Annotated in this window: 45 protein-coding genes, 1 pseudogene and 1 riboswitch; of the genes and pseudogenes, 10 read left to right on the forward strand and 36 right to left on the reverse strand. The window is 71.5% G+C overall.

Features of this window, described 5'->3' with window-relative positions:
- Positions 1-61: 61 nt before the first annotated feature.
- The 6 genes from J0911_RS17325 to J0911_RS17350 all read right to left on the reverse strand — a co-directional run bounded on the left by J0911_RS17325 (position 62) and on the right by J0911_RS17350 (position 8,042).
- The gene (locus J0911_RS17325) at positions 62-1,291 is read right to left on the reverse strand and encodes a sulfotransferase family protein (protein WP_207276693.1); all 1,230 of its coding nucleotides are present in this window, start codon (positions 1,289-1,291) and stop codon (positions 62-64) included.
- A gap of 64 nt (positions 1,292-1,355) precedes the next feature.
- Entirely contained in the window at positions 1,356-2,654 is a 1,299-nt protein-coding gene (locus J0911_RS17330) for a cytochrome P450 family protein (RefSeq protein WP_207276694.1), read from the reverse strand.
- 278 nt (positions 2,655-2,932) lie between these two features.
- A complete protein-coding gene (locus J0911_RS17335) occupies positions 2,933-4,165 on the reverse strand; it encodes a sulfotransferase family protein (protein ID WP_207276695.1) in 1,233 nt (410 codons plus the stop codon).
- A gap of 63 nt (positions 4,166-4,228) precedes the next feature.
- Positions 4,229-5,539 (reverse strand): cytochrome P450 family protein, encoded by a 1,311-nt coding sequence (locus J0911_RS17340; protein ID WP_207276696.1) that lies wholly within the window; start codon positions 5,537-5,539, stop codon positions 4,229-4,231.
- A gap of 114 nt (positions 5,540-5,653) precedes the next feature.
- A complete protein-coding gene (locus J0911_RS17345) occupies positions 5,654-6,184 on the reverse strand; it encodes a pyridoxamine 5'-phosphate oxidase family protein (RefSeq protein WP_207276697.1) in 531 nt (176 codons plus the stop codon).
- Positions 6,185-6,407: 223 nt separating this feature from the next.
- Entirely contained in the window at positions 6,408-8,042 is a 1,635-nt protein-coding gene (locus J0911_RS17350) for a serine/threonine-protein kinase (RefSeq protein ID WP_207276698.1), read from the reverse strand.
- 523 nt (positions 8,043-8,565) lie between these two features.
- On the opposite strand from J0911_RS17350, the gene J0911_RS17355 reads away from it, so the two are divergent.
- Positions 8,566-10,875, forward strand: a complete 2,310-nt coding sequence (locus J0911_RS17355) for a rhamnogalacturonan lyase family protein (protein ID WP_207276699.1) — start codon at positions 8,566-8,568, stop codon at positions 10,873-10,875.
- A 150-nt stretch (positions 10,876-11,025) separates the two neighbouring features.
- Here the strand turns inward: J0911_RS17355 and J0911_RS17360 are convergent, their stop codons facing one another.
- Together J0911_RS17360 and J0911_RS17365 are read right to left on the reverse strand one after the other, a co-directional pair.
- Positions 11,026-11,493 carry a DUF4395 domain-containing protein gene (locus tag J0911_RS17360; RefSeq protein ID WP_207276700.1) on the reverse strand — a complete coding sequence of 156 codons (468 nt, stop codon included), beginning with the start codon at positions 11,491-11,493 and terminating at the stop codon, positions 11,026-11,028.
- Entirely contained in the window at positions 11,490-11,918 is a 429-nt protein-coding gene (locus tag J0911_RS17365) for a thioredoxin family protein (protein ID WP_207276701.1), read from the reverse strand. Before J0911_RS17365 ends, J0911_RS17360 begins: the two co-directional genes overlap by 4 nt.
- A gap of 303 nt (positions 11,919-12,221) precedes the next feature.
- A riboswitch (cyclic di-AMP (ydaO/yuaA leader) is annotated at positions 12,222-12,386 on the forward strand.
- Between the two features lie 2 nt (positions 12,387-12,388).
- Here J0911_RS17365 and J0911_RS17370 point away from each other — a divergent pair.
- Complete coding sequence (locus J0911_RS17370) at positions 12,389-13,225, forward strand: C40 family peptidase (RefSeq protein ID WP_207276702.1); 837 nt, start codon at positions 12,389-12,391, stop codon at positions 13,223-13,225.
- Positions 13,226-13,518: 293 nt separating this feature from the next.
- On the opposite strand, the gene J0911_RS17375 is transcribed toward J0911_RS17370, so the two are convergent.
- From J0911_RS17375 to J0911_RS17435, 13 genes are all read right to left on the reverse strand, one after another.
- The gene (locus J0911_RS17375; protein WP_207276875.1) at positions 13,519-14,616 is read right to left on the reverse strand and encodes an NAD(P)-binding domain-containing protein; all 1,098 of its coding nucleotides are present in this window, start codon (positions 14,614-14,616) and stop codon (positions 13,519-13,521) included.
- Between the two features lie 74 nt (positions 14,617-14,690).
- A complete protein-coding gene (locus J0911_RS17380) occupies positions 14,691-16,013 on the reverse strand; it encodes an alginate lyase family protein (RefSeq protein ID WP_207276703.1) in 1,323 nt (440 codons plus the stop codon).
- A gap of 49 nt (positions 16,014-16,062) precedes the next feature.
- On the reverse strand, positions 16,063-20,463 hold the full coding sequence (locus J0911_RS17385; protein ID WP_207276704.1) for an FtsK/SpoIIIE domain-containing protein: 4,401 nt from the start codon (positions 20,461-20,463) through the stop codon (positions 16,063-16,065).
- Position 20,464: 1 nt separating this feature from the next.
- Positions 20,465-22,342 (reverse strand): discoidin domain-containing protein, encoded by a 1,878-nt coding sequence (locus J0911_RS17390; RefSeq protein ID WP_207276705.1) that lies wholly within the window; start codon positions 22,340-22,342, stop codon positions 20,465-20,467.
- 29 nt (positions 22,343-22,371) lie between these two features.
- A complete protein-coding gene (locus tag J0911_RS17395) occupies positions 22,372-23,922 on the reverse strand; it encodes a hypothetical protein (RefSeq protein WP_207276706.1) in 1,551 nt (516 codons plus the stop codon).
- A gap of 23 nt (positions 23,923-23,945) precedes the next feature.
- On the reverse strand, positions 23,946-24,638 hold the full coding sequence (locus J0911_RS17400; protein ID WP_207276707.1) for a hypothetical protein: 693 nt from the start codon (positions 24,636-24,638) through the stop codon (positions 23,946-23,948).
- Positions 24,635-25,318, reverse strand: a complete 684-nt coding sequence (locus J0911_RS17405; protein WP_207276708.1) for a hypothetical protein — start codon at positions 25,316-25,318, stop codon at positions 24,635-24,637. The genes J0911_RS17400 and J0911_RS17405 overlap by 4 nt, the downstream gene beginning before the upstream one ends.
- The gene (locus J0911_RS17410) at positions 25,315-26,835 is read right to left on the reverse strand and encodes a hypothetical protein (RefSeq protein ID WP_207276709.1); all 1,521 of its coding nucleotides are present in this window, start codon (positions 26,833-26,835) and stop codon (positions 25,315-25,317) included. Before J0911_RS17410 ends, J0911_RS17405 begins: the two co-directional genes overlap by 4 nt.
- A gap of 9 nt (positions 26,836-26,844) precedes the next feature.
- A complete protein-coding gene (locus tag J0911_RS17415) occupies positions 26,845-27,132 on the reverse strand; it encodes a hypothetical protein (protein WP_207276710.1) in 288 nt (95 codons plus the stop codon).
- A gap of 4 nt (positions 27,133-27,136) precedes the next feature.
- Positions 27,137-27,433, reverse strand: a complete 297-nt coding sequence (locus tag J0911_RS17420; RefSeq protein ID WP_207276711.1) for a WXG100 family type VII secretion target — start codon at positions 27,431-27,433, stop codon at positions 27,137-27,139.
- A gap of 291 nt (positions 27,434-27,724) precedes the next feature.
- Entirely contained in the window at positions 27,725-28,348 is a 624-nt protein-coding gene (locus J0911_RS17425; protein ID WP_207276712.1) for a DUF6580 family putative transport protein, read from the reverse strand.
- Positions 28,348-28,749: a DUF4430 domain-containing protein gene (locus J0911_RS17430; protein WP_242636959.1), complete on the reverse strand. Its 402-nt coding sequence runs from the start codon at positions 28,747-28,749 to the stop codon at positions 28,348-28,350. The genes J0911_RS17425 and J0911_RS17430 overlap by 1 nt, the downstream gene beginning before the upstream one ends.
- A 93-nt stretch (positions 28,750-28,842) precedes the next feature.
- Positions 28,843-30,981, reverse strand: coding sequence for a DNA gyrase/topoisomerase IV subunit B (locus J0911_RS17435; RefSeq protein WP_307865143.1), 2,139 nt, complete (start codon positions 30,979-30,981; stop codon positions 28,843-28,845).
- A 298-nt stretch (positions 30,982-31,279) separates the two neighbouring features.
- Between J0911_RS17435 and J0911_RS17440 the strand changes: the two genes are divergently transcribed.
- Positions 31,280-31,477: a DUF7455 domain-containing protein gene (locus J0911_RS17440; RefSeq protein ID WP_192863856.1), complete on the forward strand. Its 198-nt coding sequence runs from the start codon at positions 31,280-31,282 to the stop codon at positions 31,475-31,477.
- A gap of 192 nt (positions 31,478-31,669) precedes the next feature.
- Here the strand turns inward: J0911_RS17440 and J0911_RS17445 are convergent, their stop codons facing one another.
- The 3 genes from J0911_RS17445 to J0911_RS17455 form a co-directional block, all read right to left on the reverse strand.
- Positions 31,670-33,391: an RNA polymerase sigma factor gene (locus J0911_RS17445; RefSeq protein WP_207276715.1), complete on the reverse strand. Its 1,722-nt coding sequence runs from the start codon at positions 33,389-33,391 to the stop codon at positions 31,670-31,672.
- A gap of 317 nt (positions 33,392-33,708) precedes the next feature.
- Positions 33,709-34,065 (reverse strand): universal stress protein, encoded by a 357-nt coding sequence (locus tag J0911_RS17450; protein WP_207276716.1) that lies wholly within the window; start codon positions 34,063-34,065, stop codon positions 33,709-33,711.
- A 114-nt stretch (positions 34,066-34,179) separates the two neighbouring features.
- Entirely contained in the window at positions 34,180-35,412 is a 1,233-nt protein-coding gene (locus J0911_RS17455) for a DUF4192 domain-containing protein (protein ID WP_207276717.1), read from the reverse strand.
- Between the two features lie 140 nt (positions 35,413-35,552).
- Between J0911_RS17455 and J0911_RS17460 the strand changes: the two genes are divergently transcribed.
- Together J0911_RS17460 and J0911_RS17465 are read left to right on the forward strand one after the other, a co-directional pair.
- A complete protein-coding gene (locus J0911_RS17460; protein WP_207276718.1) occupies positions 35,553-36,221 on the forward strand; it encodes a hypothetical protein in 669 nt (222 codons plus the stop codon).
- 9 nt (positions 36,222-36,230) lie between these two features.
- Positions 36,231-37,373 carry a polyprenyl synthetase family protein gene (locus tag J0911_RS17465; protein WP_307865144.1) on the forward strand — a complete coding sequence of 381 codons (1,143 nt, stop codon included), beginning with the start codon at positions 36,231-36,233 and terminating at the stop codon, positions 37,371-37,373.
- Between the two features lie 85 nt (positions 37,374-37,458).
- Here J0911_RS17465 and J0911_RS17470 read toward each other — a convergent pair whose 3' ends face one another.
- Positions 37,459-37,830: an Rv2175c family DNA-binding protein gene (locus J0911_RS17470; protein WP_207276719.1), complete on the reverse strand. Its 372-nt coding sequence runs from the start codon at positions 37,828-37,830 to the stop codon at positions 37,459-37,461.
- A 161-nt stretch (positions 37,831-37,991) separates the two neighbouring features.
- Between J0911_RS17470 and J0911_RS17475 the strand changes: the two genes are divergently transcribed.
- Positions 37,992-39,221, forward strand: a complete 1,230-nt coding sequence (locus tag J0911_RS17475; protein ID WP_207276720.1) for a protein kinase domain-containing protein — start codon at positions 37,992-37,994, stop codon at positions 39,219-39,221.
- On the opposite strand, the gene lgt is transcribed toward J0911_RS17475, so the two are convergent.
- The 4 genes from lgt to J0911_RS17495 form a co-directional block, all read right to left on the reverse strand.
- Positions 39,210-40,202, reverse strand: coding sequence for a prolipoprotein diacylglyceryl transferase (gene lgt / locus J0911_RS17480; protein ID WP_207276721.1), 993 nt, complete (start codon positions 40,200-40,202; stop codon positions 39,210-39,212). The genes J0911_RS17475 and lgt overlap by 12 nt on opposite strands.
- An 82-nt stretch (positions 40,203-40,284) precedes the next feature.
- On the reverse strand, positions 40,285-41,634 hold the full coding sequence (locus tag J0911_RS17485; RefSeq protein ID WP_207276722.1) for a class II 3-deoxy-7-phosphoheptulonate synthase: 1,350 nt from the start codon (positions 41,632-41,634) through the stop codon (positions 40,285-40,287).
- Between the two features lie 8 nt (positions 41,635-41,642).
- Positions 41,643-42,863, reverse strand: a complete 1,221-nt coding sequence (locus J0911_RS17490) for a pyrophosphate--fructose-6-phosphate 1-phosphotransferase (RefSeq protein ID WP_207276723.1) — start codon at positions 42,861-42,863, stop codon at positions 41,643-41,645.
- Positions 42,864-43,039: 176 nt separating this feature from the next.
- The gene (locus tag J0911_RS17495) at positions 43,040-43,765 is read right to left on the reverse strand and encodes a lysophospholipid acyltransferase family protein (RefSeq protein ID WP_207276877.1); all 726 of its coding nucleotides are present in this window, start codon (positions 43,763-43,765) and stop codon (positions 43,040-43,042) included.
- A gap of 82 nt (positions 43,766-43,847) precedes the next feature.
- Between J0911_RS17495 and J0911_RS17500 the strand changes: the two genes are divergently transcribed.
- Complete coding sequence (locus J0911_RS17500) at positions 43,848-44,594, forward strand: hypothetical protein (protein ID WP_207276724.1); 747 nt, start codon at positions 43,848-43,850, stop codon at positions 44,592-44,594.
- Between the two features lie 53 nt (positions 44,595-44,647).
- Here J0911_RS17500 and J0911_RS17505 read toward each other — a convergent pair whose 3' ends face one another.
- Positions 44,648-45,592 carry an ROK family glucokinase gene (locus J0911_RS17505; RefSeq protein WP_207276725.1) on the reverse strand — a complete coding sequence of 315 codons (945 nt, stop codon included), beginning with the start codon at positions 45,590-45,592 and terminating at the stop codon, positions 44,648-44,650.
- Positions 45,593-45,844: 252 nt separating this feature from the next.
- On the opposite strand from J0911_RS17505, the gene J0911_RS17510 reads away from it, so the two are divergent.
- Complete coding sequence (locus tag J0911_RS17510) at positions 45,845-47,668, forward strand: AMP-dependent synthetase/ligase (protein WP_207276726.1); 1,824 nt, start codon at positions 45,845-45,847, stop codon at positions 47,666-47,668.
- Positions 47,669-47,710: 42 nt separating this feature from the next.
- Here the strand turns inward: J0911_RS17510 and J0911_RS17515 are convergent, their stop codons facing one another.
- Positions 47,711-48,559 carry an SCO4651 family lipoprotein gene (locus J0911_RS17515; RefSeq protein WP_207276727.1) on the reverse strand — a complete coding sequence of 283 codons (849 nt, stop codon included), beginning with the start codon at positions 48,557-48,559 and terminating at the stop codon, positions 47,711-47,713.
- 213 nt (positions 48,560-48,772) lie between these two features.
- Between J0911_RS17515 and J0911_RS17520 the strand changes: the two genes are divergently transcribed.
- Positions 48,773-50,686: a DEDD exonuclease domain-containing protein gene (locus tag J0911_RS17520; RefSeq protein WP_307865145.1), complete on the forward strand. Its 1,914-nt coding sequence runs from the start codon at positions 48,773-48,775 to the stop codon at positions 50,684-50,686.
- Here J0911_RS17520 and J0911_RS17525 read toward each other — a convergent pair.
- From J0911_RS17525 to J0911_RS17545, 5 genes and pseudogenes are all read right to left on the reverse strand, one after another.
- A pseudogene (locus J0911_RS17525) lies at positions 50,642-51,979 on the reverse strand (mannitol dehydrogenase family protein); the annotation flags it as partial. The gene J0911_RS17520 and the pseudogene J0911_RS17525 overlap by 45 nt on opposite strands.
- A 29-nt stretch (positions 51,980-52,008) precedes the next feature.
- Entirely contained in the window at positions 52,009-52,896 is an 888-nt protein-coding gene (locus J0911_RS17530) for a carbohydrate ABC transporter permease (RefSeq protein ID WP_207276729.1), read from the reverse strand.
- A complete protein-coding gene (locus tag J0911_RS17535) occupies positions 52,893-53,780 on the reverse strand; it encodes a carbohydrate ABC transporter permease (protein ID WP_207276730.1) in 888 nt (295 codons plus the stop codon). The genes J0911_RS17530 and J0911_RS17535 overlap by 4 nt, the downstream gene beginning before the upstream one ends.
- The gene (locus J0911_RS17540; RefSeq protein WP_207276731.1) at positions 53,777-55,138 is read right to left on the reverse strand and encodes an ABC transporter substrate-binding protein; all 1,362 of its coding nucleotides are present in this window, start codon (positions 55,136-55,138) and stop codon (positions 53,777-53,779) included. Before J0911_RS17540 ends, J0911_RS17535 begins: the two co-directional genes overlap by 4 nt.
- A gap of 526 nt (positions 55,139-55,664) precedes the next feature.
- A complete protein-coding gene (locus J0911_RS17545; protein WP_207276732.1) occupies positions 55,665-56,441 on the reverse strand; it encodes a DeoR/GlpR family DNA-binding transcription regulator in 777 nt (258 codons plus the stop codon).
- A gap of 198 nt (positions 56,442-56,639) precedes the next feature.
- Between J0911_RS17545 and J0911_RS17550 the strand changes: the two genes are divergently transcribed.
- On the forward strand, positions 56,640-56,921 hold the full coding sequence (locus J0911_RS17550) for an Lrp/AsnC family transcriptional regulator (protein WP_192863785.1): 282 nt from the start codon (positions 56,640-56,642) through the stop codon (positions 56,919-56,921).
- The last annotated feature ends 43 nt before the right edge of the window (positions 56,922-56,964 follow it).

The raw sequence follows: 56,964 nt of genomic DNA on the forward strand, positions 1-56,964 counted from the left end.
CCGACCACTCGACAAGGAGCCGACCGCATCATCGGTCCCCGGCCGCGGGGCCGGGCGGGGGTCACATCTCCGCGGTGGGCTTGGCGTCGAGCACGTCGAAGTTGTGCAGCAGGCCCAGGTAGGCCGCGAAGGACTCCTCGACCTGGTTGGGCTCCAGGCCGTAGTCGGCGATGTCGTAGCGGTGCGGGCGCGTGCCGGCCGGGCGGGCGAGCACCTGGTCGAGCTGGGCCTCGTCGCTCGCGGTCCACTCGGCCCCGATGGCCGCGTAGACGCGCGGCACCTCGGTGTGAGGGTCGGCGCTGAGCTTGTGGTACGGCACGTCGACGATGGACGACGGCGGCAGGCTGAGCCGTGACTCCAGGGCGTTGTCCACCCAGGTGACCATGGTGTCCAGCACGAGCCGGCCGACCTCGCGGGGGTCCGGGTCCTTCTGGTACATCGACCACATGGTCGCCACGAGGCTGCAGGTGGAGGCGAGGACGGTGGCGGGGTCGCGGTGCGTCCAGACGAACGTCGCGTCGGGGAACACCTTCTTGATGGTCGGCATGTCGTTCAGGTGTCCGGGGTACTTGACCACCCACCGCTTGCGCTCGCGCCCGTACTGCAGCACCTGCAGGCCCTGCTTGAGGTACTCGTAGTCACCGGCGAGCTCGGCCTCGCCGCGGCCGGCGTACCAGTCGCGGTAGGCCGGCAGGGTGCCGTGCAGCAGGGACCAGAAGGTGCCGTGCGGCAGCAGCATCATGGACTCCTCCGGCTGCTCGGCGCGGCTGGGGTGCATGTGCTTGAGGCTGGGTGCGAACAGGCCGGTGACGAACTTGCTGCCCTGGTCGAGCTTCCGGATCTCCCGCTCGGCGGCGCCCGGGTCCTCGAGGCCGGTGTGCGACATCTCCCACATGAGGGGGCCGCGGTGCGCGGGCGAGGCCGCCAGCACCCGGTGTGCGAGCGTGGTGGCCGTGCGCGGCAGACCGAGCACGAACACGGGGTCGGTGATCGGCTCGTCCGCGATGTCCGGGTGTTCGTCCAGCAGGGTGTTGATCCGCAGCCGGTTGGCGTACCGGTCCTTGATCTGGCTGAGCGCGAAGGTCCAGCCCAGTGGCATCAGGCGGGGCTCCTCGCCGATCGCGGTGGCCACGCGGCCGAGGTCGTCGGCGAACTTCCGGTCCTGGGTGCCGGCCTCCTCCTCGACCTGGGCGACGGCCTTCTCCCAGGCGTTCGCGGGATCCTCGTGCCCCCGGGCGAGGGGGCCGAGGACGGTGTTGAGAACCTTGGAGGTTCGGGGGGTGCGGGTCACGATGTCCCTTCTGATGCGGTCGGCGTCGTGGGTCGCGCGACGCCTGGAGAGGTGGTGGAACGGGTCAGGACTGGGGGGCCGTCTGCTCGGGGGTGAAGACGACCGGAAGGGTCTCCAGGAGCCGGAACTGGAAGTCCGGTGCCCAGCGGAGCTCGTCGGGCCGCAGGGCGAGCTTCGGTGCGAGACGGTGGTGCAGCGTCTCGGCGGCCGTACGGACGATGAGGCGAGCCAGGTGCGGTGCCGGGCAGGCGTGGGCGCCGACGCCGAACGTCAGGTGCGCGCGGCTGCCGGAGCCGTCCCAGTCCCCCTCGCCGCGGATGGCCGGGTCCGAGCCGACGGCGCCCACCCCGAGCAGCAGGGCGTCGCCCGCCTGCACGAGCTTGTCCTCGTGCAGGAAGTCCTCGACGGCGATCCGCGGCGCCAGCGTGGTCACCGGGGACGCCGTCCACAGCACCTCGTCGAGCGCCTCGTCGATCCCGAGCCGGCCGCCCGCCAGCCGCTGCGCGAACGCGTCGTCGGTCAGCGAGAGGTAGAGCGCCTGCGACAGCCATGCCTGCAGGCCGCGGGAGGCGATGGCCGTGAGGGACAGCAGGCCGAGCGCCACCTCCGCGATGCTCTCGTAGGAGGCGTGCCGCGCGAGCATACCGGCCGGGGTGGGCTCGCCGTCCGGGCGGCGGGCGGCCGGGCCGTTGAGGAGGAAGCTCAGCTGGTGCACCACCGCCGCCGACTTTCCTCCGGCCGTCGGCCGGGTCGCGGCGTCGAACACCTGCTGCGCCGTGGTGGCGTCGAACCCGAGGAATGCGCCGAGGGTGAGTTGCGGCATCGGGGAGACGTACTCGCGCACGAGGTCGGCCACGCCGGTCCCGGCGAACCCGTCGATGAGCTCGTCGCACCGGGCACGCGTGGTGCGGGCGATCTCCGCCTCGTCGATGACTCCGAGCACCTCGTCGAGCGGGGTGCGGAGCCGTTCGTGCACGCGCCCGTCCATCCGCTCGACGGTCGGCCGGTCGGTGCGGGTCAGCGACCGCAGCAGCGGGGAGTCGGCGGACGCCTCCCGGCGCTCGTGACCGCTCCAGCCGGCGGTCGCCGTCGTGAGCGGCAGCTGGCCCCGGGCCATCGCGACGATGGTGCGGTACCCCGTGACGAGCCAGGCCCGGGCCCCCGGCTCCAGCTCGACGGGGGCCATCTCGCCCCACTCCTCGCGAAGCCGTCCGTGGACGGCGGCGGCGTCGTGCGCGGCGGTCAGCTCGGTGACCGCCGGCACGGTGGCGGGGTCCTCCAGCTTCAGGGGCCGGCGGGAAGGATCGTCGCCGACGGCCCCGCCGGTTCCGGCGACGCCGTCGATCATTGTCGAGCTGTTCATCGTGTCCCCGTCCGGGTCGGGTACAGGTCGCAGTCCTGTGGTTCGGATCGCACCATGCCGGACATTCCGGCACCTGTCGAGGTCGGTCCGGTATCTGGCCAGATCATGTCGCGCCGTCGCGCGGGGGCCACGGCCGGATACGTCCGGTCGGCAGCGGCCCGGGCCTCGCCGTCGTGCCGACCATCACCCGCGCCCATGGCGCGGAGCCGGCTCGGTCGGATGCGATCGCGATGGCGGGGCCGCGCAGGCGTTCGCGGTGCGCCCGCGCGGCCCCGGCGTCACAGGTCCGCCGTCGGCGCTGCGTCCAGCCTGTCGAAGCTGTTCAGCAGGCGCAGGTACGGCGCGAACGCCTCCTCGACGTAGGCCTTCTCCAGGCCGTAACGCGCCATGTCGTACGTGTGCGGACGCGTGCCCGACGGCCGGGCCAGCACCTTCCCGAGCTGCGCGGCGTCACTCTCCGTCCAGGTCGCCCCGATCGCCGAGTACAGCCGCGGCACCTCGGTGTGCGGGTCGTGGCTCAGTGCGTGGTACGGCACGTCCACGATGGACGACGGCGGCAGGCTGAGCCGTGCCTCCAGCGCGTTGTCCACCCACGTGACCATCGAGTCCATGATCAGGCGCCCGATCTCCCGCGGGTCCGGATCGATCTGGTACGGCGCCCACAGCGTCTCGACGAGGCTGCACGCCGAGCCGACGACGGTGGCGGGGTCGCGGTGCGTCCACACGAACGTGGCGTCCGGAAACACCTTCTTGATCACCGGCATGTCGTTCAGGTGCGCCGGATACTTGAGGACCCATCGCTTGGGCTCCCGCCCGTACTGCAGCACCTGCAAGCCCTCCTTCAGGCACTCGTAGTCGCCGATCAGCTCCGCTTCGCCGCGGCTTGCGTACCACTCGCGATAGGAGGGCATGCTGCCGTGGAACAGCGGCCAGAAGGTCCCGTGCGGCATGAGCACCAGCGACTCCTCCGGGTCGTTGGCGCTGATCGGGTGGATGTGCTTCAGGCCCGGTGCGAAGACGCTCGTGACGAGCTTGATGCTCTGGTCGAACCGCTTGCTCTCGCGCTTGGCGACCTCCGGGTCCTCGAGACCGGTGTACGTCATCTCCCAGGCGCGCGGGCCGCGATGGTCGGGCGACGCCGCGAGCACCTTGTGGGTGAGAGTGGTCGCCGTGCGCGGCAGCCCGAGCACGAACACCGGGTCGACGATCTTCTCGTCCTTGATCTCGGGGCGCTCGGCCAGCAGGGCCTTGACGCGCAGCCGGTTGACGTACTTGTCCTTGACCACGTTGAGAGCGAAGAAGAAGCCCAGAGGCGTCAGCTTGGGCTCCTCGGTGATGCTCTCGAACACGCGGTAGAGGCCGTCGGCGAGCTTGCGGTCCTCGATGCCGGCCTCCTCCTCGACCTTGGCGATCGCCTTCTCCCAAGCGGCGGCGGGATCCTCGCGCCCCCTGACGACGGGGCCGAAGAGGGTGTTGAGAACCCGGGAGGTCCGGGTGGTGGTGGTGCTCACGATGTCCTTTCAGGTGCGATCGACTCGCGGGTCGTTCGGGCGTCCGACAGGTCGCCCGACGGGTCATGACAGGTACGGCTCGGACTCCGACTGCTGCTCGGGGCGGAAGACGACGGGAAGCTGCTCCAGCAGCCGGAACCGGAAGTCCGGTGCCCAGCGGAGTTCGTCGGCTCGCAGCGCGAGCTCAGGTGCGAGGCGGTGGAGCAGCGTCTCGGCCGCCGTCCGAACGATGAGCCGGGCCAGGTGCGGCGCCGGGCACGCGTGGGCACCGATACCGAACGTCAGGTGGGCACGGCTGCCGGACCCGTCCCACGAGCCCTCGCCACGGATGCTCGGGTCCGAACCGAGCGCGCCGACGGCGAGCAGGATCGCATCGCCGGCCTGGACGAGCTTGTCGCCCACCAGGAAGTCCTCGACGGCGATCCGCGGCGGCAGCGTCGTCACCGGTGCCGCGGCCCACAACACCTCGTCGAGCGCCTCGTCGATCCCGAGCTGACCGCCCGCCAGGCGCCCGGCGAACCGGCTGTCCGTCAGGGCGAGGTAGAGCGTCTGTGCCAACCATGACTGCAGTCCGCGAGCCGCGATGGCGGTGAGTGACAGGAGACCGAGTGCGGCTTCCCCGGTGTTCTCGTAGGACGGGTGCTGCGCGAGCCGGCCGGCCGGCGTGGGCTCGCCGTCCGGGCGGCGGGCCGCCGTCTGGCCGGTGAGCAGGAAGCTCACCTCGTGCACGTCCGCCGCGCTGCCCTGTCCACCGGCCTGGAGCGAGGCGACGTCGAACACCCGCTGTGCGGCCGCGGCGTCGAAGCCGAGGAAGGTACCGAGCGTCAGGTACGGCATCGGCGTCACGTACTCTCGCACCAGGTCCGCGACACCGGTACCCGCGAAGCCGTCGATGAGTTCCTCGCACCTGGCTCGGGCGGTCCGGGCGATCTCGGCGTCGTCGATCACGCCGAGTACCTCGTCGAGCGGGGTGCGGAGCCGCCCGTGCTCCTTCCCGTCCACGTGCTCCACGGTCGGGCGGTCGGCAGGAGCCAGCGGCCGGAGCACGGGCGCGTCGGCGGACGACACCTCGCGCTGGTGACCGCTCCAGGCGCCGGTCGCCGTCGTGAGCGGGAACTGGCCGCGAGCCATCGCGACGATCGTGCGGTATCCCGTCACGAGCCAGGCGCGAGCGCCGGGTCGCAGTTCCACGGGGGCCATGTCGCCCCACCTCTCGCGGAGCCGGGTGTGGACGGCAGTGGCGTCGTACGCCACGGTGAGTTCGGGGATGATCGTGACGGTCGTGGGATCGTCGAGCTTCACGGGTCGGCCGGAGGGACCGCCCACGTCGCCGCCGGTACCGGCGATTCCGTCGGTGGTGATCGAGCTGGTCATCGTGTCCCCGTCTGGGTCGGGTACAAAGTGCAGGTATTCCGCTCGAACTCTGCCGGACATATCAGTCCGTGTCCAGAATGTGACTCCCTGGGAGAGGCGTGGTGAGCAGGAACTTCACTCCAGCCCGGCGGCCGGCACGTCGCCGGCACCCGATCGCTCGCGCTCCGCGCGCCGCCGGACGAGTTCCTCCACGGCACTGGGCAAGGTCGTCTCGAAATCGATCAGCTTCGCCCACGTCGGCGTCATCACGATGCGGACCATGCCGTCGTAGAGGGATCGAACCTCGGCCTCCCACTCGACCCGCTGCTCGGCCGTCATCTCGTAGGAGCCGTTCATCTCGAGGTACTCCTCGGGGATGCCGTCGACCTCGTCGAGTTCGACGGTGCCCCGCACGAGCAGGATCTTGGGCGGGTGCACCTCGGTGTCGACGGTGACGGCGACCGCCGGGTTCCGCCGGAGCGACGCCAGCTTCGGGGCGTTCCTCGACGTGCACATCACGACTTCCTTGCCGTTCCAGGCGAAGGCGATCGGAATGGCGCGCGGCGTCCCGTCCTCGGCCACGTAGGCCAGACGGCAGAGGTCGCGAGCCAGCAGCTCCCGGCTCAGCGGCCGGTCGAGGATCTCGGTGGTGCGGTCGTTCGTCATGGTGGTGCCTCCGGTAGCGGCGCGACCACGGTGGTCGCTCTACCCCGGGGACGGAGCTGTCACGCCGTTCTCGACATCGCGACGCCCTCTCCGGTTTCGCCGGTGATCGTGCAGCGCGCCGCCGTACCGAGCACCGCGACCAGACTCGTCGCCACAACCTCCACACGCACACCCAACCACCTGCGAACGCCCCCGTGAACGGCATGGAGCGGCGGCAGGCTCGTCAGTTCGCGGCCCAGGACCAGCCGTAGCCGTACTTGTGCCGCACCGCGACGGTGTCCAGCGGCTTGCCGAGGTCGGGCAACGTCACCGTGAGCGTCACGCCGGCCGGGTCGGTGAGGTCGCCGTGGGTCCAGAACGTGTCGCTCGCGGACGCGTGCTCGGCGACGCTGGGACGGGTGGTGCCGTCGGCCGCGACGGCGTAGACGCCGAGCCAGTCGCTCGGGGTCTGCGCGGCGTACTCGGCCGTTCCCGCCTTGTCGCAGGCGACGGTCAGCGTGACCACCCGGCCCTGTACGCCGTCGACCCCGGCCTTCCAGCAGGAGGCGTCGCCGAGCCGCTTGACGGTGCCCTGCGTCCAGGGGTTGTCGTCGCTGCCGTCGGGCGGCGTGGCGGTCGGGGTGGCCCGGCCGGTGGGATCGCCGGACGACGAGGGCTGCGCGCCCGCGGTCGGGCCCGACGTCGGCTCCGCCGCGCCGACTCCGCCCGGGCCGGGACCGAGCGACTGCAGGACGCCGAAGGTCACCCCGGCGAGCACCGCGACACCGGCCACGACCCCGGCGGCGACGAGCCCGCGCGACGTACGACGACGAGGCGCGGCCGGGACAGCGGCGCGCCGGGCCCGGCGCTGCCCGTCCGGTCGGTCGCCGCGCGCCCGGCCGGCTCCGTGGCCGGCGCCCGCGTGGGTGATCGGCCGGTCGATCCTCCGGTCGTTCACGGGCGGACCGGCCATCGCGCCCGCGTGCGGCGGGGCGTCGGGCACGGTGCGTTCGCCGGCCGCGGCGTCCGCCAGCTCCCGCAGCCCGGGCACCTGGAGGATCGCCTCGATCGTCGGCCGCCGTTCCGGATCCCTGACCAGGCACGCGTCGAGGAGCGGGCGCAGGTACGCCGGGCAGTCGTCGTACGACGGTTCCTGGGCCGCGACCCGGTACAGCACGACCGCCGGGTGGTCCCCCGAGAAGAGGGCGTTGCCCGTGGCGGCACGGTAGGCCAGGACGCCCAGCGCCCAGACGTCGGCGGCCGACGTCGTCCGCCCGGCGGCCGCCTGCTCCGGCGCCATGTACAGCGGCGTGCCGACGGGCTGGCCCGTCATGGTCACCCGGGTGGCATCGTTCAGCGCCACCACGCCCAGGTCGATCAGGCAGGGGCCGTCCGGCCCGAGGATCACGTTGGACGGCTTCACGTCCCGGTGCACCAGCCCCGCGCGGTGGATGGCGTGCAGCGCCTCGGCGATCCCGGCCACCAGGGTCAGGACCGCGTCCCGTGGCATCGGTCCCCGTTCCGCGAGCGCCCGCGACAGGGTCGGCCCGGGCACGTACTCCGTGGCGAGCCAGGGAAGTTCCGCCTCGGGATCGGCGTCGACGAGGTTCGCGAAGAACCGGCTGCGCACGCCGGCCGCGGCACGCACCTCGCGGCGGAACCGCGACCGGAACTCGGCGTCGTGCGACTGGTCACCTCGGATGAGCTTGACGGCGACCTGCCGGCCATGGCGGTCGGCCCCGAGGTACACGGATCCCATGCCTCCGCTGCCGATCCGCCCGTGGAGCCGGAACGGCCCGATGGTGCGTGGGTCGCCGGGCGCCAGCGCTGCAGGCTCGGCCTGCGGGATCGTCCACTGCTCGGGCACGTCCTGGGGCACCGGACGATCCTTCCTCTCGGTCGCGACACGAACCAGCCGTCGCGAAGTCAGCACGCGAATGCTATCGCCGGAGCGCCACCCAGAACCGGCACCCCGCCCCCCACCCCACAGCCACCCACAACAGCCACCCACCCAGCGACCACCCACCACCAGCCACCCCACCGGCCACCCACCGACCACCCCACCAGCCACCCACCAGCCGCCCACCGAAGATGTGGTCGGTCCGAAGTCGAGCGGTCGGCTCCTTGAGGGACCGACCGCACGGACAAAGGACCGACCGCTCGACAACGTACCGACCGCATCCCCCGCCCGGATGGCCGTCAGCCCATCGGTCACGCCCGCAGCGGGCCTGCTTGCCGGTAGGCACGGCGAAGGTGGTTCAGCACACCCTCGGGGTGACGTCGCCGCCCTGTTGAAACGGTTCACTCCGTCGCGGCGGATTGACGCCCCTGCCACCGCTCTCTACCGTCGCAGCGTCAGGCAACCGCTTTCCCGCAGCACCACTTCACGACGGAGTGAAAACGTGTCCACAACTCTGACCAGACGTCTGAAAGCCCTGTTGTCCCTCACGGCGGCCGCGTGCATGACGGCGGCCCTCCTCATCGCCGCGCCCTTCACCGCCTCGGCCCAGGTGGAGGCCGGCACCTGGTACATCATCGAGTCACGGCACTCGAACCTGGTCCTCGACATCACCGGGCGCTCCACCGAACCAGGCGCCGAACTGGTCCAGTGGAACCGCACCGACACGGCCAACCAGCAGTTCCGGTTCCTCGACGCCGGGAACGGGTACTACCGCATCCAGGTGCGCCACTCGAACCAGGTCCTCGACGTCTGGGAGTGGAACGCCGAGAACGGCGCGACCATCGCCCAGTACGACGACCTGGGCGGCACCAACCAGCAGTGGCAGGTCACCGAGAACGCCGATGGTTACCACACCTTCGTCAACCGCTTCTCCGGCAAGGCCCTCGACGTCTGGGAGTGGTCCACCACGGCCGGCGACCGCATCTCCCAGTACGACCCGTCCGGCGGGACCAACCAGCAGTGGCGCCTCATCCCGGTGGACGACGGCGGCACCACCGAGCCACCCGGCGACGGCACCTACCAGGTCGAGGGCCTCACCCGCGGCGTCTCCGTCATCCCCACCGGATCGGGCCACCTCGTCAGCTGGCGCCTCCTCGGCACCGACTCCCCGGACACCGCCTTCCACGTCTACCGCGACGGCCAGCGCCTCACGTCCTCGCCCCTGACCGGCGCGACCAACTACTGGGACGACGGCGGATCGTCCGGCTCCACCTACTCGGTGTCGGCCGTGAACGGCGGGGCCGAGGGAACGCCGGCGGCCGCCGAGGTCCGGTTCGGATCCGGCGGCTACCGCGACATCCCGATCCAGGCTCCCCCGGGCGGGTCGACGCCGTCGGGCAGCTTCACCTACGAGGCCAACGACGCGAGTGTCGGTGACCTGGACGGTGACGGCGACTACGAGTACATCGTCAAGTGGTACCCCACCAACGCGAAGGACAACTCGCAGTCCGGGTACACCGGGAACACGATCATCGACGCCTACACCCTGGACGGCACCCGCCTGTGGCGGATCGACCTGGGCCGCAACATCCGCTCGGGCGCGCACTACACGCAGTTCCAGGTCTACGACTACGACGGCGACGGCGCCGCCGAGATCGCGATGAAGACCGCGGACGCCACGGTCGACGGCCGGGGCACCGTGATCGGCAACGCGGGAGCCGACCACCGCAACGGCAGCGGCTACATCCTGAGCGGCCCGGAGTACCTCACGGTCTTCGACGGCCGCACCGGCGCCGCGATCGACACGGTCGACTACCGGCCACCGCGCGGCAACGTCTCGAGCTGGGGCGACAGCTACGGCAACCGGGTGGACCGCTTCCTGGCCGGCACGGCCTACCTCGACGGGGAGACGCCCTCGATGATCTTCTCGCGGGGCTACTACACCCGCTCGGTCATCTGGGCGGTCGACTTCGACGGGCAGAACCTGTCCACCCGCTGGATCTTCGACTCCGACACGGCGGGCAGCCAGTACGAGGGCCAGGGTGCGCACAGCCTCTCCGTCGCCGACCTGAACGGTGACGGACGCCAGGACGTCGTGTTCGGGGCAATGGCGATCGGGGCGGACGGGCAGCCGCTGTGGAACACGCGGATGTACCACGGCGACGCCCTCCACGTGAGCGACTTCGTACCGAGCAACCCCGGCCAGGAGGTCTTCATGCCGGGCGAGCACTCCGACCAGCCGTCGTCGCGGCTGGTCGACGGTGACACCGGGTCCATCCTGTTCCGGACCACGCCGACCGGGGACAACGGCCGCGCCGTCGCCGCGAACGTCGACGCCGGCAACCCCGGCGCGGAGTTCTGGTCCTCCCAGGTGAGCGGCCTGCTCAACGCCTCGGGGAACTCGATCGGCGCGAAACCCGGCTCCGCCAACTTCGTCACGTGGTGGGACGACGACGGCGAGCGCGAACTGCTGGACGGCACGCACATCGACAACCACTCACCCGGGGAACGGCAGCTCACCGGTTCGGGGGTGTCGTCGAACAACGGCACCAAGGCGACTCCCGCCCTGTCGGCGGACCTGTTCGGCGACTGGCGCGAGGAGGTGGTCTGGCGCACGAGCGACAACTCGGCCCTGCGCGTCTACTCCACCCCGTACGAGACGGACCTGCGGATCCCGACCCTGATGCACGACCCGCAGTACCGCGTCGCGATCGCGTGGCAGAACACGGCCTACAACCAGCCACCGCACCCGAGCTTCCACATCGGCAGCGACATGGCACCCGCGCCCTGGCCGGACGTGGTGGCGCCGTAGGCACCCACGGCGTCACGCCGCCGGCGGTCCCGGCCGAAGGCTGGCACGGGACCGCCGGGCAGCAGTGCACCTCCCGGCCCGCACCGGGGCGCCGTCGTCCGCGGAGGACGCCATCGCCGCGGACGACGGCGCGGTCGCGGCGGCACCTCCTCAGGCCGCGCGGACGATCCCCCGGCGGCGGAGCAGGAGGTACATCTCGCAGCCCAGGCACAGGCCGAACACGGCGTTGAGGGCGGCCGCGACGAAGGCCACCGCGGCGGCGACCGGGACGGCCGTCAGCACGCCGAGCAGTCCCAGCACCACTCCGGTCCCGGTGACGACCAGCCCGACAACCTGGGCGAACCGGGGCGGCCTGCGGTCCTCGAGGTCCTCCGGTGGCGCCGGCGCCAGCCGGGGCCGGACGAGCGTCCGGAAGATCCAGCCCTGCCACGTGCCCTCCGCCCCGCGCACGGCACCGAGCACGAAGCCGAGCGCGATCACGACGAGCAGCACGAGCCCCGCGGTGCTCGCCCCGAGCAGTATGACGATCGCCAGCAGCAGCGCGGTGATCCCCGCGCCGAGGCGTGGCCCGCGGGGGTCGATCGCACCCTGGTTCCTGGTGTCCGACGACGTCGTCATCGTGCCTGCTCTCCCGTCAGCCGGGCCAGCGCCTCGCCCGCCCGGGCCGGCGTGACCGCGCCGCTCATCCGTGCCGTCTCGGCACCGTGACCGTCGAGGACGAGCACCGTCGGGGTCCGCAGGATGCCCAGCCGCCCGGTCAGGGCGAGGTGGTCCTCGACGTCGAGCTCGTGGTGCACGACGCCGTCCTCCCGCGCGGCCTGCGCGCCGAGCACCCGTGCCGTCGACCGGCAGGCCGCACACACCTCCGCGGAGAACTGCACGAAGGTCGCGCGGGCACCGAGGTCCGCGCCCTGCGGCAGCCAGTCGGCCGGCTCGCCGCCACCGGCGAGCCTCGGGCCTCGCACCGCGCCCTGACGTCGCGACCAGGCCACCCCCGCGAGCGCCGTCACCGCGATCGCACCACCCAGCAACAAGATTTCCATCGCCGTCCCGTCCGCCCGGCCGTCACGACCGGACATTGCTGATCGTGCAGATCCCATCACATCGACACAGCCTTTGTGAACCATCGTCTTGGTCGATGGACGGCGACTCACGCCACGCCGCCACGACGCCGCGGTTTCCGTCGACCCCAGGAACGCGGCGGTGTGACTTATCTCACCGCGAACAATTCGGTCAAGCGAACACGCCCCGGACTTTTGTCTCGTGATCGGATTGTGACTTCGCCGCCATCGGCGCTACGTTCGGTCCGCCCGCGGAACCGCGGGTTCTCGCGGCGGACGCCGAGCCCTGTCACCGTCCCGAGATCTGGAACACATGGCAGGGGCGGGGGAACCAGGTAGGACGGACACCGTCGGTGTCCTTGGGGTGAAGCCGCACAGGTAGTAGTACTGCGGCCGGGTCAGCTTCCGATCCGAATCCGACAGCTCACCTCGTAGGCGTCGGGAGAAACACCGTGATCACTCGCACGCCTGGGCGCCATCGTGCTGCCCGCAAAGCCATCACCCCGCTGACCCGGGCCGCGCAGGGCCTCTCGGGCGCCGCGCGCCGGGGCGCCCTCGTCGCCGCCGGCTCGGGCCTCGCCGTCTCGCTGCTCAGCATCCCCTCGGACGCCGCGCCAGTGGCGGACACCCGCCCGGCCACCGCCGAGCTCGAGGCCGCGCCTCGCGCCGCCGAGGCGGCGGCCGCACAGGACATGACCGTGCGGGACGCGGCCGTCCTGAAGGCCGACGCGGCTCCGGCCGTGCGCGTCGCCGCCGACAGCAAGCTCACCCTGGAGCGCGGGACGATCAAGGTGACGCCCGCGCCGGAACCGGAGCCGGAACCCGCGCCGGAGCCCGAGCCCGCGCCGGAGCCGGTCGCGGAGGCCACCGAGGCGGCCCAGGAGCCCGCCGCGCCGCAGGCCGCTGCCGAGGAGTCCGCGGCACCGGCGCAGGAGAAGGCCGCCCCCGCCGTCGCGGCAGGCTCCGAGGTGCTCTCGATCGCCATGCAGTACCTCGGCGTGCCGTACGTGTGGGGCGGCTCGACGCCGGCCGGGTTCGACTGCTCCGGCTTCACGTCATACGTCTACGCCCAGGTCGGCATCGACCTGCCCCGGACGTCCTCCGAGCAGCGCTACGCGGGAACCGTGGTCTCCGCCGCCGAGGCGCGGCCCGGCGACCTGATCTGGAGCCCCGGGCACATCGCGATCTACGCGGGCGACGGGATGCAGGTCGAGGCCCCCGTCCCGGGTCAGACCGTGCGTCACACCGAGATCTGGCAGCCCAGCCCGACCTACATCCGCGTCGGCTGACCCAGGCCGCCACCTGACCGCGAGGGCCCGCACCACGATGGTGCGGGCCCTCGCGGTCCCCTCACGGTCTCGCCCGAGCGACCAAGGTCCCGGTCCCCCTCCGCCTCGGCGTCGAACCTGTCCCGGGCGCGCCGCACGCCGTTCATCCTGGAGGACGCCCAGTGCAGCAGGACGTCGAGGTCGAGGCGTACGCCGTCCTCGACTGACCACGGCCGGCCGGACCGGACGGGCGGCGGCACCGACCGCTGGAGCCCCGTCGAGCGGCGGCGGGGACGCGTACGGCAGGACATGCCCTACCGGTCCAGCCGCACGAGCCTGTCGGTGAGGTGACGCCGCACGGCGAGCGCCGCGGCGCGGCCGCCGCGGTTGCCGCCGATGGTGCTCGCCGAGGGGCCGTAGCCGACGAGCTGGACCCGCGGGTCGCGGGCGGCCGTGACGGCGGTCTGCACGTCGGCGGTCCCGGGCAGGAGCGGGATACCGCCGTGCTCGCTGCGCAGGTGGAGCGGGGCGAGGTGGGTGACGGCGGGGCGGAACCCGGTGGCCCAGAGGATCGTGTCGACGGGTTCGAAGGCGGGCCGTGCCGGGTCGCGGACGTCGTCGTCCCAGCGGACGCCGTCGGGCTCGACGCGGGAGAACATGGTGCGGCGCCGGTCGTAGACGCCGAGGCGGGCGGCGGTCTCCTCCTGCGGGCGCAGGGCGAGCCCGGTGACGCTCACGACGCTCGCGGGCGGGAAGCCGGAGGTCACGCGGTCGAGCACCCGGGCGACGGCCTCCCGGCCGGCGTTCTCGTCGAACTCGTCGCGCCAGACGGGTTCGCGCCGGGTGACCCACAGGGTGTCGGTGATCGGGCCGATCTCGCCGAGGAACTGGACGGCCGAGGCTCCGCCGCCCACGACGAGCACACGCTTGCCGCGGAAGTGGTCCGGGCCGGGGTAGTCGTGGGTGTGCACCTGTTCGCCGCGGAACGTCTCGACGCCGGGGTAGTGGGGCACGAACGGGCGGTCCCAGGTGCCGGTCGCGTTGACGAGGGTACGGGCGAGCCAGGCGCCGGCGTCGGAGTCGATCCGGAGCAGGCCGCCGTCGCCGGTGACCGTCCGGACGCGTACGGGCCGTCGCACGGGCAGGTCGTGCTCGGCCTCGTAGCGGCCGAACCAGGCGGGGACGGCACGGTTCGCGCGGTCGGCGGAGCGGCCGGGAGCGGGACCGTCCGGCAGGTCGGCCACGCCGTGGACGTCCCGCATCGTCAGCGAGTCCCACCGGTGCTGCCAGGCCCCGCCGGGCCGGGGGCCGGCGTCGAGCACCACGTGCCGGATGCCGAGCCTCTCCAGGTGGTACGACGCCGACAGGCCCGCCTGGCCTGCCCCGATCACCACAGAGTCGTACACGTCCACACCGGGCTCAACCACGGTGCGCGGCGTTCCATGCCCGGGTGTGACGTATCCGGCGTGCGGCTGTGCCGGGGCGCTCAGCGAGGGCAGACCGCCTCGTCGGCGGAACCCCTCGGGTCGGCGGGGGCTCCGTGGGTCAGGGGCTCCCAGGCGGTGAGAAGTTCGTTGGTGCCGAAGGTGCTCCACGACTCGTCGTGCCGCCGGGACCACGTCATCGGGCAGCCGAAGCGGCCCGCCAGGACCGACAGGGCCGCGGACGGCAGGTACTCCAGCCGGCCGTCCACCGAGCCGCCGCAGAGCCAGGACGGCACCTCCCCGGTGACCGCGATCTCGGCGTGCAGTTCCAGGGCCGCCGCCAGGCGCGGGCCGACCCGCGGGTACAGGTCGTCGCCCTGGATGGAGGTCGTCATCAGCACGTGCGACATCGCGGTCAGGCCGAGGGTCGTGTGGCTGAGGTCGCGGCAGGTCTCCTGGGCGACACCGTCACGGAAGTCGTCCTGCCCCTGCCAGAAGGCGATGATCTCGTGCTCCTTGTCGTACGGGCTGCCGGACGCCTCACGCGGCAGGTCGCCGTCGGACTCCAGGTAGACGTAGGCGCGGGCACGGTTGCGGAACACGGACACGGCCCGGTCGTAGACCTCGCGGTCCTCGAGGAAGACGGCGATCGCGATCGCGGCCTCCGTCATCGCCAGCTCCCAGTTGCCGTTGGCGTACGAGCGCTCGGTGACCTGCGGGAGGTAGACGTCGCGGAGCATCCGTTCGAACCGCTCCACGTCCGTCCCGGACCAGGGGGCGCCGGTGTGCCGGATGATCTCCGCCGACCGCGCCCAGATCGCGCCCGCCCAGGCGGCCTGGAGGCGCGCGTTCGTGTTGGTGTGCTCCCGGATCGTGGAGGACCACGCGTTCATGATCTCGATCGACTTGCGCGCGTGCGTCTCGTCACCGGTCACGGCCCACGCGAGGGCCTGCGCGTAGGCCGCGTGGGCGTCGCGGCGTTCCTCGGTGCAGCCGTGGTTCGGGTTCTGGTGCGCGCCGCACTCGACCACGTTGCGCGGTTCCGCACGGTGGTCGAGCTCGCCCCACTCGGATCGGACCATCTCGGTGAAGACCTTCTTCGCCGGGTGCTCGCCGTCCTCGACACGGCGTTCCATCGCGTCGAGGAGGCGCTGGTCGACGAAGACTCCCGGGTGGACGAATCCCTCGTCCCCGGACCCGGAATCGGCCTCGGCGGGCGCCGGGCGGACCTCGCTCACGGCGTCCGGGAGGTCGGCCGACCGCGTCACACCGGGCTCCGACGCCCGGCTCGGCTCCGCGATCGCGCGCTTGACGCTGACCGGCCCCTCGGCGCACCCGGTCACGGCGAGCAGCACGGTCAGCACCAGGGCGATGGAAGGGCGCACGACACAGAGCCTGACATAAAGAGCGGAGATCGGTGCGGCGAAACCCCGGCTACAGCTGGATGGTGGGCACGAGGACCGTGGTGAGCTCGCCCGAACCCAGGTGGACGAGCGCCTTGCCGGGCGCCACCTGTGACGACACCGCCGAACGTGGCAGGCTCGCGCCCACCAGGTCACCGTCGAACCGGTCCTGCGGGCTGAGCAGCGCGCCGCGCCGGTGCTTCTTGGCGTCGACCTGCCAGCCGGAGAACCCGCTCGCCACCTCCGACGCGTCACCGCCGAGCACGAGCGCGCGCCGGTGGTCCCCCGCCGTCCGGAACCACGAGCGCAGCCATCCCTTGGCCGGGCAGTCCGCGACCAGCTCGGCGTCGTCGACCATGAGCACCACCGGAGCGTCATCCGGGCCCAGCAGGGGGGCGAGCGTCTCCTCGGTCAGCTCCTCGGCGTCGGTCAGCACCGTCCGCACCCCGTCGCGCCCGGCGAGGTCCCGCAGCACGCTCGGCCGTGGTGCGACGAGGACCAGCTCGGTCCCGCCACGCAGCAGGGACTGCGCCATCACGGCGAGCATGGTGGAGCGGCCGGACCGCGCGGGGCCCGCCACGACGAACGACGGCGCGTCGCCGCCCAGGTCCATCCCGAACGCGGTGAGGTCGTCACCGCCGATGCCGAGCAGGGCCCACAGCGGGTTCGCCGCCTCCGGTCCCGCGTACCGGTAGGCGCCGTCCACGGTGATCGTCGAGGGCAGGTCGTCCACCCGGAAGGGACCGGTCCCCGGCGCCACGGCCTCGCGTTCCCGGATCGTGGCCGCCGTGGCACGCGCCACCGCGCTCTGGGCGCGCCCGGCGGGGTCGTCACCGAGGATCGCGATCTGCATCTCCGTCCCGCTCCCGCCGCGGTACGCCCGGCCGGGCGGCATCTCCTCCGGGAGCTTCTTGTGGTTGATCCCGGCCATGCCGTAGTCCATCCGGTCGGTGAGCCGGAGCACCACGACGTCGTCGGTGAGCACGCTCATCCGGCTGTTGAGCAGTCCGCGGTCACCGGCGACGAGCAGGTGGATGCCGGCGCCGGCGCCGTCGCGCATCAGCTCGGTGACGATGTCGAGCAGCGCGCCGCCGTCGGCGTCGCCGTACGTGGTCAGGAAGCTCTCCCACCGGTCGATCAGAACGAGTGCGCGCGGCAGGCGGTCGGCGGGGGCCGCCGTCTCGCGCTGCTCGGTGACGTTGGCGAAGTTTCCGTCGGCGAGGACCTGCTGCCGCCGGCCCAGCTCCGCCCGCAGCCGTGTGAGCAGCCGGTTCGCGCGGTCCGTCTGGCCGCGCTGCACGACGGCGCCCGTGTGCGGCAGTTCGTCCAGCACCGCGAGCGCGCCGTTGCCGCAGTCGAGGGCGTACAGGTGCAGGTCGCTCACCGGCTGGGTCGCGGCGGCCGCGAGCGCCGTCGTGCGCAGCGCGGTGGACCGGCCGCTCCCGGCGGCGCCGACGACGTACCGGTGGCCGAACTCGTCGAGGTCGATCTCGGCGGGTCCCTGCCGCTGCCGTCCGGGCTCGTCCTCGAGGGCCCACGCGAACGCGGACGGCTTCGTGGGCTGGGAGACCCGGTCGAGCGGGAGCAGGGTGGGCAGGGGCGGGAGCCAGGGTTTGCGCGGCTCGCCCCAGTCGCCGGCGGCGGCCGCGGCGCGAAGTGTGTCGACGAGCGCGGCGAGGTCGGTCTGGACCTCCTCGCGCCGTTCGGTCTTGCGGGGTCGCGGGGCCGGACCGCCGAGGTCGGCGACGGCGACCCTGCTGACGAACGGCGGTGGCACCTCGACGACGTCGGCCCGCGTGAGCCGGCGCCCGCCGACCCGCGCGGACTGGAACGGCACGACGGAGGAGGCGCCGAGACGCGCGTAGGCGCGCCCGGGCTGGGACTTGGTGATCTCCGCGGCGTCCGGGGCGTCGATGACGTCCTGCGACTCGCTCTTGTCGGTCATGCGCAGCGCGACGCGCAGGTTGGTGTTGGCCCGGATCTCCGGGGAGACGACGCCGGAGGGACGCTGCGTGGCCAGGATGAGATGGATGCCGAGCGATCGGCCGCGCTGGGCGATGTTGACCAGCCCGGTGACGAAGTCGGGCAGCTCGCGGGCCATGGAGGCGAACTCGTCGATGACGATGAGCAGGCGCGGCAGGGTGGGGCCGGCATGGCCGCGGCTGCGGGCGTCGAGGTAGTCCTCGAGGTCCTTGGCGCCGATCGCGGCGAGGACGTGCTCACGGTGGGTGAGTTCGGCGCGCAGCGAGTCCAGCGCCCGTTCGACGAGGTGGGAGTCGAGGTCGGTGACCATGCCGACGGTGTGCGGCAGGAGTTCGCACCGGCTGAACGCGGCGCCGCCCTTGTAGTCGACCAGCACGAAGTTCATCGTGTCGGGGGTGTTGACGACGGCGAGCGAGGCGACGAGGGTCTGCAGGAACTCGGACTTGCCGGATCCCGTCGTGCCGCCGACGAGCCCGTGCGGCCCGTCCTTGACCAGGTCGAGACCGAACGGCCCGTCGAGGGAGACGCCGACGGTGGCCAGGGTGCTGCCCGCGTTCCCGATGCCCCGCCAGCGCGCGGCGAACAGCTCGGCGTCGGCGTCCTCGATGCCGAGCACCTCGACGAGGCGGGCGGAGTCGGGGATCATCCCGGCGCCGTCGGTGGCGGTGACGTCGCGGACGGCGGCGACGGCACGCGCCACGGGCTCGTACCAGTCGTCCGCGACCTCGTCCGTGGTCACGGCGCGCAGGTCGTCGGCGTCCTGGCGGCGCAGCGTCATGCCGCCGTCGGGCCGCACCTGGGCGACCACGGTGCACTCCTCGGGCAGGAGCTGCTCGTCGCCGTCCAGGCAGATGATGCTGACGCCGACGGCGGGCCCGTCACGCAGGACGGAGACGACGCCGGGCAGGGCGCGCAGGCGGCGGGCGCCGTCCAGGACGACGACGAGCTGCGGTCCGAACGCCGTCTTGGACCCGCCGCCGCCTTGGGTGGCGGCACGCCGCTGGGTGATCAGGGCGTTCAGCTCGGCGACGCGGGCGGCGAGCGTGTCGGTGGTGGTGCCGTATAAGGCGACGGCGTCCTGCCCGAGGCCCGGGCGCGTGTGCGGCAGCCAGGCCGCCCAGGACCACTGCGCGACGTGCTCGGGACTGGTCAGGAGGTACACCTGGACGTCGCGAGGGCTCTGCAGCACGCCGAGCTGGCCGACGATCCAGCGGGCCCGGCGACGCGGCCAGTCGCCCGGCCCGGCGATGCCGACGACACCGGCCTCGCGCAGCGACACGGTCACGGGGACCGCGTTCACGGTGGCCTTGGTGCGACGGCGGTGCTCGGGCTCGGCCGCGTCCTCGACCTCCACGCGGCTGGTGGCGTCGGCGAGGCCGAACCGGACGGCGAGATGGTCGGCGTCGGTGGCGCGCCGTTCCCAGAGACGACGTGTCGGGGTGGTCGCGATGATCCGCAGCTCACCGGCGCCGGGGCTCGACATGCGGCGCCGGTGCTGTTCGAGCCGGACGGCGTCGAGCACCTCGGCCTCCAGTGCGGCGCGTTCCTCGGCGTGCTGCCGCAGGCGTTCCTTGTGGGTGGTCTTCCCGTTGCGCTTGTTCATCCACCAGTTGCCGAGCCCCATGAGCGGCGAGGCCAGCGCGAACATCAGGTAGAACGGTGACTGGAACACCATGGCCATGGCGATGCCGAGCACGGCGGGCATCGCCATCGCGAGCCAGGGCAGCGGGTTGCGCGCGGGTGGTGAGGGCTCGGCCGGGAGCCGGAAATGGGTGACGGGGTCCGGCGGCAGGAGCCGTGGCGGGCGGTTGTAGTCGAGGGTGCCGGGCTCCTTGCCGGGCCGCAGGTCCGCGTCGGCGCGGGTCGCGGACTGCACGGTAAGGACGCTCGGGCCGATGCGCAGCTGGGTGCCGGCCGGCCATTCGGCGTCCTCCTCACCGAGTGGTTCGGTGAGCCGGTCGAGGTGCACGGCCTGCCCGGCGGATCTCGGGTCCGGGACCCGGCGCGCCGTCACCCGTCCGTCCAGCGCGACGACCACCGCCACGGCGGGCAGCCCGCCCTCGCGCCGCTCGTCGACGCGCACCCGTCCGTCCTCGCCGATCTGCAGGACGGACTCCCCGACGCCGAGCCGCACGACGGCGCCCGCGCCGAGACCGCCCGTGACGCAGAGGTCCACCGGCCCGCCGGGGCCCGGACCGTGCCCCGGTTCGGGCGGGGCGAACGTGATCCGCGCGCCGTCGCGGATCCCGGAGTCGGCGGTCACGACGGCCTCGCCACCGGTCGTCGTCGGGGGAAGGACGGCCCCGTCCACGTGCACGGGCGCCTCACGGGGTGCCCCCACCTCCGCCGCGACGCGTTCCGCGAGGTCGGCGACCGGGGTGGCGTCGTCCGCCTCGAGCCACAGCAGGGCCTCGCGTGCCCCGTGGTGGGCGGTGATCAGTGTCCGCATGTCACTCGTTCCCGCGGCGCACCGCCGCCTGCTCGTCGAACCGCACCTGGGGCAGGAAACCGCTGCGCAGCCAGCCGTCGTCGCGGGCCGTGAACCGCCACTTCGCCCCGGGCCACGAGCCGAGCACGATCACCACCCACCCGAATGCGGGGTCGGCGAAGCGCTCGGCCAGGAAGTCCCTGTCCGCCGAGGACGGCGGCTGCGACAGCACCAGGACTCCGCCGTCCCCCACCTCCATCTCCTGCTTGACCTGGTCGAAGCCGCTGACGTGCTCGACCTGGTCCGGGCGCGGCAGGCCGTCGCCGACCATGACCACCCGCGGCTCGCCGGACCACGGGTTGCCCGTGAACTCCCCGAGCCATCGGCGCAGCACCTCGTGGCGGGCGCGGACGGAACCGTCCAGGCTGACGACACCGCGCGCGAGGGCGAAGTTGACGAGCACGCGCCCGGTCTCGCTCATCCCGAGGTTGACGAGCCGCGCGAACCGCGCCGTCGACCCGTCGGACACGGGCGCCGCCTGCAGCTTCGACAACGGCGCCACCCAGCTCTGGCCGTCCTCGCTCACCGCCCAGGGCGCGGGGCCGACCGAGGCGGGGTTCGTGAGCCGCAGGCGCAACGTGCTTCCCTCGACGAAGACGCCGGTCACGCCGGGGACGTCCAGACCGTCGCGTTCGCAGGCGGCGATGAGGGCGCGCAGCGCGTGATCCACCGTCCAGGCGGCCGAGGTGTCCGTGCGCAGGACGCTGTCGTCGAACGGGATCCTCTCGGCGCGGCGCTTGCGCACCGTGGCCGTCAGCCGGACGGCGGCGAGGACGAGACCGGCGAGCAGCAGCGCGCCCCCCAGTGCGAGCCCGAGCGGCAGGAGCACGCCCGTGGCGGCGTCGGACCCGTCGACGCTCTCCTGGGCCGCCACGGGCGACGGCGACGGCGACGGGGAGGGCGTGGGCGACGGTGACGGCCGCGGCTTCGTCTCCGATCCGGGGAGCCGGCCGAACTTCACACCGTCGCCGACGGCGTCGTCGGGCAGCTGGAGCACCCATCCCGCGAGCAGCGTGTGCGGGTCGGTGAGGTACTTGCCGTCCTTCTGGCGGATGCTCTTGCTGAGCTGGACGATCTCCGGCCATCGCGCGGAGCTGCCCAGGAGCCGCTGCGCGATGTCCTCGATCGTCTCGGCGCGGTCCCCCCGCTGCTTCACCACGTAGTACACGACCGAGCCCGGCGGGCCCTCGCGGTCGGGCGTGGGCCGGTCCGACGGCGCGGACGGGACCTGCGGCGGAGGCGTGTTCGCGGGGGGCGGGCTCGCGGGCTGCTCGGGCTGCTCCTGCTGCGCCGGCTGGTCCTTCCCGGACTCCGGCTCCTGCTCCGGCTTCTTGTCCGGGACCGGGGAGCCGAACACCCGGAACTCCCACAGGGAGTGCCCGGCGATGCCGTTGCGCGTCTCGCCGAACAGCCGCACGTACCGGCCGGTGCCCGAGACCTGGAGCACGTCCGTGCCGCCGTCCGCGGCGTCCACCCACGCGGCGTTCGTCCAGTTCACGCCGTCGTCCGACAGCCCGATCCCGTACGACGTGGAGTACGCGGCCTCCCATACGATCTCGACCCGCTGCACCTGGGACGCCTTTCCGAGGTCGACCCAGATCCAGGAGGGGTCCTCGTGGTGGCTGGCCCAGCGGGTGGCCAGGGAACCGTCCACCGCGTGCTTCGCGACCAGCTCAGGATCGTTGTTCTCCACCGCCGACGCGCGGACCGGCTTGCCCTGGCTGAGCAGCTCCGGCTCGGCGGCGGACACGCCCGGCATCCCGGGCACCGTCCACGGCACCAGGAGCAGGATCGTGAGCAGCACCGCGGTGGGCACGGACACCCTCACCGGCACGGTCATCGGGTCGTCGCCTCCTGTTGTGCCCGGTCTCATCGCGGGTCCGCCCGTCGCACCGAGGTCTGCTCGTCGAAGCGCACGTCCGGCAGGAAGCCGCTGCGCAGCCATCCGTCGTCCCGCGCCGTGAACCGCCAGCGCGCCACCGGAACCCGGCCGAGCACGATCACCACCCAGCCGAAGCCCGGCTGCGACAGGCGAGAGCTCAGGAGGTCCAGCTGTGCCGCCGGCGGCGCCTGGGAGAGCACGAGCACCCCGCCCTCCCCGGGCACCAGGTCCGGGACGACCTGCTCGAGTCCGGCGACGTGCTCCGCGGTTTCCTGCTGCGGCAGCCCGTTTCCCACCATCACGACCCGGGGGCTGCCCGACCACGGGTTCCCCGTGAGCTCGCCGAGCCAGCGGCGCAGCACCTCGTGCCGGGCACGGGCGGGCCCCTCGATGCTGACGACGCCGCGAGCCTGCGCGAAGTCGATCATCACGCGGCCGCTCTCCGCGACGCCCAGCGTCACCAGCCGGGAGAACTGGCCGGGACGCGCGTCCGACGCCGGCTCGTCCTGCAACCGGGCGATCTGCGCCGTCCAGGTCGCGCCGCCGTCGCCGGCGACCCAGGGCGCCGGTGCGACATCCCGGGGGTTCGCCAACCGCAGCCGCATCGCCGGCCCCTCGACGAACACGGCCGCGAGCGCCGGCACCTCGATGCCGTCCCGTTCGCACGCGGCGACCAGGACGCGCAAGGCGCGGTCCGTCATCCAGGCCGACGACGTGTCGGTGCGCAGCAGGCTGTCGTCGAAGGGTTCGTCGGCGCGCGCGGCACGGTGGCGGCGCAGGAGCAGCACCGCACCGGCGGCCAGCCCACCGACCACGAGCAGCGCACCGAGCACGACCAGGACCGGGACGAGCCGGCCGCCGGGCTCCGCGGCCGCGGCATCGGCCGCCGGTGTCGCCGACGCGCCGTCGTCCGGCGGCGACGTGCTCGGGCCCGGCGGCGGACCGGGACGGAGCTCCTCGCCCTCGGCGTCGGACGGGAGCTGGAGGGCCCAGCCCACCGCGACCGTGTCCGGGTCCGTGAGCGCTTCCCCGTCGGGCTGCACCCGGCCCTCGTTGAGCTCGAAGATCTCCGGCCAGCGCTCCCCGTCACCGAGAAAACGTTCCGCGATGAGGTACAGGTACTCGACCTCGCCGTCGGGCGTGCGGCCGACGACGTAGTAGGACAACGGATCCGCCTCGGGCGTCGCCGGGGTCGCTTCGGGGAGCGGGCCGGTCCGCAGCCCCTCGCCCTCGGCGTCGTCGGGCATCAGGAGGACCCAGCCGGGCAGGAGCACCTCGGGCGTGGTGACCGTGCTGCCGTCCGGCTGCGGGCGGCCCTCGTTGAGCTCGAAGATCTCCTGGTACCGGTTGCCGTCGCCGAGGTAGCGCTGGGCGATCTCGAACAGGAACTCGGGCTCGCCGTCGCCCTTCTCCTGGACGACGTAGTACGTGACGCTCTCGCCGTCGGGGGCCGGGGGCGCGGCGGGCGCCGCCGGGACGGGCAGGACGACGGCGACCACCGCGAGGGCCAGGGTGATCAGGTAACGGGTTCGGGACACGCGTGCTCCGGGGGTCGGGTTCGTCACCGCGCGCCGGGACCGGGGCCGGTCCCGTCGAGGGGCGTCAGGGGTCTCGCGCCGGGCCCGGCCCAGCGGAAGGTGGACATCAGCGCGTCGAAGAAGATGACGAGGGCCTCGGAGACGCGTTCGCCCTCCTCGGAGTTCCAGACGGTGCTGAAGGACATCACGAGCCAGTCGCCCTCGGCGTCGTCCCGGGAGATCACGTAGACGACCTGCTTCGTGGACACCACGGGGAAGTCCCCGTCGTGCCGCACGTCGTGGGAGGTCGTGGCCACGCGCGCGCCCGGGCGGCCGTCGACCTCGACGAGCTCGCTCTCGTCGTAGTCCTCGGTGAGGATGCTGGACGCCACCTCGACGGGGTTGCTGCCGGCGTCGCTGACGATCTCCGCCTCCGTGATGGAGCAGGGCGTCATGATGCCGTTCAGGGGTTCGGTCGGGAGGTAGACGGCGCCGGCCCCGGCCTCGGTGGCCTCGGTGAAGGTGTCGCGCAGGGCATCACGCATCAGGTGGCGGTGCGGCTCGACCGAGTCCCGCGGGAGGTCGTCCGGCAGGGACCGGCGGACCACCGCCTCGATCGCCTCGTCGAGCTCGCGAGCCTGGTCCGGACCGGTCGGGAACCTGACCCACCCCGGAGGGAAGAACATGCCCCACACGTCGGTCGGCCTGGCTCCGGACAGGTCGGGCTTCGCGGTCATGATCCACTCCGGACGATCTTCACGGCGGGCATCAGCTCGTCGAGCAGTTCGGTCATCAGGCCGGTGACGAACAGGTTCTGGGAGCGCCAGACGAGCACGGTGTCGGCCAGGACGTCGTCGTGCTCGGCGCGGCGGCCGAGGGCCACGCTCACCCAGGCCGTGCCGCTGCCGCCGCCGAGGTCGAGCCGGGTGACGCGGAGGCCGTCGCCGTCGGGCAGGTCGAGGTGGTCGATCTCCGGGGGCGCGAGAGGCGCTCCCCCGGTGGCGCCCAGGGCGGCCATGAGCCCGTCGCCGTCGTCGTCGGGACTGCTGAGGCCGACGGCGACGAGCACCGGGATGGGTGTGCACCCGAGGACGCCGACGGCCGCGAGGACCCGGTCGCCGTCCGGTGCGACGGTGTCGGCGAACTCGCGCAGGTTGCGGACGGACTCGGCCGCCGTGCGTTCGAGCTCCGCGCGGAAGTCGTCCGGGACGGCGAGGTCGCGGTACTCGTCGTCGACGACCTCCTGGGGCTTGATCGTGTCCGCGACGAGGGCCACGGCTTCTCTCTCCCAGCGTTCGACGACGTCCTGCGGGTCCTGCCCCGTGGCGGGCACGGCGAGCCAGCCCGCCGGAGGCTCGACGTTCCAGGTCCAGTCCCCCGGGGCGCTCGCGCGCACCCGTTCCACCGCGCCCGTCACCGGTCGTCCAGGACGTTGTTCTCGCTGTAGAGGCCGCTGTAGTCGGCGTCCTTCCACCAGTCGAACGAGCTGCGCAGGTCGTTGGGGCTGAAGTTCGTCGGGGTGACCGCCATGCCCCAGAGCGACGTGATCCAGCCGAAGCTGAAGGCCCAGGGGCCGAGCTTCGCGTAGAGGGGGATCGTGGCGGGCGCGCCGCCGAGGAGGTTGACGATGTTCAGGTCGATCTTCTTCAGGTCGCTGATGTCGTTGACGCCGAGCACCCGGTCGCCCCGCCAGTTGCCCCGGACGAAGACGTCCCCGAAGCGCGACTTCTCGACGTTCCAGAAATTCTTGGTGTAGAACTGCCAGAACGGCGGCTTGACCGTCGTGCTGCCGATGAAGTCGTCCCACCGGTTGAGGTTCTGCGTGATCGTGGTGAACTGCCGGTCGAGGGAGCCGAGCAGCGACCGCTCCGCGGGCGAGAGGGGGTTCACCCGCCACGCGGGCATCGGCCTGCTGAAGTTGATCCTGGGGTAGGCGCCCGGCCGGCTGAAGTTGGGAGGCAGACGGGTGCGCAGGGTGTCCCGCAGCCGGGAGACGGCGGCCAGCCTGTCGACGGTCGCGTCCCGCCAGCCGCCTCCGCGGCTCGCCACCTTGATGCTCTGCAGCCCCTTGAGTGCCTTGGTGGCCACCGCACCGACGCCGATGAACATGATCCCCACGACGCCGATGATGACGCTCAGCCAGCTGCCCTCACCCCAGGCCGCCAGGATGGTGCTCGCGATCGTCGACAGCACGGTGACCACCACTCCCAGCAAGGTCACGATGCCCAGGCCGGGGATGAGGATCGCCAGCACCGCCAGTGCCATCCCGATGTAGCCGAGGATCTCGACGATCTTCTTCAGCACCTTGGCGATCTTGTGCCGGAGGGCCTCCTGCCAGGAGTGGTGCAGGCCGTCGACGTCCCAGTTCTCCTTGATCTTGGCGGCGGCGGCGTCCGCCGCGACCTGCAGGGCCTCCAGTGCCCTGCTCGCCTTGGCCTTCGCCGCCGCGATGCCCTCCTCGGCCTTGCCGATCGCCGCCGCGCGCTGCGAGGACGCCTGGCGGTCCTGGTCCGTGAGGGGAGGATCGTCCTCCGAGCGGTCCGCGTTCACAGGATCCGCCATGTCCTCGGCGATGCCGAGCTGACGGTTGGCCTCCTCCGCCTCACGGAGTGCCTCGCCCGTCCGGGTCCGGGCCTCCCGCAGCTCCGGCTGGTAGCCGACCAGCGCGTCCTTCACATCGCTGTACCGGTCGGCCACCTTCGACAGCGCCTCGTTGCTCTCCCGCGCACGCTTGCGCATCGCGTCGGCCGCCTGCCCCTTGAGAAGCCGGACGTCGCCGTCACCGATCCGTTTCAGCAAGGCAGCCTGGTCGGCCATCGCCTCGGCGATGTTCTTGTAATGACTGATGATCCCGTCGAGCCCTTCGGCCGGCGCGGGGACGGGATCGGAGTCATGGCCGAGCAGGTTCCATGCGCCTTCACGGGCGCCGCTCATCCGGTTCTCCTATTTCGGCTGTTCGTCGAACGAGGAGGCCAGCGCGTCCTCGGTCTCGGCCCAGGCGTCCTTCGCCTGGTCCATCTTCTTGGTGAGGTCGTCGAGCTGGACCTGGAGCTTCTCGCGCTTGACCCACCAGTTGTCGATGAACGCGTTCATCGCACCCCTGACGGTGTCGTGGCCCCAGATGTCGCCGCCTTCCCACATCGCGGACATGTTCTTGAACTCGTCGTTGATGTTCTTCAGGTCGGTGGCGGCGTCCTCCAGGACCTCCTTCGTGACGATGACATCGGCCACGGCGTCACTTGTTCAGCGCGTTGGCCAGCTCTTCGTCCGTCTTGCGCAGCGCCTCCGCGGCCTGCTTCAGGTACTCGCCGATTCCGTCGAGCCCCTCCATCACCTGCTTGCCGCCCTTGTCCAGCTCCTGATAGGACTCGTCGAACCGCTTGGACGACTTGTCGGTCACATAGCCGTCCTGGACGAGGTTCTGCACCAGGTTGCGCAGCTGGTCGAGCTTGCTCTGCATGTCCGCCGCCTCCTGCTGCATGCGTGCGGCGGCGTCCTCCATCTCCTGGAAGGTCACGTTGATGTTCGGCATTGAGGTGGTCCTCTCGGCGTGGCTCGGGCCTGGAACGGTGGAACCCGGCCATCGTCGTGAACCAGTCGAAACGGACGCGCAACGACAGACGAACGAGGTCTGAACGTTGGCACACGAAGGCACGACAAAACCGCAGGTCACAGTGGGGTTCCTGGCGGCAGGCCGACGGATGCGGCGGCACCTTCGCTCAGCAACCGGCGCGGCGCCATCAGCTAGCCCGGCGTCATCGCCTGGCGCGGCTCTGCCGGGACCGGACACGCGGTGTCGCCCGCCGTGCCCGGGAGACCGCCATCAGTGCGGCTGCGGCAGGGTCCCCGGCGCCGCCAGGACGCGCTCGGCACGTTCCACCAGGGCCACCGCGCCCGCCGCCAGCGGGACGAGTACCAGGTTGCCGAGCAGCATCGTGCGGAAGAACGGCAGACCGGCCACGTAGGAGGCAAGGAGTCCGTCCAGGCCCGGAGCGTAGAACGTGCCCCGGCTCTGCAGCCACACGCCGAAGTTGGTCCAGAGGAAGAACCAGACCGATCCCCCGATGCCGAGCCCGAACGCCGCACCGAGCCGCCGCCACCCGGTGGTTCGACGTACGAGGAGCGCACCCACGCCGATCACGGCCCACGCCGTCCAGGTGAACACCAGGATCGACGTGTTGCCCAGCAGCGCGTCGCTCACCGCGGCCGCCGCGAAGGGGACCAGCACCGCGGCCCGGTGCCGCAGGATCACGGCGACGAAGAACGTCGCCGCCGTGATCAGTTCCAGATTGGGCGGAGCGCCCAGGTCGCCGCGCACCACGCGCCACACCACCGCCGACACCACCACCGCCACCGCGAGCGCCGGACGCCACCAGCGGCGCGCGAGGTCGGCGAGCGTCAGGTCCCGCACGGGTGACCGGTGGCCGCCGGACCGGGCGCCCCGCATCAGAACGTCTCCAGCTTCCAGGTGATCTCCTGACCGTCCTCGGTCTCGAGGGCACTGGCACCCTCGGTCGCCTGCTCACCGTCCACGTAGAGCGCCCAGAACTCGTTCGCGCTCTCGTCGGCCGTGTACCCGCAGATGCCGGTGACGAACGCCGTCTCGCCGTCGCCGGTGGCCTCCGCCGACGGGTCGTTCTCCAGCAGCAGGTCGAGCGCGGTCTCGCCGTCCTCACCCGCGTAGGAGAAGTCCTCCTTCTCGACGCAGGCGGGGGCGAGGCCTCCCGGCGCCGACGCCGCGTCGGTGGGCTCGCCGGTGGAGTCGCCACCGGAGCCGCACGCCGCGAGGAGCGCGACGGCAGCCGCGGCAGCGAACATCTTGAGGGACGGGATCGTGGTGCGTTGCATGGTCACGGCCTCATCGTAAGAACGCGCGCGGGGGACGCGCACGCCCGTCTCGTGGACCGGAGGCGCACCTGCCGGCTGGTCGGCGGCGACGTGTCAGACGTCGATGCGCTCCCGGTCGAGCTCGCCGGCACCCTCGACGATGAACTTTTTGCGGGGCGCGACGTCCGAGCCCATGAGTAGTTCGAACACGCGCTCCGCGGCCTCGGCGTGTTCGGCCGTGACCCGCCGCAGCGTGCGGTGACGCGGACTCATGGTGGTCTCCGCGAGCTGGTCGGCGTCCATCTCACCGAGGCCCTTGTACCGCTGGATGTCCTCCTTGTAACGCCGCCCGGCCTTGTCGAGCCTGCGCAGCGTGCTCTGCAGCTCGGCCTCGGAGTACGTGTAGATGTACTCGGTCTTGCGCCGCCCGCTGGCGGGCAGCTCCACCCGATGCAGGGGCGGGACGGCCGCGAACACCCGGCCCGCCTCGATGAGCGGCCTCATGTAGCGGTAGAAGAGTGTCAGGAGGAGGGTGCGGATGTGCGCGCCGTCGACGTCGGCATCGGTCATCAGCACGACCTTGCCGTAGCGGGCTGCCTCGAGGTCGAACGAGCGCCCCGAACCGGCACCGAGCACCTGGATGATGGCGGCGCACTCGGCATTGCGCAGCATGTCGCTGATCGACGCCTTCTGGACGTTGAGGATCTTGCCGCGGATGGGCAGCAGCGCCTGGAAGTCGCTCGAGCGGGCGAGCTTCGCGGTGCCGAGCGCCGAGTCACCCTCCACGATGAAGAGCTCGGACTTGTTCACGTCGTCGCTGCGGCAGTCGGCGAGCTTGGCGGGCAGGGAGGAGGTCTCCAGCGCGTTCTTGCGCCGGCTGATCTCCTTCTGCTTGCGCGCGGTGATGCGCGCACGCATCTCGGCGACGACCTTCTCCAGGAGGAGCGCGGCCTGGGTCTTGTCGTCCCGCTTCGTGGAGGTGAGGTGCGCGTGGATCTCCTTCTCCACGACGCGCGAGACGATCTGCCGCACGGGTCCGGTGCCGAGCACCTCCTTGGTCTGGCCCTCGAACTGCGGCTCCGCGAGGCGCACGGTGACCACGGCGGTGAGGCCGGCCAGGACGTCGTCCTTCTCGATCCGTTCGGCGTTCTCGACGCGTGAGACCTTGAGCTTGCGTGCGTTCGTCTCGACGGCCTTGCGGATCACCTTGAGCAGACCCTGCTCGAACCCCGTGTGGTGCGTGCCGCCCTTGGGGGTCGAGATGATGTTGACGAAGGAGCGCACCTCGGTCTCGTAGCCGGTGCCCCACCGCAGCGCCACGTCCACCTCGCAGTCGCGCTGGACCGCCTGCGGCGTCATATGACCGCGCTCGTCCAGCACCGGCACCGTCTCGGAGAACGTGCCCGAGCCCTGCAGCCGCCAGATCGCGGTCACCGGCGCGTCGGGGGCGAGGTGCTCGACGAAATCGACCACGCCGCCGTCGTGCTTGAACACCTCCTCGTGCACGCCCGACTCCCCCGGCGTGCCGGGCAGGCCGCGCTCGTCGCGGATCCGGATCTCCAGGCCCGGCACCAGGAAGCTGGTCTGCCGGGCGCGGGTGACCAGTTCGTCGTAGCTGAAGACGGCGGTCTTCGGGAAGATCTGCCGGTCGGCCCAGTAGCGCACGCGGGTGCCGGTGACCCCCCGCTTCACCTTGCCGACCACCGCGAGCTCGGAGTGGTCGGTGAACGGCTCGAACGGCACGTCCGGCCCGGCGCCCGAGGGCGGGTCCGCGAACACACCGGGTTCACCGCGGTGGAACGTCATCCGGTGCGTCTTGCCGGCGCGATCGACCTCCACGTCGAGGCGGGCGGACAGCGCGTTGACCACCGACGCACCGACGCCGTGCAGACCCCCGGACGCCGCGTACGAACCGCCGCCGAACTTGCCGCCCGCGTGCAGCTTCGTGTAGACGACCTCCACGCCGGACAGACCGGTCTTCGGCTCCACGTCCACCGGGATGCCACGCCCGTCGTCGGCGACCGTGACGGACGAGTCCGCGTGCAGGACGACATCGATCCGTGTGGCATGCCCGCCCAGGGCCTCGTCGACCGAGTTGTCGATGATCTCCCACAGGCAGTGCATCAGGCCACGCGAGTCGGTGGTCCCGATGTACATACCGGGTCGCTTGCGCACCGCCTCCAGACCCTCCAGGACGGAGAGATGGCGAGCGGTGTAACTGGATTCCTTCTCAGGACGGGCGGTCGCGGTCACGGGCCACAGCGTAGACGAGGTGTCCGACACGATGTGCTCGCCACGCAGGACGAACGCGGGTAGACACATAGCGGACGACGGCGCGACGAGGCGTCAGGGGTACGTTGGGGGCGCGTTGCCGGCGCCGTCCGGGACGCGGCCGCGCACGAGAGACGTGTGTGACGACGATTCATCCCTGAGCGCAATCCGGCCTCGCGGCTACGGAAACTGTGAGGCACACCGCTATGCTCACGGCGAAAGCGGGGCCCTGAGGGGATGGGACCCCATGGACCGATGGTTGGATAGGGGCGTGACAACCATGACGACCGAACAGCTCACCGCCGCCGACCGTTGCGACCGCTGCGGGGCCCAGGCCTACGTGCGAGTCGTCCTGCCCACGGGCGAACTGCTCTTCTGCGGCCACCACGCCCGTGCACACCAGCCCGCCTACGCGGGAGTGGCCACCCACGTCCAGGACGAGACCGACCGACTGCTCGCCGAGCACGGCCAGAACTGACTGAGACCCCACAACTTCAGACCCACGCGAACGGCCGGCCCCCGAAGGGAGCCGGCCGTTCTGCTGTTCTCGTGTGCTGCCGTCCTTGCCGTGCCGTCGTCGAGCACTCGCCGTCGTCCGAGCGCTGCCGTCGTGGAGTGCTGCGGCCCTCGGACGCCCCGGGCGTCCCCGCCCGGGGCCGAACAGGCCGGGTCAGTCCAGGTAGTCGCGCAGCACCTGCGAGCGCGACGGGTGGCGCAGCTTCGACATCGTCTTGGACTCGATCTGACGGATGCGCTCGCGCGTGACGCCGTAGACCTTGCCGATCTCGTCGAGCGTCTTGGGCTGACCGTCCTGCAGACCGAACCGCATGGACACGACACCGGCCTCACGCTCGCTGAGCGTGTCCAGCACCTGGTGCAGCTGCTCCTGCAGGAGCGTGAACGACACGGCGTCCGCCGGCACCACGGCCTCGGAGTCCTCGATGAGGTCACCGAACTCGCTGTCGCCGTCCTCGCCGAGCGGGGTCGCCAGGGAGATGGGCTCGCGGCCGTACTTCTGGACCTCGACGACCTTCTCCGGGGTCATGTCGAGTTCCTTGGCCAGCTCCTCCGGGGTGGGCTCACGCCCGAGGTCCTGGAGCATCTGGCGCTGCACGCGGGCGAGCTTGTTGATGACCTCGACCATGTGCACCGGGATACGGATGGTGCGGGCCTGGTCGGCCATGGCGCGGGTGATCGCCTGCCGGATCCACCAGGTGGCGTACGTCGAGAACTTGTAGCCCTTGGTGTAGTCGAACTTCTCGACCGCGCGGATCAGACCGAGGTTGCCCTCCTGGATGAGGTCCAGGAACAGCATGCCGCGACCGGTGTAGCGCTTGGCGAGCGAGACCACGAGGCGCAGGTTCGCCTCGAGCAGGTGGTTCTTCGCACGCTTGCCGTCGTGCGCGATCCACTTCAGATCGCGCTCCATCCGGCGCTGGTCCTTGTCGTTCCGGTCGAACTCCGTGCTGGCGAGGCGCTCCTCGGCGAACAGGCCGGCCTCGATGCGCTTGGCGAGCTCGACCTCCTGCTCCGCGTTCAGCAGCGCGACCTTACCGATCTGCTTCAGGTAGTCCTTGACCGGGTCCGCGGTGGCACCCGCGGTGACGACCTGCTGCGCGGGCTGGTCCTCGTCATCCGTGTCGGAGACCACGAAGCCGCCTCGCTCGTCGGCGGTGTCACCCTTGCGCTTCCTCGCGGACGGCGCAGGCTCCTCCTCCTCGAGCGGGGGGGTCGAGATGTCCGACAGGTCGTTCTCCACGAGCACCGGGGCGTCCTCCGCCCCCTTGCGGCGGCGTGGCGCCGTCTTGGCCGCCGTGCCCTTCGCGGCGGTCTTCTTCGCGGCGGTCTTCTTGCGCGTCGTCGGCTTCTCGGCCTCCGCCTCGTCCCCGTCCGTGACGGTCTCCGACACGGTGTCCTTGGTCGCGGCGGCGGGAACGGCCGACTTCGACACGGTGGTCTTGGTGGCGGTGGACCTGCGGGTGGTGGTCGACTTCGTCGTACGGCGCGTGGACTTCTTCGCGCCGGATGTCTTCGTGCCCGACGCCGAGCCCTCGGCGTCGTCCTCCACGCTGGCCTTGGCCGCGACCGTGCCCGAGCGGCTCGCGGTGGCGGCGGCGACCGTCGCGGAGGCGGGCAGCCCGACATCGACCCCCGAGCCGGCGAGAGCCCGCAGCACGGCCTTGAGCCGCTTGGCGTCGGCCACCTTCGCAGCCTCGCACGCCGTGCGGAAGTTCTCGGCGTCGACACGGCCGGCAGCCACGCCGGTGCTGAGGAGCTGCTTCAGAGCGGGATGCTCGAACTCGCGGGGCAGGTCGCGCACGGGGGCGCGATCGAGAGCTGTGTCCTGGGAGTTGACGGGAGTGGGCGCCACAAACCGACCTTTCGGGGTCATCGAGGATCCGGTGGTTCCGCTGCCGGGGCCTGCACTGGACCTCGTCGTGATCGGCAACGAACAAGGGATATTGTACCGTTGGCACCCTTGCACGCCTCAGCCGACGTGGCCAGCGCAGGAAAGTCGGGGCTCATCTCACAGCCTCACGCACGCGGAGCCCGCTTACGACGGGCTTTCTTCCCGGGTTCTCGCTCGTATTCTTCGGGATAGAGAGTCAACGAACCGCGCCGCCCAATGATTCCCGAGCAGGTGCCGCCCGGATTTTCGAGCAGGTGCTGTCCGGCTCCGGTCTCGCCGCCGGGCAGCTGCCACCATCGTCAGACCTTGACCGCCAGCACCGGGCACGGCGCCTCGATGAGGATGCGCTGCGCTCCGGAACCCAGGATCAGCTTTCCGACGGGGCTGCGGCGGCGCAGTCCGATCACCAGGAGTTCGGCGCCCGTCTCCAGCGCTATCCGCACCAGGTCGTCGGCGAGATCGCCGGTACCCGGGTCCAGGCGGACCTCCACACCAGCCGTGTGAAGCCGCTCGGTCAGCTCGCCGACGTCCCTGCCGGGCTCGCCGGGGCCGGCCACCACGACGAGCGGTGCCTTGCGCCGTTCGGCCTCGGTCACGGCGGCGTCGAACGCCGCATGGCCCTCCGGAGTGCCCAGGTTGCCCACGACGATCGTCATGGTCACCGACGCTACCGGAAAACGGGCCTGGCAACTCCGCAGGAACGCCTCCTGGACGCCGGCTCGGAGCGAGCACCCCGGCCCTTCACGGTGCGCCAGGGTGACAGGGCGCCGTCACGGCGTCGGCTCCAGTGCCTCGTCCCGCTCGCCCTCACGCATCAGCTCCGCCGTCTCCCTCCGGACCCAGCCGGGCGGCAGACCCGCGTCGAGGGCGGTCGAGACGAGTCCCGCCAGGGCATACTCCGCGTCGATGGCGAGCGCTGCGCCGATCCTCCCGGCCGCCATCGCGCCGTCACCGCCCCACCAGGCGATCAGACCCAGCAGGGTGAGCGGCGCGGGCCGACGGGCGCGCGGCACGTGTGCGACCACCGCCTCCAGGACCCGCACGGCCGCGCCCACCCGCTCGCCGTCGGGCCGGCTCGCGTTCTCCGGATCCACGACCCGGGCCATGGCGCGCGCGGCAGCCGCGTCCGTGTCCGCGTCCACCCGCCGTTGGGCGGTACGCAGCACCGCGTCCGCCTCTGCCGCCTCCGCCTCGTCGCACCCCTGCGCCGCCTCCTCGTCCGCGGTGACCCACAGCAGGAGCGCGTCGCGGATCCACCGGTCGCCCATCGCCGCGGCGAGCCGTCCGAGCATCGCCGGTTCCAGCTCGACGGTCTCCCCCGCCTCCGCCGCACGCGTCCGCCGTACGGCCGATTCCCACTCCGCCAGGGACCGCTCGGCCCAGTCGGCGGTGGCGGCTCGCGCGTTCTCCCAGCGGGCAGCCGCCCGGCCGGCAGAGCGCCGCGCCTCGGGCGACGCACGTGCGATACGCAGCCGGTCGGCGCGGCTCGGCGCCACCGACCGCCCGGCGAGCACCATGGCGGCCGCGACCCGGCTGTGCGTGATGTCCTCCATCGGCCGGCCCTCGGCGGGGCAGCACAGCACGTCGGCACAGTCGAGCGCGCGATAACCACCAGGTGTGACGACCCACGACTCCGTTCCCGGCAGGTTCGTCTCGATCCGTGCTGCCGTGGCCTCCACCGCCCGGCGCAGCCGGCTCCCCGTGGCGGCCGCGACAGGCAGGGCCGTGCCGGTGTACCCGACGACCACGACGCGATCGGCTCCGTCCCTCGTCGCGACTCTCGCCAGCGATTCCGCCGCGGCCTCGGCCGCTGGACGTCCGTCGGCACGCCGCCCGCCGAAAGCCTGCAGACCGAGCCGGGCGACCAGCCCGACGACCTGACGTCCTCCACGGACGCTGACCACGACGACGGACTCGGACGGCTGGTAGCCGAGACGGAACGGGATGAAGGCGATGAGGTCCTGCGGACCGCGCACCCGGACGGTGATGGCGTTCGTGTTCATGACCACCATCAGACGCGCCCGGCCGCCGTCCCGCCGGGTCCTCGGACGCTCCCTGTCGACAAGCCGGCGGCTCCCCCGGATCCGGTCGGCGTCGGGTGGTGTGTTCCCGCTGAGGGGGTCCGAACGGCTACCGTGTCCGGGTGCCGAGCATTCCCGTGCCGGGCCGGGTGCGGCCCGCGAAGAGCGAACGACGTGGCCGCGGGGCCGCCGCCCGCGCCGCGACGACCACGGCGGTGGCTGCGCTGCTGCTGTCCGGGTGCGACATGAACGAGGCCCTCGGCGACTTCACCGACGAGTTCGGCAACGCGCGCCAGGTCACCGAGGAACCGGACACCGCCGTCAGCGCACCGGCCGATCCGGCCGCCGCGGGCGACCCGTCCGCGTCGCCCAGCCCGAGCCCCACGCCCGAGGCACTGCCGAGCTTCGACGCCCAGAGCGTCGTGGGAGAGTTCGCGCCCGGCTTCCCGAAGGGAGTGATCTCCCTGCCCGACGGTGCGAAGATCCTGGCGTCGTCCGCCACTCCCGTCCCGGACGCGAAGCCGGCGACCGTTCAGGTCACGCTGAACCTGTCGGCGAAACGGCCGCCGGCGAAGCTGCTGGAGCAGGTGGGCTCCGCCCTGGCGAAGAACGGATTCGAGAAGCTCGACGCCCCCGCGGAGAGCGGTATGTCGGAACAGGCCGCCTTCACCCGCACCACCACGGTGAAGGAAGCCACGGTCAACGAGTCGCTGCTGGTGGGCGTCCTGAAGGACGGCGACCGCTCGCTGCTCACCCTGAGCGGGACGGTCGCCGCCCGGGCAGGCGCCTAGGCTGGCCTCGTGGCACTCATCTCGTCCCCCGTACCGACCACGCCTTCCGCTCTCGTCGACGTCGAGGGTCTGCGCTCCCGCGTGGACGAGGCGCTCACCGCTCACCTGATGACCTTGGCCGCGGAGATCGCCGGCGTCGGCGCGGCGACGGAGGGAGCCGCGACCGCGCTGACCGATCAGGCGTCCGTCCTGGTGTCAGGGGGCAAGCGGCTCCGGGCCGCGCTCTGCTGGTGGTCGTTCCGGTCACACGGCGGCGCCGTGTCGGGCCGGTCCGCCGACGCAGCGGTTCGTACGGGGGCCGCGCTCGAGCTCTTCCAGGCAGCCGCCCTGCTGCACGACGACGTCATGGACAACTCCGACACCCGGCGTGGCGCGCCGACGGCCCACCGGTCCTTCGCCGCCCACCACGCCGGCTCCGGATGGTCCGGCGACTCCGCGCGGTTCGGCGAAGCCGGCGCGATCCTGCTCGGCGACCTGGTACTGGTCGCGGCACAGCGCGAGCTCACCGGAGCCCTCACCACGGCCCCCGACGTCGCGCCACGGGTCCGCGAGGCGTTCGACCGGATGCAGACGGAGGTGGTGACCGGCCAGTACCTCGACGTGCTCGTGCAGGCGGAGCCGTGGGGTGCCGACCCGGCCGCGGACGAGTCCCGGGCGCGGGCCGTCCTCCGCGCCAAGAGCGCCGGGTACTCCGTCGCGTTCCCGCTGGAGCTCGGCGCGCTGCTCGCCGGCGCCGGCCCGGAACGTGCGGCGTCGCTCCACACCGCAGGCGTTCCGCTGGGGGAGGCGTTCCAGCTGCGCGACGACGTGCTCGGCGTCTTCGGGGATCCCGCGGTGACCGGCAAACCCGCAGGCGACGACCTGCGCGAGGGCAAGCGCACCGTGCTCGTGGCCCGCGCCATGGCCGGCCTCAGGCCCGGAGCGGACCGGGATCTCCTCGCAGGAGCGCTCGGCGACCCCGACCTGTCCGACGACGACGTCCGGCGCGTGCGTCAGGTCATCGTGGAGTCCGGGGCACTGGACGGCGTCGAACGCCTCATCGCCGAGTTGTCCGGCACGGCGACCGCACGCCTCGACGCCGCCGAGCTGAGCTCGCCGGGCCGGGAGATGCTGGCTGCGATCGCTCGAGCACTGGTCGACCGCGAGGCGTGACGGGCTCGAGCCCTCGGTTCCGCGCTGCGCTGCGGCATCGGGCCGGCACGGCGCCGGCCGGATCCGCCGGGCCGGCCGGATCGGCTCAGAACAGGGCCTGCGCCACCCGCCGCACCTGGGCACGCTGTCCCTGACGCAGTGCCTCCAGCGGGCTCGTCCCGAGCGATTCCTCGTGCTCGTGCAGCCATCCGATGATCTCGGGATCCTTGAATCCGGCATCGGTGAGCAGCACGATCGTGCCGCGCAACGTGGGGATCACCTCGCCGTCGTGCAGGAATCCGGCCGGGACCTGCCAGACGGAGCGATCCCCGTGCTTGACCGCGACCACGTGCCGGTCCCGCACGAGCCGGCGAGCCCGTCCGAAGTCGATGCCGAGGGCATCAGCGAGGTCGGGCAACGTCAGCCACTCGTCGACGAGGGCGTCCAGATCCGGGCCGTCAGGCGTCGTGGTGCTCACCGGCCGATCCTATCGGGCGGCGCCGTCCTCGTGCTGGCCGCCACGGGCGTCGCGGCGTGACGCAGCGGTCACACCGCCGTCCACGTGGCGGAGGCCGTCGTCGTCCGCGGACAGAACACGCCATACCCGCACGTCACTCCGCACCCGTACACTGTCGGCCCGTGGCTCCCGTGACTCAAGATCCCCTGGTCGGGCGGACGGTCGACGACCGCTACCAGGTCGCCGCGCGCATCGCGAGCGGCGGAATGGCTACCGTGTACCGCGCCTACGACACGCTGCTGGACCGCGAGCTCGCGCTCAAGGTGATGCACCCCCATCTCGCCGAGGGAGACCAGGCCGCCGAGTTCCTCGCGCGGTTCCAGCGGGAGGCCCGTGCGGCCGCGAGCCTCTCGCACCCAGGTGTCGTCGCCATGTACGACCAGGGCCGTGACGGCACCCTCAGTTATCTGACCATGGAGTACATACCCGGGTCCAACCTGCGCGAGCTGGTCCGTGAGGGTGTGCTGACCGTACGCCGCACCTTCGCGCTGCTCGACCAGGTACTTTCCGCGCTGAGCGCCGCGCACGACCACGGGGTCGTGCACCGCGACATCAAACCGGAGAACGTCCTGCTGAGCGAGAACGGGAAGCAGGTCAAGGTCGCCGACTTCGGGCTGGCCCGTGCCGTCACCGAGATGACGCAGACCGCCACCGGCACCGTGTTCGGCACCGTCGCCTACATGGCGCCCGAGGTCATCGCGACCGGGAGGTGCGACGTCCGCGCCGACGTCTACGCGGTGGGAATCATGGCCTTCGAGATGCTCACCGGGAAGCAGCCCTTCGCCGGGGACACGCCGATCCAGGTGGCGTACGCACACGTGAACAACGACATCCCGGCCCCGTCGACCGTCGTGGAAGGGCTCGGCGGAGCCGTCGAGCACCTGGTGCGCACACTGGCCGCGCGCAACCCGGCCGGGCGCCCGGCCGACGGCCGCGAGGCCTTGCGGCTGCTCCGTGCCGTCTGGAAGGCACTGCCCGCCGAAGTGCTCGACGCCACGCCGGGAGACCTCGGGACACCGGAACCGGCGAGCCCTGCGCCCACCGCGCCGACCGCGCCGGCACGCCCGCGCGCGACGACCGGCATCCCGCAGGCCGCACTCCCCGCGCTCGGTCCTCGACGGGCGAGCGGCTCACAGCACGCCGCCGCGGTGCCGATCACCAGGCCACGGCACCGGGAGCGGTTCGGACCGCTGATCACGGTCGCGATCCTGCTGCTCCTGCTTCTTGTCGGGCTCGCCTGGATGGACGGTGACGGGAAGTTCGACTGGGTGCGGCAGGATGCCGCGTCGTCGCCTGCCGCACCCGTCCCCCCGTCCGGGCCCTGGCCGCCGGGAGGCCCCTCAGCTCTCTGAGGACGACTCCGCGGGCGCCGCACTCTCCCGGTCGTCGGGTGCGTCGCCGGTCCCGGCGTCCTTCCGCCCGTCCTCGCTCGTCCGCCCGGAGGCCGTCGTCGTCGCCCCGCCGTCCGGATCGCCACCGGCCGCAGCCGGCTCACGCCCCGGCACGAACACCGACTCCTCGCGCTCGGGATGCTGCCGCCCTCGCAGCACGAACAACGCGATGCCGAGCAGGGCCACCACGATGGACACCGCCGAGTTCGCGGGCAGACCCAGGTAGGTGTCGCTGGTCGGGTCGATACGCAGCAGTTCCAGCCACGCCCGGCCCACGCCGTACCAGACCATGTAGAGGCCGAACAGGCGTCCCCAGCGCAGGTGGAACCGGCGGTCCAGGGCCAGCAGCAGGCCCGCGCCGACGAGGTTCCACAGCGCCTCGTACAGGAACAGCGGGTGGAACAACGTGCCGGCCGCCGTCCCGACGGGGTACATGGCCGCGGCCGGGTCGATCTCCAGGCCCCACGGGAGCGTGGTGGGGTTGCCGAACAGCTCGTGGTTCCACCAGTTGCCGCCGCGGCCGATGGCCTGCGCCACCAGCATGGCGGGTGCGAGGGCGTCGGCGAAGGACCAGAACCGGATGCCGGCACGCCGGCACGCGATCCAGGCTCCGACCGCACCACCGATCAACGACCCGAAGATCGCGTTGCCGCCGTCCCAGATGCGCACCACGTCCCACAGGTCGGCGCCCGCGTAGAAGTAGTCCTGCGTGTGTGTGAGCACGTGGTAGATGCGCGCGCCGACGATGCCGAGCGGCACCGCCCACAGCACGATGTCGAGCACGACATCCGACGGTGCCCCCCGCCGGGTCAGACGCCGTTGCGTGAGGTACGCGGCCGCGGCGATGCCCGCGAGCAGCCACAGGGCGTAGACGTGGATCGTCAGCGGGCCCAGGGTGATGGCGTTCCACTCCAGGGGCGGGCTGGGGATCGCGTAGAGCACGGATCAACTGCCTCTCTCGTCGAAGCTGGCGTGCGGGCCCGCATCTGCGATGCGGACGATACCCGCGACGTCGTGGGGCAGACTACTGGCGGATCATCTCCGCCACCTGGAAGGCGAGCTCCAGGGACTGCTGGTGGTTGAGCCGCGGGTCCACGAGCGTCTCGTAGCGCAGCGCCAGGCCCGCGTCCGAGATCTTCTCCGCACCACCGAGCACCTCGGTGACGTCGTCTCCCGTGAGCTCCACGTGCAGACCGCCGGGCACCGTGCCCAGCGTCTGATGCACCTCGAAGAAACCGGCGACCTCGTCGAGCACGTCGGACAGGCGGCGCGTCTTGTAGCCGGACTCCGACGTGATCGTGTTCCCGTGCATGGGATCCGTCACCCAGGTGACGTTCACGCCCGCCCACGTGACCGCTTCCACCAGTGTGGGCAGGACGTCGCGGATCTTCCCGGCGCCCATCCGCGTGATGAAGGTGAGGCGGCCCGGCTCGTTGTCCGGGTTCAGCCGTTCCGCCAGCGCGAGGGCGTCCTGCGGGGCGGTCGTCGGACCGAGCTTCACCCCGATCGGATTGGCCACCCGCGACAGGAAGTCGACGTGTGCGCCGTCCAGCTGCCGGGTGCGCTCCCCGATCCACAGGAAGTGGGCACTCGTGTCGTAGGCACGGCCCGTGCGCTGATCGTGGCGGGTCAGGGCACGTTCGTAGTCGAGGATGAGCGCCTCGTGGCTGAGGAAGAACTCGACCGAACGCAGCGCGTCGAAGTCGGCACCGCACGCGTCCATGAACCGGATCGCGCGGTCGATCTCGTCCGCCGTCCGCTCGTACCGTGCGTACGCCGGGTTCGACATGAAGCCACGGTTCCACTCGTGCACCTGGCGAAGGTCCGCGAACCCGCCCGTGGTGAACGCCCGTACCACGTTGGCGGTCGCCGACGAGATCCGGTAGGCCCGCTCCAGGCGCTCCGGGTCGGGGACACGTGACTCCTTGGTGAAGGCGTGCCCGTTGACCATGTCCCCGCGGTAGGCGGGCAACGTGATGCCGTCGCGTGTCTCCTCGTCACTGGAACGAGGTTTGGCGTACTGCCCGGCCATGCGCCCCATCTTGACGACGGGCGTCGACGCGGAGTGCGTGAGGATCACGGCCATCTGCAGGATGGTCCGGACCTTGTTGCGGATCCGGTCCGCGTGCGCGTCCGCGAACGACTCGGCGCAGTCCCCGCCCTGCAGCAGGAACGCCTCGCCTCGCCCGGCGGCGGCGAGGCGTTCCCTGAGCGTGTCCGCGTCGGCCGGAGCGGCCAGTGGCGCGGCATGCTCGAGCCGCGTCGTCACCGCCGCCAACGCGTCCCGGTCCGGCCAGACCGGCTGCTGGCGCGCGTCGAGCGTGCGGAAGTGGTCCAGCCCTGCGGCCAGGGCGTCATCGGCGACGGTGCTCATCGGCGTGGTCAGTGCGCTGCCGCCGGCACCAGCGGCTGGCCGAGTTCGGACAGCAGCTCGCCGAACCAGGGCACCGACGTGTCGAAGGCCTTGCCTCCGGCGATGCGCGGGAACGGGATGGCCTTGAGCCGGTCGCCGTCGGTCTCGTCGTGCCCGATGACGCCGGACTCCGCGCGCAGCGCGCACTCGACCGCCAGGTCGGTCATCGACTTGATCAGGCGCAGGTCCTCGGCGTTCGCGGCCGCGGCGCGCGAGTAGTAGCCGGACTTCTGCACCAGCACCTTCTCGGCACCGAGCTTCTCGGCGAACTGCTTCGCGAACCACTGGCCCGGGTTCACGAAGTCCAGCTTCACGTGCCCGAACGGGTCGCGCTGCACCTCTTCGCCGGCGGCCTCGAGCTGCGCCACGATCTCGTTCAGACCGGCGCCCTCCGACAGGAAGATGTTGACGTTGCCCTGCTCGTCCATGATCGTGCGCAGGCGCTTGGCCTCGGCGTCGATGTCGATCTCCAGCTCCGGCAGGAACACGGCGTGGACGTCCCAGCGCTCACGGCTCAGGCCGAGGCTCGGCACCCACTCCTGCGTGTCCAGCCACTTGCGGTACTCCGCCGCGGTCGCGGCGGTGAGCCAGCCGCAGTGCCGGCCCATGACCTCGTGGATGATCAGCATGCGCGGTCCCACGCGGTTCTCGCCGATGACGTTCGCGGCGAACTTCGCCCCCTCCTCGGCGGCCGTCCACGCGCCGAGCGACTGCCGGATCGGCACCACGTCGTTGTCGATGGTCTTGGGCAGGCCCACCACCGTGAGGTCGTAGTCGTTCTCGTGCAGATAGGCGGCCAGGTCGGCGGCGGTGGTGTTGGTGTCGTCACCGCCGATCGTGTGCAGCACGTCCACGCCGTCCGCCTTCAGCCGCTCCGCGGCGACGTGCAGCGGGTTCTGCCCCTCCTGCACGAGCCCGCGCTTCACGCAGTCCTCGACGTTCGTGAGCTTCACGCGCGAGTTGCCGATCGGCGACCCGCCGAAGCGGTGCAGCACACCCGCCTTCTTCCGCGCCTCGTCGTCGACGACGATCTTGGTACCCGTCAGCAGGCCGTGATAGCCGTGCTGGTAGGCGATGATCTCGATCGTGGGGTCGAGCTCGGTGTAGCGCTCGATCAGTCCACCGACCGCGGACGACAGGCAAGGGGCGAAGCCCCCGGCGGTCAGCAGAGCCACGCGACGAACAGCCATCGCAGATGCACCTCTCGGGTTGGGGAGTTCCGGCGGGCCGGCGCGCCTGCCCGGCGGCGCCTGCCCTGTCCTCGCCATCCTACTGACGCGGACCGGTGCGGACCTTGCCCTTGTCCACAGACCGATCAGTGCCGCTGGTGCTCACGGCACCGCCGGGGCGCCCCCGCCCACCGATATCAGTCGCGGCGCGGTGGCCGCCGTGTCGGCAGATACCGGGTCGCCGGCGTCGGCGCCCTGCCGGACGCCGTGCTCGCCTTCTCCGTCGCCGCGTAGACGTCCACGTACTCCTGGTCCGACAGCGCCAGGATCGCCTCCATGATCTCGTCGGCGACCTTGCGCAGCGTCGCGTGGTCCGTCGACTTGTGCGACAGGTGGGAGAAGTCGAGCGGCTCTCCGATGCGCGCGCCGAGCGGCATGAACCTCGGCACCGTACGCCCCACGGGCTGGGCCTCGTCGGTACCGACCATCACGACCGGGACGACCGGGACGCCGGACTCCAGCGCCATGCGGGCCACGCCGGTCTTCGCCTTGTACAGCCGCCCGTCGGGACTGCGCGTGCCCTCCGGGTAGATGCCGAGCAGATCGCCGTCGGCCAGGACGCGCAGCCCGGTGTTGATCGCCGCCTCGCTGGCGGCGCCGCCGGACCGGTCGATCGGGATGGTGCCGATGCCGGTCATGAACCACGCGGTGATCCGGCCCTTGACGCCGCGGCCCGTGAAGTAGTCCGACTTTCCGAGAAACTTGACCTGGCGCGGCAGCATCAGCGGGAGGATGAACGAGTCGATCACTGCCAGGTGGTTGCCGGCCAGGATCGCCGCGCCACGGCGGGGCACGTTCTTCCTGCCCTCGACCCACGGCCGGTACGCCAACCGCAGCAGCGGGCCGACCAGGACGTGCTTCATCACCCAGTAGAACAAGGTTCCTCCTCGCACGGCGTCGTGGCGGAGTCCTTTCCGGCCCGACATCCAAATTAGAGTGTGCCCCATGGCCGCTTCGAACACGGACGACCGCGACGACGACCTGCCCGACGAGCCGACACCTCCCGCAGACCGTAGCGAAGACGCCGGTCCCGGCACCAACGACCGCGAAGCCGACACCGGCGAGCTGGCGGACGAGACCGTTGACGCGCGGTTCGCCGACCTGGTGGCTTCGCTCGGCGACCTCGGCGCGGGCACGAGCGGCTCCGCGACACGTACCTCCGTCCCGGACACGCCCGATCCGCCGGGCGGACCGCACCGGGCCGGTGCCCGCCCCGACGGGACCGACGCCGACCGGGCAGCGGCGGGCCCCGGTGACGACGAGCGTGGCGACGGCTCGGCGGCGGTGGCACGGCCACCGGACGACGACCGGCCGTTCGGGGCGCGGGGCGAGATGCCCGACGGGCGGTCGGCCCCTCCGGGCGTCAGCCGTCCGTCAGGTCCGCGTGACTGGCCCGTCACGCCCGAGGTGGAGGCCCTGGAGGAGGCGGACACGCACTTCACGCCGCCCGAGCCCGAACCGCTGCTGAGCGACAAGGACCCGCTGCTCACGATGGCGTGGATCGCGGTGGCGGGCATTCCGGTCCTGGCCCTCGTGAGCGTCATCGCGGTGGCCGCGATACCGGCGTTGAACATCCCCGCCCTGGTCGGGCAGGTCGCTCTGGGCCTGTTCGTCGCAGGCCTCGGCGTGCTGCTCTGGCGGATGCCGCATCACCGCGACCCCGAGGACGACGACCCGGGCGCCGTCGTGTGAACCGGCCGTCGAGCTCGCCCGGCACGAGGTCCGGTCGCGGACGGTGCGACCGATCAGCGACGCGCCAGATCGGCCGCGCCGACGATGCCCGCCTCGTTGCCGTGCCGGGCGAGTTCGATCTGCGCCACGGGCCGGTGGCCCAGCGCCGACAGCTGGGCCTCGTAGCCGCGCCGCACCGGGCCGAGGAGCAGTTCCCCGGCGGCGCCGACACCGCCGCCGATCACGAAGATCTCGGGATCGAGCAGTGCCGCGACGGACGCGGCTCCCTCGCCGATCCAGCGGCCGAGGGTGGCGAGCAGCTCGATCGCGAGCTCGTCGCCCTCCTTGGCGGCGCGGGTGACCTGGGGGCCGCGGATCTCGTCCGGGGAACCGCCGGCCATCTCGAGCAGACGCGCCGCCCGTTTCGGGTTCGCGACGGCGGCGTGCTGGGCGTCACGGACCAGCGCCGAGCCGGAGGCGTACTGCTCCCAGCAGCCCTCGTGCCCGCAACCGCAGTAGTGCCCTTCAGGAACGACCCGCATGTGCCCCACCTCGGCGGCGGCGCCCCATTTACCGCGCACCAGTTCCCCGCCCACGATGACGGCACCGCCCAGGCCGGTACCGACCGTCAGCATGATCATGTCGGTGGCGGCCCGGCCCGCGCCGAACCGGAACTCGGCCCAGCCGGCGGCGTTGGCGTCGTTCTCGACGACGATCGGGACGTCGGTGTCGATCAGCGCCGAGACCTTGGCCGCGAGCGGGTACTCGCGCCAGGCGATGTTCGGGGCGAAGTTCACGCCCTGGCGGTCAGGGCTCACGAAGCCCGCCGCGGCCAGGCCGATCGCGCCGACCTCGTGCTCCTTGGTCAGTTCGGTGACCGCGTCGGCGATGGCGCGGTCGATGTCGGCCACGTCGTCGGCAGCGGTCTCGCGCCGCACCTGGGCGAGGATCCGCCCGTCCTCGTCGACCACGCCCACGGCGATCTTCGTGCCGCCGATGTCGACTCCGATGGCGTGCATGACGTCGTCCTTCACTGTCGGGGGATCCTCGTGACGAGCGCCCGTGGCCCCGGCCCGCGAGGGCCGACGCACGGGCGCGGAAGACCAGGGTATCCGGCCCTCGCGGCGCCGAGACACCCCGTCCGCGTGATGGCGGCGAGCACCACCTCGCCTACTGAGACGCAATCTCATAACGCCCTGAGACTCGGTGTATCTCCACGCCTTGTTTGCCGGTATCTTGACTGCACGATCTTTACTGCCACTGGAGTCAGCATGAACGAGGTCCACGCACCGCAGCTCGTCGAGCTGCCCCCCACGTACAACACCAACACGTTGCTCACCGACCGGGTCACCGACGACCCGGCGAAGCATCTGATGGAGCGGCCCGACGGCGCGGGTGGCTGGACCCCCGTCACCGCGAGCGAGTTCGACGCCCAGGTGGTCGCCGTCGCGAAGGGCCTCGTCGCCCGCGGTGTCCAGCCGGGCGACAGCGTCGCCATCATGTCGGCCACACGGTACGAGTGGGCGCTTCTGGACTTCGCGATCTGGGCCGCGGGCGCCGTCACGGTGCCGATCTACGAGACCTCGAGCGCCGAGCAGGTCGAGTGGATCTGCAGCGACGCGAAGGTCACCCTGGTGGTCACCGAGACGGCCGAGCACGCGGAGACGGTGAGCGAGGTCCACGACGCGCTCGGCGACCTGCGCGAGATCCTCGTCATCGCCGACGGCGCCGTCGACACCCTGGTCGCGGACGGCGGGGACGTCGAGGACGCCGAGATCGCGCGCCGACGCACGATCGCGGGTCTGGACGACCTCGCCACCATCATCTACACCTCCGGTACGACGGGCCGCCCGAAGGGCGTCGAGCTGAGCCACCGCAACTTCGCGTCGCTCGCCGTCAACGCCGTCAAGGACAACCCCGAGGTGTTCGCCGACGGCGGCCGCACCCTCCTGTTCATCCCGATGGCGCACGTCTTCGCGCGCTTCATCCACGTGCTGGCCGTCGCCGCCGGGACGACGACGGGCCACTGGGGCGACACGACGACGCTCGTCGACCAGCTCGGCAGCTTCAAGCCGACCTTCATCCTCGCGGTCCCCCGCGTGTTCGAGAAGGTGTACAACACGGCCGAGCAGACCGCGGCCGCCGGCGGGAAGGTGAAGATCTTCCACTGGGCGGCGCGTACGGGCATCGCCTACTCGCGGGCGCTCGACACGCCGTCGGGTCCGGGGCTCGGGCTGCGGGTCCAGCACAAGATCGCCGACACCCTGGTGTTCTCCAAGCTGCGTGCCCGGCTCGGCGGCCAGGCCAGGTACGCCGTCTCCGGCGGTGGACCGCTCGGTGAGCGGCTCGGCCACTTCTACCGCGGCCTCGGGATCAACATCCTCGAGGGCTACGGCCTCACCGAGTCCACCGCGCCGATCAGCGTGAACAAGCCGGACGCCCAGAAGGTCGGGTCGGTCGGCCTCGCGCTGCCGGGCTGCGGCATGGCCATCGCCGACGACGGCGAGGTCCTGCTCAAGGGACACGGCGTCTTCGCCGCGTACCACAACAACGCCGAGGCCACCGCCGAGTCGTTCACGGCCGACGGCTGGTTCCGCACCGGCGACCTCGGTGAGCTCGACGACCGCGGCTTCCTCACCATCACCGGTCGCAAGAAGGAGATCATCGTCACGGCGGGCGGGAAGAACGTCGCACCCTCCGTGCTGGAGGACCGTATCCGAGCGCACGCCCTGGTCAGCCAGTGCGTCGTGGTCGGCGACAACAAGCCGTTCATCGGCGCGATGATCACGCTGGACGCGGAGGGCCTGCCGGGCTGGCTGAAGATGCACGGCAAGCCGGCGATGAGCCCCGACGAGGCGCGCACCGACCCCGACGTGCTGGCCGCGCTGGACCAGGTGGTGCAGCGCGCGAACGCCGCCGTGTCCAAGGCGGAGTCCATCCGCAAGTACACGGTGATCCCCGGCGATCTGACGATCGAGAACGGCTACCTCACGCCGAAGCAGTCGGTGCGCCGCGCCGTGGTCCTCAAGGACTTCGACCCCGAGGTGGAGCGCCTGTACGCGGACAAGAACAAGGACTCGCTGCACCTGGTGTGACGCCGGCGGGGCGACCGGAGGCCTCCGGTCGCCCCGGCCGTGTCACATGCCCATCTCGGATGCGTCGATGATCTGGCCCGCGGCCGGGGCCGCGATGTCGACCGGCTCGCCCTGGTCGGTGATGTCCACGGTGACGACGAGGTCCTGTTCGCCCTCGGCCATCGTGGTCACCACACGGTGCGGGACGTCCTCCTCGTCGAGGAAGTACTCGACCTCCATGGTGCCCATCTCCCGCGCCATGGCCTCGTCGATCCCGAGGGCGGCGAGGTCCTTGGCCTTGGCCAGGTCGACGGTGACCGCGTAGTGGTGGGTCTCGACGCCGTTGACGGTCTCGGTCCCGACCTCCGTCACCTCGGAGACGGCACCCTCCATCGCCCTGGTCTGGCCGGCGATGTTCGCCTGGTCGAGCTGCTGCATCATGGCGTCGAGCTCCGCGCGCGAGGAGTCCTCGCCGGTCACGTGCAGGTACTTGTCCTGCGTGAGGGGGCCCATGTTCATGTAGAAGTCACCGCCGACCATGATCATGTCGAAGGTGGCTCCCTCGATGTCCATCGTCATCTGCATCGCGGTGTCGGCGGCAGTCTCGCCGGTGGCCATGGCGCCCTGCATCCCGGCGTCCGCCATGCCCTGCGCCTCGGCCGCGGGGCCCGAGAACGTGGCCGTGTAGCGCATCGTGCTCATGGCCGCCTGAGCCGCGGTGGAGCGCTCGACGAAATCCGACACCGAGAGTGCCGTGTAACCGCCGCCGGCGGCCTCGCTCGTGGCCGTCTCGATGGCGTTGTCGCCGGCAGCCGCCGGTTCCGACGTGCCGGCACCGGACTGGCATGCCGTGAGCGTCACAGTGGCGACGCCTGCGGTGAGCAGCGCGGCGATCTTGCGGGTGATTCGCACCTGCGTGTCCTCCTCCGTGGGCCGGTAGCCGCCCGAGGACGGGCACGGCTGACGAACCGGCAACTCGTTCATCCTTCTTTCGCACGACAGGTACCGCAAGTCGGTTTTCTCGGGCGTATCACCACCGTGGCACGGGTGCGAACACGCCCGCCGCCGGGTGACGACAGCGGGGCGGCAATGCCTTGTCGGTGACCCGTACTAGTGTTCGGGGCCGTGAGCACCACCGGGTACCAGGCCACGTTCGACGAGCTGGGGACTCCCCTGCGAGACGTCACGTTCGTCGTGGTCGACCTCGAGACCACGGGCACCCGGGCGGCCGAGGGAGGGATCACGGAGATCGGTGCCGTGAAGGTGCGCGGCGGCGAGAGACTCGGCGAGTTCCAGTCGCTGGTCAACCCTGGCAGACCGGTGCCGGCGTTCGTCGCGCGGCTGACGGGCATCACGAACGCCATGGTCGCCACGGCCCCGGACCTCGAGAAGGTGCTGCCGAGCTTCCTCGAGTTCGCGCACGGCTCGGTGCTGGTGGCGCACAACGCGCCGTTCGACGTCGGCTTCCTCAAGGCCGCGTGCGAGCGGCTGGACTACCCGTGGCCGGGCTTCCCGGTGGTCGACACCGTCCCGCTGGCCCGCAAGGTCGTCACGCGGGACGAGGCGCCCAACCACAAGCTGGCCACGCTCGCGCGCCTGTTCCGCGCGGAGGTGGCACCGGACCATCGCGCGCTGTCGGACGCACGCGCCACCGTCGACGTCCTCCACGCCCTCTTCGACCGGCTGGGGCCCATGGGCATCACCCACCTGGAGGATCTGCGCACCGCCGCCGATCCCGTACCCCCGGAGGTCCGGGCCAAACGTCATCTGGCCGACGGGCTCCCCCAGGAACCGGGTGTCTACCTGTTCAAGGGACCGGACGACGAGGTGCTGTACGTCGGCACCAGCACGAACATCCACAAGCGTGTGCGCTCCTACTTCACCGCGGCGGAGAAGCGACGGCGGGTCACGGAGATGGTGCGGATCGCGGAGCGGGTCACACCGGTGGTGTGCGCGACCCCGCTCGAGGCACAGGTGCGGGAGCTGCGGCTGATCGCCGAGCACGAGCCGCGGTACAACCGGCGCTCCAAGCACCCCGAGCGCGCGGTGTGGGTACGGCTCACCGACGAGCCCTACCCTCGGCTGTCGGTGGTACGGGACACCGCGTCGGGAATCGCCCACATCGGGCCCTTCGGCGCGTCACGTGCCGCGAAGGAGGCGGTCGCGGCACTGCACGACGCCCTGCCGCTGCGCCAGTGCACGGCGCGTATCGCGCGCGTCCCGCGGCAGCCGGGCAGCCCTTGCGCCCTGGCCGGGATGGGGCGGTGCTCGGCGCCGTGCGTCGCGACGGAGCCGGACCAGGCGTACGACGACGTGTCCGCGGCCGCTCGTGCCGTGCTGGCAGGCGACCCGTCACCCGTGGTGACGGCTCTGTCGGCCCGCATCGCTCGCCTGGCCGCGCAGGAGCGGTTCGAGGAGGCCGGTGAGGTGACGCGGCGCCTGCGAACCTTCGTGCACGGCGCTCAGCGCGCCCAGCGGCTGGAGCCGCTGGCCCGGTGTCCCGAACTGGTGGCGGCGCGGCCCGCGGGCCTGGCCGGCGCACCCGGCATGCCCGGCGGCTGGGAGGTGGTGGTGGTCCGGCACGGTCGCCTGGCCGGGACGGCGGTGAGTGCGCCGGGACAGGACCCGCTGGAGCTCGTGGCCGCCGTACGGGCCACGGCGGAGGCCGTGGCACCACCCGTGGCGCCCGCTCCGGCGAGCCACCCGGAGGAGGCCGATCTGCTTCTCGGCTGGCTCGACCAGCCCGGGGTGCGGCTCGTCGTCGTCGACGGCGAGCTCACCTGCCCCGTGCGCGGCGCCGCCGCCCACGCGGACCTCGCGTGGGCGGCGGACAGGGTGCGAGAACAGGTCGCGATGCCCGATCACGCAAACCGGGCGGACGGATCAGTCCCCCACCAACCGCTTGAGGGTGGCGGCGGCACCGATGGTGTGGAGCTTGTCGAGCGCGTCGAGGTACGGCTCCGTGAACCGGGGCTCGTCGACGAGGTCACCGAACAGGCTCGGGTCCCGCAGGAACGCGAGCGGGTCGGACCGCTGTGACCGTGCGCGCGGCACCAGGATCTCGGCGAGCCGGTCGTTGACGTCGATCGGACGGCCGTCCTCGTCCACGCCCTCCGCGTAACGCGCCCAGCTGGCGACGACGGCGGCCGACAGGCGTACGTCCCCGCCGGCGGCCAGACGCTCCCGGATCACGGGGACGAGCCACTTGGGGATCCGGTCCGACGACTCCATGCACAGCCGCGCGAGCGTGTCGCGTACCTCGGGGTTGCCGAAACGCTCCAGCAGCGTGGCCCGGTAGTCGTACAGGTCGATCCCCGGCACCGGTTGCAGTGTCGGCGTCGCCTCGGACTCCATGTAGGCGCGCAGCAGCGCGGCGATCGCCGGGTCGGCGGTCGCCTCGTGGGCGTAGCGGTGGCCGGCCAGGTAGCCGAAGTAGGCCATCGCCTGGTGCGACGCGTTGAGCAGGCGGAGCTTCATCAGCTCGTACGGCTCGACGTCGTCGACCAGTTGCACCCCGGCGTCCGCCCATTCCGGGCGGCCGAGGGGGAACTCGTCCTCCAGCACCCACTGGAAGAACGGCTCGGCGACGACCGGCCAACGGTCCTCGACGCCGAGACGGTCCCGCACGAGCTCGCGATCGGCGTCGGTGGTGACCGGCGTGATCCGGTCCACCATCGAGTTCGGGAACGCGACCTCCTGGCGGATCCAGTCCGCCAGCTCCGGGGCTCGCAGGCTCGCGAACGCGGAGAAGACGGTCCGGGCCTTCTCGCCGTTGCCCTGCACGTTGTCGCACGACATCACGGTGAACGGCGCGATACCGCGGTCACGGCGGCGTGCCAGGGCCTCCACCACGTACCCGAAGACCGTCGTGGGGACGGCCCCCGGCACGGCGTCGGCGACGACGGCGGGGTGTGTCGTGTCGAACTCGCCGGTGACCTGGTCGAAGTTGTACCCGCCCTCGGTGATGGTGAGGGACACGATCCGGGTGGCAGGGTCGGCCATCCGCTCGAGGACCGCCTCGGGGTCGTCCGGCGCGAGCAGGTACTCCACGATGCTCCCGACGGTGCGGTGCTCCAGAGACCCGTCAGGGTGCTTGATCACCAGTGTGTACAGGTTGTCCTGCGCGGACAGGGCATCCCGCATGCGGGCGTCGCCGGGCAGCAGCCCGACTCCGCAGATGCCCCAGTCCTGGTGGCTCCCGCGGCGCAGCAGGTCGTCGATCACCACGGCCTGGTGTGCACGGTGGAACCCGCCGACCCCGATATGGACGATGCCGGGGGTGATCCCGGACCGTTCGTACGGGGCCTCGAGGGCCGCCAGGTCGGTCGTCATGGGTCGGTCCTCACTCACTTGTTCACGCGTCACTTGATGGCACCCATGGCGAGTCCGCGCACGAGCTGCTTCTGTGCGACCCAGCCCGCGATCACGACGGGCACGATCGCGATCGTCGATGCCGCGGACAGCACCGACAGGAACTGTCCTCGTCCGTCGACGAAGCTCCCCAGCACGGGCGGTGTCGTCCGGGCGACCTGCGTGGTCAGCAGGTTGGCCAGGAAGAACTCGTTCCAGGCGAAGATGAAGCAGATCAGGCCGGCCGCGGCGATGCCGGGCAGGACGATCGGCAGCACCACGCGGAAGATCTCCGTGCGCAGGCCGGCACCGTCGATCTGTGCGGCCTCGATGATCTCGCGCGGCACCTCCGCCAGGAACGACCGCATCATCCAGACCGCGATGGGCAGGTTGACCCCGACGTACAGGATCGTCAGCCACGTGATGTTGTCGAGTCCTCCCACCGCCTGCAGCAGCATGTACACGGGGATGATCGACGCCGCCACGGGCATGAACTTCGTCGAGATGAGGAAGAACAGCGGGTCACGCACGTTCTTCACGGGCCGGACGCTCAGCGCGTAGGCGGCCGGGATCGCGAGCGCGAGGACGAGCAGGGTGGACCCGAGGCTCGCGCTGGCCGAGTTGATGAGGTACGGGAGCATGCCTCGGTCGAACACGGCCTGGAACCGGTCGAGCGTGAGATCCGGGGCGAAGGTGGGTGGCAGGGTCGCCGCCTGGCTCTCGGGCTTGAAGGCGGTGAAGACCATCCACACGACCGGGAAGAAGAACGCGAGCACGGCGATCCACGTCACGACGGTGAGTGCGATACCGCGCACGCGGCGGGACGCCCACCGCGCGGGCTTGCGGACCGGTGCCTTCCTGGTCGTGGTGACCGGCATACCGAGCGTTGTCGTGGTCATCGGTTCATCAGCCCTTCCTCGGAGAAGACCTTGAACAGCGTGCGCAGGGCCACCATGGCCACGATGATCGTGACGATCACCGTCATGACGCCGTACGCCGCGGCCTCGCCGACCTCGAGACCGATGAAGGCTCGCTCGTAGAGCAGGTACGACAGGGTCTTGCTGCCGCCCGTGCCGTTGGTCATGATCGCCACCGGGTCGAAGACCTGGAGCAACAGGATCGTCGCCAGCAGCACCGTGATCTCGACGTACTGGCGAAGGTGCGGAAGCGTGATCCAGGTGAACGTACGGAACGGGCCGGCGCCGTCCACTCCCGCCGCCTCCAGGACCTCGCGGGGCTGCGACTGCAGCCCCGCGAGGAGGATGAGCATGGCGAACGGCGTGTACTGCCAGATCAGCACCATGATGACGGTCGCCGCCGGCAGTTCCGTGTTCCATGCCACCGGTGGGAGCCCCACCAGCGACAGGCCCCAGTTGGCCATGCCGTAGGTGAAGTCCAGGATCGACCACTTCCAGATCAGCGCCGCCGCGGCGGGCATGACGAGGAACGGGGTGATCATCAGGGTCCGGGCCACGCTCTGACCCACGAACTTGCGGTCCAGCAGCACGGCGAACAGCAGGCCGAGCAGGGTGGCCCCCACGACGGCCGAGCCGGTCACGAGGACCGTGTTACCCAGTGAGGACAGGAACGATCCGTTGGAGAGGACCTTCGCGTAGTTGTCGAAGCCGACGAATCCGCGTTGGCCCGGTCGCAGCAGGTTCCATTCCTGGAACGAGTAGTAGAGCGTCGCCACCAGGGGGATCTGCGTGAGCAGGATGGCGACGATCAGCGCCGGCCAGAGCAGCGCACGAGAGATCGCCAGGCTGCGGCGCCCTGCGGTCACTGAGCGTCCCCTGCTTCCTGTGCGAGCTGCTGCCCGCGCTCGAGCACCGGGCCGAGCTCGCTGCGTCCGGCGAACACGTCGGACAGGTCCTGGGAGACCTGGTTGCCCAGGTCCTGGAACTCGGGGATGGTCACGTACTGGATGCCGGTCCACGACTGCTCGTACAGGCCGGGCTGCGTCGGGTTGACCGAGAGCATGATGTCCTGGGTGATGGGCGCGAAGGACTCGGCCGCCTCCACGTACTCCGGGATCTCGTAGGTCGACTGCCGTGCGCCCGGGGGAACCCGCGTCCAGCCGAGCTCCTCACCGACGAGCTGGTGGTACTCCTTGCTGGTGGCCCACTTGACGAACTCGATGGCCGCGTCCTTGTTCTGCGTGGTCTCCGGCACCGCGAGGTTCCAGGACCACAGCCAGCCGGACTCCTCGGTCTCCTTGACCGGGGCGTGGGCGTAGCCCATCTTGCCCGCGACCTCGGAGGCCTCCGGGTCCTCGAGCATGCCCGCGGCGACGGTGGCGTCCACCCACATGGCGGCCTTGCCCTGGGTCATGGTGTTGAGGCACTCGGTGAAGCCGGTCGAGACCGGGTCCGCGGGGCCGGCGTCCTTGACGAGGTCGACGTAGAATTGCACGGCCTCGTTGAACTCCGGGTCGTCGACGTGCGCGTTCCAGTCCGCGTCGAACCAGGTCCCGCCGAACGTCTGGACCACGGTGGTCAGCGGGGCGAACAGCTCGCCCCAGCCGGGCTTGCCGCGCAGGCAGATGCCGGTCACGTCGTCGGAGTTCACCTCGCGGGCCGCGTCGGCGACCTCGTCCCAGGTGGGGTGGTCCGAGAGGGTGATTCCGGCCTCGTCGAGGATCTCCTTGTTGTACATGAGCATCGACGACTCGCCGTAGAACGGCACCGCGTACAGGCTGTCGTCCACGGAGACGACGTCCTTGACCGGGGCGAACAGGTCGTCGACGTCGTACTCGGCGTCCGAGGTCAGCGGCTCCGTCAGGTCGGTCAGCCACTCGTTCTGGGCCCAGATCGGCACCTCGTAGGAACCGATCGTCACGATGTCGTACTGGCCGCCACCGGTGGCGATGTCCTTGGTCACGGCGTCGCGCAGATCGTTCTCCTCCATCTGCACGAAGTTCACCGTGATGTCGGGGTGAGCCTCCTCGAATTCGCCCTTGAGCTCCTCCATGTCCTTCATCTGCGGGTTGTTCACGGTCGCGAGCGTCAGCTCGACCGGGCCGTCCCCGCCGTCGCTCGTGCCCCCGCCACCACCGGCGCCGGAGCAGCCCGCCACCACCAGCGCACCGGCTGCCAGTACCGCCGGGACCGTGGCCCGGCGCATCCTCGTCCTGAGCGTCATCGCTCTTCTCCTCGTCGTTGCGTGTCGTGACGACGTCCTCGGGTACCGCCTGGTCGTGTGCCGTGTCTCCCGGTCCACCCGGTGCCGCGGGCCCGCTGTGCGCCGTCATGGGTCGCGCCCTCACGGCACTTCCCTGGGTCAACACGGTCATGCTGGGCCCGCCCCGCACCACGGTCAACGGACGGCATAGTGAATCGGTCAGCGTCCTTGCGAGAACGGGCACCAGCTACGGTCACGGCGTGACCGGTATCACACAACGGCACCGGAATCATGCGGCCGGATCGCACAATCGCACACGGAGAACGCCCACGAACCGGAAGCGGCGGCGCCCGAACCGGTCAGCATCGAGGTCACGCCGAGATCACATGCACGTCACGCCAAGGTCTCGACGCGGACCGCGGCGCTCCGCGCTTGGCACACTTTTACCGCCCAGGGACGTCTCGCCGAACGTCGTGATCGCCCACGCCTCGGCCCCGGCCGGTGTCGCATGGTGGCGCGCAGTCCGGTCGGGTCTTCGGCCGACGCCTCAGACCTGGACGACGTGCGCGCCCGCCTCGCTGAAGACGCGGGCCCGGGCAGCGGGCAGCTCCACACCGGTGATGACCACTTCGAAGTCCGTCAGCTCGGCGAAACGCACGAAGCTCGTCACGCCGAACTTGTGGTGCGCTCCCACGAAGACCTTCCGGTGGCTCGAGGCGATGGCCGCGGCCTTCACGTGGGCCACGGCAGGGTCGGGCGTCGTCAGGCCGTCGGACACCGTCACGCCGTTGGCGCCGATGAAGGCCAGGTCCATACGGAAGCCCCGCAGCATGTCCGTCGCCCAGCCGTCGACGACACCCAGTGTGTTGCCTCGCACCCGCCCCCCGACGATGATCACCTGAAGGTTGTCACGGCTGGAGAGTTCCGAGGCGATCGGCAGCGAGGTGGTCACGACCGTCAGATCGTGGTCGTCGGGCAGCGCACGAGCGAGCAGCAGCGACTGGAAGCCCTCGTCGATGAAGATCGTCCGGGCCTCGCCGACGCGCCGGGCTGCCTCCTCCGCGATGCGGGCCTTCTCCTCCGGGAAGTTCTGGGTGCGTTCCGCGAGGGCCGTCTCAAAGGTGCTCGACTCCACCGGGAAGGCCAGGCCGTAGCTGCGCCGGATCAGGCCCTGCGCCTCGAGCTTGCGCAGTTCGCGGCGCACCGTCTCCTGCGACACACCGAGCAGCCGCGCCGACTCGCTGACCTCGATGCGACCCTGACCACGCACCAGACCGAGCAGTTCCTTCGCCCGTGACGACGTGCGTTCCGTGACATCACTCATGCCGTACCTCCGCGTCCGTCACGCCACCCGATCAGGTTCCAGCTCACAGACCCCATCGTGCCAATCCGGGCGCCAGGAGTCCACGTGCGACGACGCAGCCGCCGCAAGGACTCCTCCCCGGAACGCTCCACGCGGGACCTGGCCTTCCCCGGGCCCGGCGTCGTCGTGAGCTCACGGTGAGGTGATTACGATGGCGCCATGCTGACCGCGATCGTCCTCATCGACGCCGAGACCTCCCGCATCCCCGAGGTCGCCGAGGCCGTCACCGACATCCCCGGCGTCACGGAGGTCTTCTCCGTGACGGGCAAGGTCGACCTCGTCGCCATCGTGCGCGTGCACGAGCACGAGGAGCTCGCCGGGGTGGTGTCCGACGCCGTGAACAAGGTGCCGGGCGTGACCCGCACCGAGACCCTCATCGCCTTCCGCGCCTACTCCAGCAAGGACCTCGAGCAGGCCTTCGCCCTGGGCCTCGACGACTGACGCCTGCCCCGGCGGAGGCGCCGACGACGGCGGTCCGTGCCCC

The organism is Myceligenerans salitolerans, from assembly GCF_017349295.1.
Taxonomy (GTDB): domain Bacteria; phylum Actinomycetota; class Actinomycetes; order Actinomycetales; family Cellulomonadaceae; genus Myceligenerans; species Myceligenerans salitolerans.

Excerpts from the sequence above, each read along its gene's own strand:
- J0911_RS17330 (WP_207276694.1), bottom strand. The coding sequence starts at position 2,654 with ATGAACAGCTCGACAATGATCGACGGCGTCGCCGGAACCGGCGGGGCC.
- J0911_RS17530 (WP_207276729.1), bottom strand. The coding sequence starts at position 52,896 with ATGACCACGACAACGCTCGGTATGCCGGTCACCACGACCAGGAAGGCA.
- J0911_RS17450 (WP_207276716.1), bottom strand. The coding sequence starts at position 34,065 with ATGACGATCGTCGTGGGCAACCTGGGCACTCCGGAGGGCCATGCGGCG.
- J0911_RS17345 (WP_207276697.1), bottom strand. The coding sequence starts at position 6,184 with ATGACGAACGACCGCACCACCGAGATCCTCGACCGGCCGCTGAGCCGG.
- J0911_RS17365 (WP_207276701.1), bottom strand. The coding sequence starts at position 11,918 with ATGGAAATCTTGTTGCTGGGTGGTGCGATCGCGGTGACGGCGCTCGCG.
- J0911_RS17340 (WP_207276696.1), bottom strand. The coding sequence starts at position 5,539 with ATGACCAGCTCGATCACCACCGACGGAATCGCCGGTACCGGCGGCGAC.
- J0911_RS17440 (WP_192863856.1), top strand. The coding sequence starts at position 31,280 with ATGACGACCGAACAGCTCACCGCCGCCGACCGTTGCGACCGCTGCGGG.
- J0911_RS17425 (WP_207276712.1), bottom strand. The coding sequence starts at position 28,348 with ATGCGGGGCGCCCGGTCCGGCGGCCACCGGTCACCCGTGCGGGACCTG.
- J0911_RS17455 (WP_207276717.1), bottom strand. The coding sequence starts at position 35,412 with ATGAACACGAACGCCATCACCGTCCGGGTGCGCGGTCCGCAGGACCTC.
- J0911_RS17400 (WP_207276707.1), bottom strand. The coding sequence starts at position 24,638 with ATGACCGCGAAGCCCGACCTGTCCGGAGCCAGGCCGACCGACGTGTGG.
- J0911_RS17445 (WP_207276715.1), bottom strand. The coding sequence starts at position 33,391 with ATGACCCCGAAAGGTCGGTTTGTGGCGCCCACTCCCGTCAACTCCCAG.
- J0911_RS17505 (WP_207276725.1), bottom strand. The coding sequence starts at position 45,592 with ATGCACGCCATCGGAGTCGACATCGGCGGCACGAAGATCGCCGTGGGC.
- J0911_RS17360 (WP_207276700.1), bottom strand. The coding sequence starts at position 11,493 with ATGACGACGTCGTCGGACACCAGGAACCAGGGTGCGATCGACCCCCGC.
- J0911_RS17540 (WP_207276731.1), bottom strand. The coding sequence starts at position 55,138 with ATGACGCTCAGGACGAGGATGCGCCGGGCCACGGTCCCGGCGGTACTG.
- J0911_RS17390 (WP_207276705.1), bottom strand. The coding sequence starts at position 22,342 with ATGACCGTGCCGGTGAGGGTGTCCGTGCCCACCGCGGTGCTGCTCACG.
- J0911_RS17490 (WP_207276723.1), bottom strand. The coding sequence starts at position 42,863 with ATGGCTGTTCGTCGCGTGGCTCTGCTGACCGCCGGGGGCTTCGCCCCT.
- J0911_RS17430 (WP_242636959.1), bottom strand. The coding sequence starts at position 28,749 with ATGCAACGCACCACGATCCCGTCCCTCAAGATGTTCGCTGCCGCGGCT.
- J0911_RS17500 (WP_207276724.1), top strand. The coding sequence starts at position 43,848 with ATGGCCGCTTCGAACACGGACGACCGCGACGACGACCTGCCCGACGAG.
- J0911_RS17510 (WP_207276726.1), top strand. The coding sequence starts at position 45,845 with ATGAACGAGGTCCACGCACCGCAGCTCGTCGAGCTGCCCCCCACGTAC.
- J0911_RS17420 (WP_207276711.1), bottom strand. The coding sequence starts at position 27,433 with ATGCCGAACATCAACGTGACCTTCCAGGAGATGGAGGACGCCGCCGCA.
- J0911_RS17545 (WP_207276732.1), bottom strand. The coding sequence starts at position 56,441 with ATGAGTGATGTCACGGAACGCACGTCGTCACGGGCGAAGGAACTGCTC.
- J0911_RS17495 (WP_207276877.1), bottom strand. The coding sequence starts at position 43,765 with ATGAAGCACGTCCTGGTCGGCCCGCTGCTGCGGTTGGCGTACCGGCCG.
- J0911_RS17550 (WP_192863785.1), top strand. The coding sequence starts at position 56,640 with ATGCTGACCGCGATCGTCCTCATCGACGCCGAGACCTCCCGCATCCCC.
- J0911_RS17385 (WP_207276704.1), bottom strand. The coding sequence starts at position 20,463 with ATGCGGACACTGATCACCGCCCACCACGGGGCACGCGAGGCCCTGCTG.
- J0911_RS17410 (WP_207276709.1), bottom strand. The coding sequence starts at position 26,835 with ATGAGCGGCGCCCGTGAAGGCGCATGGAACCTGCTCGGCCATGACTCC.
- J0911_RS17485 (WP_207276722.1), bottom strand. The coding sequence starts at position 41,634 with ATGAGCACCGTCGCCGATGACGCCCTGGCCGCAGGGCTGGACCACTTC.